Below are 57671 nucleotides of genomic sequence, written 5' to 3'. Positions count from 1 at the left end.
AAGGAAATGAATCACAACAAGGGGGACACGAAGCTGTCCACCCGTGAGCGTCTGGCCACGAAGGTCTTCCAGCGTACAGCTGCCTACGACGCAGCGATTGCGCGCTATCTGAACAAGGAGCAGGAGACGGCCAAGAGCTTCAACCTCAGCCTGCCGCTCTACAGTGAGCTGCGCTACGGTGACAACCCGCACCAGGAAGCCGCACTGTACGGCAACTTCGGAGATTATTTCGTGAAGCTACACGGCAAAGAGCTCAGCTACACCAACGTGCTCGACATCGAGAGCGCGGCTGGGATTGCCCTCGAGTTCCGCCGCCCGACCGTGGCCATCCTCAAGCACACCAATCCGTGCGGCGTGGGCTGTGCGGACGGGGACCTGCGCGAAGCGTGGGAAAAGGCTTTCGAAACCGACAAGCAGGCTCCTTTTGGCGGCGTGATCGTCACAAACCGTCCCATGACCCTTGGCCTCGCCAAGATTATCGGTGAGATCTTTACCGACGTGATCATCGCCCCGGACTACGAGGCGGATGCCCGCGCTCTGCTGCAGAAGAAGAAGAATCTGCGCCTCATCCAGATGCTGCCAAATGTGGCAGAAGCCCTGGCTCAGCCGGTGCTTCGGTCCGCTCCTGGTGGCCTGATGGTGATGGACAGCGATCCCAAGGCCCTTGGACTCGACAACATCGAGAGCAAGGTCAAGACCAAACGTCCTCCAACGACAGAGGAGATCGAAGCCATGCGCTTTGCCTGGCGCGTGGTGAAGCATGTGAAGTCCAACGCCATCGTCTTTGCCTCCCATGACCGTACCCTCGGCATCGGTGCGGGGCAGATGAGCCGTGTGGACTCCTGCCGCATCGCCATCTGGAAGGCCAAAGAAGCAGGTCTCTCTCTGCAGGGGAGCGCCGTGGGCAGCGATGCCATGTTCCCCTTCGCCGACGGCCTTGTTGCCTGTGCGGATGCCGGTGCCACCTGCGCGATCCAGCCGGGCGGTTCCATGCGCGACGAGGAAGTCATCGCCGCCGCCAACGAGCGGGAAATGGCGATGGTCTTCACCGGTTCACGGCACTTTAAACACTAGGGGCAGAATAGTTGTGAGTTGAACGTTGGATGTTAGGAGGGGTGCCTTTCCTCCTGACTCCATCATGAAAGACGGTGCGACGGCTTGGCTCATAATTTCTGCGTCATAACACCTACCTCCTGTATTCATGCTCTCCCTCGGTGTTAACATCGATCACGTGGCCACGCTGCGTCAGGCGCGGTATGCCACCATGCTGGATTCACCCAATGCCGAGCCCGTGCTGCTGGATGCTGCGCGGGAGTCGGAGGCTGCAGGGGCTCATTCCATCACGGTGCACCTGCGGGCGGACCGTCGGCACATCCAGGATGCGGATGTCTGGCTGCTGAAGCGTGAGCTGAAGGTGAAGCTGAATCTCGAGATGGGCAATACTCCGGAGATTCTGGACATCGCCCTGCACGTGAAGCCGGACTTCGCCTGCCTCGTGCCGGAGAATCGCCAGGAGATCACGACTGAAGGCGGACTGGACGTGCCGGGGCACGCCAAGTCGCTCAAGGAAACAACCACGAGGCTCAAGGAGAACGGCACCCAGGTGAGCTTCTTCGTGGATCCCGTGCTGGATCACATCTACGCCGCCGCTGACTGCGGTGCGAACATGGTGGAACTGCACACGGGAACTTTTGCCAACGCCACTGGGGAAGCCCGTGCGGTGGAAGTCTCCCGCCTGGTGGCGGCTGCTGCGCTGGCCAAGGATCTCGGGCTGCAGGTCAACGCCGGCCATGGGTTGACCACGCGCAATTTGCCTGACCTCTTCACCGTCCCTCATCTGGCGGAGCTCAACATTGGCCACAGCCTTGTGGCCCGTGCGGTCACCGTGGGTCTGCGCCGGGCCGTGGAAGAGATGCTGGAGGTCATGGCGACGTACGAGAAACACTGATCACGTTCGTGTTCGGGTTGGCAGGAGTTCGTCTCTGCTGCCGCCCGCAACTTCGTCTTTTGCCAGATGACACCTTTCTCCACCGGTCTGGACCTCGTTGAGGTGCCCCGCATCCGGGCGCTGCTGGAGAAACACGGCAACCGGTTTAAGGAAAGAACATTCACCGCCGGCGAGATCGCCTATTGCGATGCCTGCGCGGATCCCGCCATCCATTATGCCGCCCGGTTCGCGGCCAAGGAGGCTGTGGCCAAGGCGCTGGGGACGGGCTTTGCCGATGGGGTGAGCTGGCAGGATATCGAGGTGTTGAGGGATGGGCGGGGGTGTCCATCGATTGAGCTTCATGGGGGCGCCGTCCACGTGGCGGAGTTGTCCGGGATCAAGAAGGTGTTGCTGAGCCTCACCCATACCAAGGAGATGGCTGCGGCCAGTGTGGTGGCCTGTTCCGGCTGAGTGAGTGGTCTTGGGGGTTCAAAGCTGGGCGAAGTCTGCTTGCCTGCTTCACTTATGGGGTCGAGAAACAAGGGGTGAGGGCCGATTGATGTCAGGGTTTTCAGACCCAAGAATCGATAGGGCTGTGTGTGATTTCTCATTTGCCCTCCCGGGGAGAACGGCAAGAATGGGCAATGCTCCCTCGCGAAGACATTGATCAACTGGCTGCGGATACAGTGCAGCGGGCTCCCCATGAGGCTGCCGAACTCCTGACCGGCCACGAGGACGAGGACGTGATCGCGGTGTTGGAGCTGGTGAACCCCTTGGTCTGTCAGCAGATCCTGCGTGAACTGGACGACCGCCGCAGGTCAGAGCTGCTGGCCTCCGCGCCCGTGGAAAAAGCCCGGCAGTGGATGCGGAACCAGGAGTACCCTGAGGACAGCGTGGGCTGGCTCATGGAGCCGCCGGTGGCTGTGTTCCGCGCTCACATGACCGTGCGTGAGACCATCGAGGCCATGCGGAAGCTGACCAAGAAGGCCTTTATCACCTACGGCTACGTGACCGACGGTCACAACAAGCTCATCGGGGTACTGGTCTTCCGTGACCTCATGCTGGCTGAGGCGGACAAGAAGCTGAGCGAGGTGATGTACACCAACCTCTTCTGGCTCAACCCCCAGATGGCGCTGACCGACGCCATGAAGAGCACGCTGAACCGGCATTTCCCGGTCTATCCGGTCTGCGACGAAGACGGGCACCTGATGGGCCTCGTCCGCGGTCAGGCCATCTTCGAGGCCCGGGCCATGGAGCTCTCCGCCCAGCCCGGTACCATGGTGGGGGTGAATGAGGAGGAACGTCTCTCCACCCCCATGCCGCGCAGCCTCTGGATGCGGCACCCCTGGCTCCAGTTCAATCTCCTCACCGCCTTCATCGCCGCCGCGGTTGTTGGCGTGTTCCAGAAGACCTTGGACGAGATTGTCATTCTCGCTGCGTTTCTCCCTGTCCTCGCCGGGCAGAGCGGCAACACGGGCTGTCAGGCTCTGGCCGTGTGCTTGCGTGGGCTGACGCTGGGAGACCTCAAACCAGGCGACGAAAAGATCCTATTTGCCAAAGAAGGCGTCTTGGGACTTCTGAACGGTGCGCTGGTCGGCGTGGTCGCTGGCGTGGGGATGTACATCTTTGCCCGCATGCAGGGCAACGAACACGCCTTCATGCTGGGCGTGGTCGTGTGGATCTCCATGATCGCCAGCTGCGTCATCAGCGGATTGTCCGGGGCTTTGATTCCGCTCACGCTCCGTCGCTTCGGGGCTGATCCCGCAACCGCGTCCAGCATCTTCCTGACTACTGCGACAGATGTTGTGAGCATGGGGACTTTCTTGGGGTTGGCCACGTGGTTGATTCGGTAGGGGGGAGAAGACACCAGACGCCAGACCTGAGATCAACGGTGAAGGGAATGGGAAGTTAGGATCTGCATGAGTGCGGCGACTGAGCCGGATGGCACATCCGGACTACGCCCGAGGCGCTATGCAGGAGTAGTCCGACGGTCCCCGTCGGTCAGGTAGCGGAGGGGTTGCGCGTGAAATACCTAGCGGCGCGGCCACCGAACAAAGAGGGCGGCCGGAGCCGCCCTCTGGGAATTTGATGGGGTGTTTTTTATTGGGGAGGAGTGGCCATTGGGGTTCAGTATCCACTCACAGGGGTAGGGCCTCAGGCACTGGCGGGAGCCGGGGTGCGCGGAAGCGTGCGGTGCTGAGTCAAAGCGCGCGGCACGGAAAAACCGAGGGCATTCGCCAGGCCGATGCCATAGGAGGGATCGGCCCGGAAGATGTCGCAAATCTGGCGCAGCTGAACTTCGCGGGGCAGGCCTGCCATAAGCCGGGCGATGTTGCCGAAAAGGCGCTTCTGAAGATCCGCGGTCATGAGGCGGAACAGGTGACCGGGCTGGCTGAACACGTCATTCTCCCCGACCGGGGCCGCAGCAGCAGTCGTCGGCTGGAAAGCGAATTTAAGGGCGATGGAAGGTGACATGATGGGAAGATCTTGTCGATGACCTGCCCATTTTTGTTCAGAACTTGCTATAGTTAAAATACTATGTTCCTATTGCGACTATAGATACAGCCTATGGAATTGCATCAGCTTCGCTACATGGTGGCCGTGGCACGGACCGGGAACTTCAGCCGGGCTGCGCAGACCTGCCATGTATCCCAACCGTCTCTGAGCCAGCAGATTCAGAAGCTGGAGGATGAACTGGGGGAGCGGCTTTTTGACCGGTTGCGCCGGCATGCCAAGCTGACCCAGGCGGGCGAGCGGTTTCTGCCGAGGGCGGTTCGAATCTTGGAGGAGATGGATGCCGCCACCCGGGAAGCCCGGGCTGCCAACGATCTGGACCAGGGCCGGATCACGGTGGGCGTGCTGCCCACCATTGCTCCCTATTTGCTGCCGAAGCTCATCGCTGCCTTCAGTGCGAAGTATCCCGGTGTGCAGGTCGTCGTGCATGAAGACACCACCGCCCGTCTTCGGGAGCTGACCGCTGCTTGTGAGGTGGACATCGCGATTGCCAGCCTGCCCCTGCAGGATGAGCGGTTTGAGGTGCGGGAGTTGTTTGATGAGGAACTCTTGCTGGCGCTCCCGACCAGTCACCGGCTGGTGAACCAGAAGAAGATCATCCCAGAAGACTTGCTGGAGGAGAAATTCATTCTCATGAAGGAAGGGCATTGCCTGGGCGATCAAGTCTTGCACTTCTGTCACCGTCAGGACTTTCACCCTCAGGTGAGCTGTCGCAGCGCGCAGATGGAGACCGTGCAATCACTGGTCCAGTCAGGCATGGGCATCACCCTTGTGCCCAGGATGGCGCTGCAGGAGGACAGATCCGTGAAGCCGGTCTATCGCTCCCTCAGTGATCCGTCTCCCAAGCGGACCATTGTGGCCTTCTGGCCCAAACAGCGCCCTCTGGGCAAGGCGGCTGCCGCCTGGCTGAAGTTGATGGAGGCGTGATCAACGAGTCGGTTGGAGACCGTCGCGTTACTCCTCGCCCCGATAGTAATCGTCGTCTTCGCCTCGCACCATGCGGCGTTCAGGGGAGCGGACCAGCCACTTGTTGCTGTCTGGATAGTGGCAGGATTCGCCGATCGGATTGTCCGCCACCACGTAGATCAGCAGCTCCGTGTCGCCATTGTTGATGAGCTGGTGGGGTTCCCCTGGCTTGAAGACGAATGCGTCTCCCGTTTCAATGGGTTCAATCCCTGCCTCATGGCGCACCGTGCCCGCGCCTGAAATGACGTGGTAAAACTCCCACTGCGCGCTGTGCGAGTGATAGGGGTAGGGAGTGGCTCCGGGAGGAATGCGCAAGATCTCCACGTCGAAGGGGTGCCGCTTGATCAGGTCCGTGGATTGAGCATCCCGGCCCAGGGCGATGGAGAGCGACTTGCTCGAACCGTTGAACCGTCCCTTGGGCGAGGACCAGTCGTCATCGGGAATGTCGCGTGTGTTGGTTTTTTGCATGGCGGATGGTGTTGGGTGAGATACGTCGCCATGAGTGGGTGGGATGAAACAGATCAGGGTGGAGGAAGTGTCCTTGATCCGCAGCATTCGGCACTGAGAGGAACGGGTATAGAGAAGATGTTCAGAACCTTGAACGCGCGTCCCCGTAGCGACTGAGCCGACGGAGACCGTCGGACTACTCCACGGGATCGCCTCCAGCGTAGTCCGATGGTCCCCATCGGTTTGGGAGCGGAGGAATGGGACGTGAAATACGACGCCCGTTGTGAACGGTCATCGCTCCGAGGATCCTTGTGAGCCGCAGGTGCGCCAGACCGCCACAACTCCTTCGGAGTAGTCTCTCATCGTCCCCATACCCAACGTAGACTCGCTCGATGCTCGTCAACGTTGGGCTTGTAGCAGTATCCTCTTCGAGGAAATGGCTTCGGCCGGGCAAATGGGGACCTGACGCTGAAGGGCAATCTGACGATCAAGCTTCTGTGGCCTGACAACACCTGATCCCGACTTGTCGGGATTTTGGGATTGCGGCGAGAATCGCCGCTTTGGGGAGTCCTGTGTCGGCGGAAATGCCGGGTGAAGGGAGCGGAGGATGTGGGCTTCGGTGGGGGGACGACGGGTTCAAGTAATTCACAAGGCCCAGCGAAAGCGGTGATTCTCACCGCAATCCCAAAAGCGCTGCGCGCTCAGGTGGAGGAGGTGGTGTTGGGCTTGGGACTTTGATTGGCTTGCTGCGTTGGGGGCAGCCTCCCCTCAATACCTGCCGAGGGTCGGTTGGGCCTTTCCGCGTGCTTGATAGATCACGGTGCGCAGGTCTTTGAGCAGCTTTCGGGCGACCAGCGAATCCCGGCAGATGGCTTTCACCGTCCAGGCATTCACGTTGCCGGCGAGCGGTGCGGCTCCCAGATAGACGGAGCTCGCATCTCCTCCGAGGGCCTCGACCTCCGCTAGGGGAAAGGGCACGCCCTCTGGCAGGATGACGAAACACCCGAGGTAGTGGGCGAGATCAAACGGGAGGCGAAGGGACTTGAGGCTGGAGTCGTCCGGACGAAGCCGGTAGCGCTCCCGGGCAATCAAGACGTCACCTGACCACACGTCGGTATCCCAGCAGAGTTCCTCGAACTCAAAGGCCTCGCCGCGGGCGACGCGTCCTGGGGAGAGCCACTCGAAGAAGAGCAGTTCTCCGCCGGGGGCGACCTTGATCACGTTGTGCTGGCGATAGCGGGCACCCGCGTGCGGGATGAAGGGTTCCGGGTAAAACTCAAGGAAGCCCCCGGCACCCACGGTCATGGTCTGGCGGACCAGGGCGGTGTCTCCCGTGCGGGAGCGGTACACGCGGCTCGAGCTGGGCGTGGTGAGGACCAGGGAGGCTCCCGGATCGACGGTGAAATTCAAGTTGATCTCGTCGTTGTCAAAGATGCCCGCGGTGGGGTTGACGAGATTGGCCACGAGCGCGCCCGCATCGACGTGCGGTTTGCTCAGATGCATCGGTGCACAGAAGGACTGCTCCCGAAGATACGGGATGGTGCCGTCCCGCAGGGCGCAGGCGAGTTGAAGGTGGCCTTTCAAGGGAGGGAGGGCGGACGCTAGACGAAAAGATACTCCCGCTTCAACCAGCCAATGAGATCGTCCTTGCCCTTCTCTGACTTGAGGTCGGCAAAGAGGAATGGCCGGTTGCCGCGCATCAGCTTGGCATCGCGATCCATCACCGCTAAATCTGCCCCGACATAGGGGGCAAGGTCGGTCTTGTTGATGAGCAACAGGTCGCTGGTGCGAATGGCCGGGCCACCTTTGCGCGGGATCTTGTCGCCCTCGGCCACGTCAATGACGTAGATGTAAGCATCTACCAGTTCCGGAGAGAAGGTGGCGGAAAGGTTGTCCCCGCCGCTCTCAATCAGGATCAACTGGAGATCGGGATGTCGTTTTTCCAGCTCGATCACCGCCGCCATGTTCATGCTGGTGTCATCGCGAATGGCCGTGTGAGGGCAGCCGCCTGTCTCCACACCCATGACGCGATCCGCAGGCAGGACGTTTTGACGAATCATGAACTCGGCGTCCTCGCGGGTGTAGATGTCATTGGTGATGACCGCCAGGGAGTATTCATCCTTGAGCCATTGGCAGAGACGCAGCACGCACATGGTTTTGCCTGAGCCCACGGGGCCACCCACGCCAATGCGGATGGGGCGCTTGGACTCAAATTCGGCCCCGTCGCTGGCAGCGGTGGGGGATGGGGAGGCAGGAAGAGACATGTGAGAAAGGAATGGGGTTTAGGAAATAAAGAGACGCTCCTGCGCCCGGGCATGGCGCATGGATGAGATCTCCAGGAGCGGATTGAACCAGCCAATGCGGGAATCGTCCTCCACACGCATCGCGGACTCGATATGCGGGGCCAAGGTGGCCATGGCATGTCGTACGATGAGCTGGCAGCGCTCCTGACCCATGCGGATGAGTTTCATGGAGGCAGTGGCATAGCCGCTGAGGGTCTGCAGGCCAAAGGCGCAGCCCGCAGCAGCGGTAGGCAGGGTACGCAGTTCCAACGCACAGATGATGAGGTGATGGCAGGGGGCGTCGCTCTGGGCATACTGCTCCAGCAGTGCGCTGTTTTCCAGTTTGCGGGCCATGACGAGGCGTCGCGATCCGAGTTGCCGACTCGCCTGCCGCAATTCTGCCGCGAGCTTCCAGGCCTCCAGTTCGTCGTCTAGTGCTCGGACTGTCTTGAGGTCCTCGGTTGCTGCGGCGGCATGGGCTCGGGCCAGAAAGGGCAGCTCAAAGGCTTTGAGGCTGGGAATGATTTGCTCGTGCAGGAACTTTTCCAGATCCTCCGGCTTGCGGATGTAGTCGCGCTGGGTGAGCTCCTCCAGCCCCATGGAGTGCGCATAGGCCCCGCTGGGGAACTGGGAGTCATTGACCTGGAGCAGCCAGGGAAGCCATTCAGGAAGCATGGGGCACCACACGCATGGGGTTGAAGATGGCCGTCGCTTCCACGACCTTCCATTTCTCCCGCTCAAAAAGCTGGGTGATGGCGGAGTCGTGAAGAATGCGAATGCGGTCCGACAAGACCTGGATGGGGAAATGCAAGTTGCCCACCTTCCAGCCTACCAGAGCGGCAAACTCCGGTGTTGGCGTTTCGATTTCGTAGATGAGTTCGGGCTGCTGCAGGACGACATAGTCGTGAGTGTCGATCTGATGGATGACGCACCCGTGGTTGAGACGTGTTTCCAGATCGAAGCCGAATTCGGTGCCGTCGGGGGCCTCGATGCGCCAGCGTCGTTTCAAGAACATGGCGCGCTCCACCACGAGCTGGACCTGTTCGGCAACGGGTCTCATGGATTGGGGGGCGACTTTGTTCTTGATCAGGATCATGGAAAAGACACAAGACTTGGAGACATAAGCCGCAAGACCTGAGTCAGGAGGCGGTGAGGCCTGGACTGGTCAGGAAAGCTTGGAATGCGCCAGGCGTGGATACCGGAGAGATGCCTCTAGAACAGGAAATAACGCTGGGCCATGGGGAGAACGGAGGCGGGTTCGCAGCGGAGTTCGCGACCATCCGCCTTGACGGTGTAGGTCTCGGGATCCACTTCGATCTTGGGCAGGGCGTCGTTCCACAGCATGTTCGTTTTGCCGATGTTGCGGCAATTCTTCACGGCGCTGAGCATCTTGTTCAGGCCGAGTTTCTGCACGTTGCCGTGGACGAGGGAGGCCTCGCTGACGAAGGTGATGTTCGTCTTGTACTTGGCCCGTCCGTGAGCGGCGAACTGGGGCCGGTAGAACATGGGCTGCGGCGTGGGGATGGAGGCATTGGGATCGCCCATGTTTGCCATCGCGATCATGCCGCCCTTCAGCACCACCTCAGGCTTCACGCCGAAGAACATCGGCTTCCACACCACGAGATCGGCGAGCTTGCCCACCTCAATGGAACCTACCTCATGGGAAAGGCCATGAGCGATGGCGGGGTTGATCGTGTACTTGGCGACGTAGCGCATGGCCCGGAAGTTGTCAGCCGCGCCATGGGCGGGGCCGTCCAGCTTGCCAAACTGCGTCTTCATTTTGTGCGCGGTCTGCCAGGTGCGGGTAATGACCTCACCCAGGCGACCCATGGCCTGGCTGTCGCTGGACATCATGGAGATGGCACCGAGATCATGCAGCAGATCTTCTGCGGCGATGGTCTCAGGCCGGATGCGGGACTCGGCAAAAGCGACGTCCTCCGGGATGCGGGAATCCAGGTGGTGGCAGACCATGAGCATGTCCAAGTGCTCATCAATCGTATTCACCGTGAAAGGTCGGGTGGGATTGGTGGAAGAGGGGAGGACATTGGCCTCGCCGCACACACGAATGATGTCCGGAGCGTGGCCACCGCCAGCGCCTTCCGAGTGGAAGGTGTGAATGGTGCGGCCCTTGAAGGCATTGAGCGTGCTCTCCACGAACCCGGCTTCATTCAGGGTGTCCGTATGGATGGCCACCTGCACGTCCAGTTCGTCCGCGACTCCCAGACAGGTGTCGATCGCGGCAGGGGTGGTGCCCCAGTCCTCGTGCAGTTTCAGACCCACGGCGCCAGCCAGAACTTGCTCCCGCAGGGGAGGGGCGGTGGAGCAGTTGCCCTTGCCCAAGAACCCGAGGTTCATGGGGTACTCGTCGGCTGCTTCCAGCATGCGCTCCATGTACCAGATGCCTGGGGTGCACGTGGTGGCGTAGGTGCCGTGAGCTGGGCCGGTGCCACCGCCGATCATGGTGGTGATGCCGCTGGCCAGGGCATGGTCAATCTGCTGTGGGCAGATGAAGTGAATGTGGGTGTCGATGCCGCCAGCCGTGATGATGCAGCCTTCCCCGGCGATGACTTCCGTGCCCGCACCGATGATCATGTCGATGCCGTCCTGAAGCAGGGGATTGCCCGCGTGGCCGATGCCGACGATGCGGCCGTGCTTCACGCCGATGTCCGCTTTGATCACACCCTGCACGGCGTCGATGATCAAGGCATTGGTGATGACGAGGTCGAGACTGTCGGCATCCAGCGCCAGGGAGGACTGGGCCATGCCGTCGCGGATGACCTTGCCGCCGCCAAACTTTACTTCGTTCCCGTAGCCGCCTTTTTCAGCAATGAGGTCGCGCTCGACCTGCACGAAAAGCTCCGTATCGGCAAGGCGCACCTGGTCACCCGTGGTGGCGCCGAACATGCTGGCGTGTTGTTTGCGCGTGATCTTCATGCGTTGGCAGGGGCGGGCAGGGGACCGTTGACGAGGTTGTTGAGGCCATAGACCTCGCGTTTGCCGGCGAAGGCGACCAGCTCCACTTCACGGGTGTCACCGGGCTCGAACCGCACGGCGGTACCCGCCGCGATGTTGAGGCGGAAGCCGAGGGATGCTGGGCGATCGAAGTGGAGGGAGGTGTTCACCTCAAAGAAGTGAAAGTGACTGCCCACTTGAATGGGGCGGTCACCGGTATTGGAAACAACCACGGTCACCGTGGCCAGGCCGACATTGGCCTCCAGGTCACCAGCACCTTCGGGATGGATGATTTCTCCGGGAATCATTGGGATGTAGAGCAGGGCCGGCTAGCGGATGGGGTGGTGGACGGTGACGAGCTTGGTGCCGTCTGGGAAGGTGGCTTCCACCTGGATGTCGTGGATCATTTCCGCGACCCCTTCCATGACTTCGTCCCGTTTCACGATGGTGGTGCCATAGCTCATGAGCTCGGCCACGGATCTGCCGTCGCGGGCGCCTTCAAAGATCTCCGCTGTGATGAGGGCGATAGTCTCCGGGTGATTGAGCTTCACGCCACGGTCGCGGCGACGGCGGGCCACATCGGCCGCCACCACCACCAAGAGCTTCTCCTGTTCGCGAGGGGAAAGGTGCATGTGTCTATGAGGAGGCGGTGGAAATCAGACGAAGTGAGTGGCGCAGAAGACGCAGCCAGCAGTGCCCACGGCGAGACCTGCATAACGCCAGGGGCTGGCGGTGATCTGGGCGAAAGGCAGGGTGATGAGAGCCCCAAGGCTGACCACCAGCACCGTGCCCAACCACAGGCCCATGGCGAAGAGTCCGCCGGCATTTTCCAAGCCGTGCGCGTTTCCGTGCCAGAATCCGATGGCGGCCACGATGCCGAGACGGAGAGCCTGGCTGGAGTTCTTGTACAACATCAACATCACGCCAAGGCCCAGCACGGAAAGCGCAAGACCCTGCTCAAGAAAAGGGACGCCAAGTCCGGCACGGCCCACGGCAGAGCCGATCGCCAGCATGCCGAGGAAGCTGGCCGCAAGAGCCAGGCCCATGCGCCGACCCATGGCATAAGCCAGGAAGCCGACGGCGAGAGCGGCCACCATGTGATCCAGCCCAGTGAAGGGGTGGGCGACGGCGCTGAAGAAGGACTCGGCGTCAAACTCATCCACTTGATCGCCTTCCGGATGATAGTGACCGGGGTGGGCGGAGAGGCTTTGGACGAGGGTGAGAGCGGCGAGAGGGACGGTTGTCTTGGTGAGATCGCGAAAGGTCATGCGAGGCAGGGATGGGAGTCTGCGGGAGTTTGAGAGATGGACTGACGGGAGCTTGATCTGGAACGGCGCAAAAGGCAAGACCGACTGGGACCGGGTCAGACGGTGAGAAACTCCTTGATCATCTCCTCGCTGAGATCCGACATCTTCCCGGCAGCAGCCACCGTGCCACGCTCCAGGATGGTGAAGACGTCGCCCAGTTCCTTGCAGAAATCGAGGTACTGCTCCACGAGCAGAATGCTCATCTGGCCCTCAGCCCGCAGCATCTTGATGGCATCGCCAATCTGGTCGATGATGTTGGGCTGGATGCCTTCCGTGGGCTCATCGAGAATGAGCAGCTTGGGATTGGTGAGCAGGGCGCGGCCAATGGCGAGTTGCTGCTGTTGACCGCCGGAGAGCATGCCGCCCTTGCGCGGGAGGAACTCCTTGAGGATGGGAAAGAGCGTGTAAATGCGATCCAGTTCACCATTGAGCTTCTTGCCACGGGCGATAGGGCCGATGTGGAGGTTCTCCTCCACGGTCATGTGGGGGAAGATGTCTCGACCCTGTGGCACATAGGCCAGCCCCAGATGGGCACGAGCTTCCGGACGCATGCCCTTGAGCTCCGTGCCGGTGAGGCTGATCTGGCCCTTTTCCGCGGCCAGCAGGCCCACGATGGATTTCAACGTGGAGGTCTTGCCCACGCCATTGCGGCCCATGAGGCAGAAGACGGACTTCTCCGGGATGGTAAGATCGATGCCGCGGAGGATGCGGCTGCCACCGATGGAGGCTTGAAGACCGCTGACTTCGAGAACGTTCATGAAGGTGAGGAGGAGGTCGTTCGGGTTGGAAGGAGGATCAGGCGGCTTTCGATTTGCGGCCGAGATACACCTCGATCACGCGCTCGTTGCTCTGGACGAAGTCCACCGAGCCTTCACACAGCACGGAGCCCTGGTGAAGCACGGTCACGCGGCGGTCTTTGGAGATCTGGCGGACGAAGGTCATGTCGTGCTCGATCACCACGATGGTGTGCTTGCCCGCCAGGGAGAGCAGCAGTTCACCGGTGCGGTGAGTTTCCTCGTCCGTCATGCCTGCGGCGGGCTCATCCACCAGGAGCAGCTTCGCGTTCTGGGCCAGGAGCATGCCAATCTCCAGCCACTGCTTTTGACCGTGGGCCAGCGCTCCGGCCTTCCAGTGGGCGCGGTCGGTGAGGTTGATCGTCTTGAGAATGCTCTCAATGCGGTCCTTGTCCTCGGACTTCAGCCGGTAGAAGAGGCTCTTCCACACGCTACGGGATCCGCCGAGGCTCAGCAGCAGGTTTTCAAAGACCGTGTGGTCCGTGTACACCGTGGGAGTCTGGAACTTACGCCCGATGCCGAGTCTGTAGATCTCGTACTCGTTCTTGTGCAGCAGGTCGTGTGATCCCTCGAACTGCAGGGTGCCAGTGTCCGGCTTGGTGCGGCCGGTGATTAGGTCCAAGAAGGTGGTCTTGCCGGCGCCGTTGGGGCCGATGACGGTGCGCAGCTCCCCTTCATCCAGGTAGAAAGAGAGGTCGGTGATGGCCTTGAATCCAGAGAAGCTCTTGTTCAGGCCTTCGGCGGCGAGGAGGAAAGGTTTCTGGCTCATTCAGCGCTGGGTGAGGAGGAGGGGCTGGGAGTGGGCTTGATCGTGACGGCGGCGGCTGGAATCGGCGTTGCGTCTTGTTCGGCAGTCGAGCGGGACTTGTACTTCACGAAGGCATTGCGCAGCTGGAGAGGCAGACCGACCAGCCCTTTGGGCATGAAAAGCACCGCCAAGGTGAAGCCCGCACCCAGGAAGAGCAGCCAGTAGTCTGGCATCGCACGGGTGGCCCAGCTCTGCAGGGAGTTCACCCCGATGGCACCGAGGACGGGACCGATCAAGGTGCCTCGTCCGCCGACCGCTACCCAGACCACGGCCTCAAGAGACTTTTGCGTGGTCATCTCACTGGGGTTGATGATCCCCACTTGCGTCACGAAGAGGGAACCACCAATCGAGGCGATGATGGCGCACAGCACGAACACGAAGAGCTTGTAGTTCGCCGCAGCGTAACCGGAGAAAAGCACGCGGTTCTCGCTGTCACGCACGGCCCGTTGAATGAGTCCGAACTTGGTAGTGGTGAGCCAGCGACAACCGGCATACACGCCCAACAGGACGATGGCAGTGACGATGAACAAGGTTCGCTTGGTGCCGTCGCTCCGGATGTCGGCCCCCAAGATGAAGCGGAAGTCGGTGAAGCCGTTGTTGCCGCCCATGTTCAGGTCATTGCGGAAGAACATCAGCGCTGCGCCGTAGGTCAGTGCCTGGGTGAGGATCGAGAAGTAAACTCCTTTGATCCGCGAGCGGAATGCAAGGTATCCGAAAATAAAGGCAAGGATGCCCGGAATCAGCACCACCATGAGCAGCGCGAACGGGAAGGAGTAGAAGGGCTTCCAGATGGCGGGCAATTCAGAGTGCCCGAGGAACACCAGGAAGTCTGGTAGATTGCTTTTGTACTGGCCCAGCTTGCCGATCATGAGCATGAGGTACATGCCCATCATGTAGCCCCCCAGAGAGAAGAAGAGGGCCTGTCCCAGACTTAGCAATCCGGTGTATCCCCACAGCAGATCCACAGCGATGGCCAGGATGGCGTAGGAGAGGTACTTGCCCCACGTGTTGAGCTTGAAGGGGCTGATCCAACCGATGGAACTGGCCAGCGGCAGGATGACGACAAGGAGGAGGGCGAAAGCAAAGAAGATGATGCTTTCGCGGCGTTGGAAGGGGCGGTTCATCAGGATTCGAGGCTGCGGCTGCGGGTGACGAAAATGCCCTGCGGTCTCCACTGCAGGAAGAGGATGATGGTGCCCAGCACGAGGATCTTCCCGAGCACCGGGTTGCCGAGGATCTGCTGGAGAGACTGGTCAACAACCCCGATACCAAGGGCGCTGATGACGGTGCCGATCATGTTGCCGACGCCGCCCACAACCACGGTCATAAAGGAGTCCACGATGTAGTTCTGACCGGTGTACGGACCCACGTTGTCGATCTGGGAGATGAACGCGCCTGCCAAGCCGGCGAGGCCGCTGCCGAAGCCGAAGGTGAGCATGTTCACACGCTCGGTGCGCACACCCATGCAGGCTGCCATATCGCGGTTTTGCATCACGGAGCGGATAAGGAGGCCCAGCGGTGTCTTGTTCAACACGGCCCACGTGAGCACGATGATGATGACCGCGAAGCCAATCACAAAGAGACGGTTCCAGTTGAAGGCGATATCATTCACCACCCAGCTGCCAGAGAGCCACGCAGGGCTTTCCAGGGCCACGTTCTGCGGTCCGAAGACGAGGCGCAGCAATTGCTGCATGACGATGGAGACGCCCCAAGTGGCGAGCAGGGACTCCAGCGGGCGCTTGTAGAGGAAGCGGATGATGCCGCGCTCAAGGGCGATGCCAACAAGGGCGGCCATGAGGAAGCTGCAAGGAAGCGCGACGAGGAAATACACGCTGAACGTGGCCCCTGTGGCATGCATGCCGGGAATGGTGAACGTCAGCGAACTCTGGCTGAATGGCGCGAGCGTGAGCCCGGCACCGAAGATGCACTGCACCACATAAGTCGTGTAGGCACCGACAACGAGCAGTTCACCGTGGGCCATGTTGATCACCCCCATGAGGCCGAAGGTGATGGCCAGCCCAATGGCAACTACGAGCAGAATGGAACCCGTCGAAAGTCCGCGGAACATGGTGCCTGCGGTGTTCACGACCTTTACGTGTGAGGCGATCTTCTCCAAGGCGGCAGTGGCTGCTGCGGCCACCTCTTTCTTTCCTTCCTTCGTGGCTTCGGCTGCGAGAGTCTTCAGCGCGTCCTGGCTGGGGATGGAGCCGATGTTGCCCAAGGTGGTGCAGGCCTTGATGCGTTCGGCATCATCGGGTGATTTCAATTGTGTGAGGGCGATGGATTGCTCAAGCGCCTTCTTCACTTCTGGGTGAGTCTCCACTTTTTGACGTTCGAGAAGAGCAGGCAGTTTTTCCTGATTCAACTCAAGACCCACATCGCTGACGGCACGAAGGCGGATCTTGAGATCGGGGTTGGAGAGGGCCGCCATGTCCGTGAGATCCTTCATCGCACGACGGATGTTGGAGTCCGTCTCTGCACCGCTGACCTCGGCCGGATCAATCAAGATGGGTTTGCCCTCACCGTCTTTGAATGGGGACTTGTCGAGCAACAGCAAGGCAGCTTGTTTGCCATCGGCATCTTTCTCACCGGTCAGGGTCACCGGGGTGATCTTACCCTCGTCGTCCTCGTGAAGATAGATGCCGCCTTCTTTCCAGAGCGTGAGGAGCTCTGCCGCGATCGGACCCGCATCGACTGGGATCTTGCGGAGCGCCGCCACTTGCTCGGCGCTTTCTTGTTTCGTGAGTGCCTCCACCACCGCGGCTCGCACCGTGGCCTCAGAGGGGGCGGGACCGTCTGCCGCGAGTGCGCTGGACCTCAGCAAAGAGGCCAGGCCCAGTACGATCAGGGCACAAGTAAAAGTGTTTCGCAAAAGCATGATTAGACGCCCCTCGAAAGCAGCGTCCGTGCCAGATTTAGGAGATGGCTGGGATAAAATTCAGCGCAGCCTCATTGGACGATTAGGATTGGATAGAATGAACAAAATTAACAGAATTGGGGTTTTGGAGCAGCGGTGTTCAAGATGGGGTTGAGCCCTTCACGCGAGATGCGAGTCCCGGAGGGACTCTGGAGTGTGGCCGGTGGTGAAGGCCTGTAATCAGGCCGGGAACCACCGGACGACAGGGCATTAGATTATTCCGTCCCGGATGGGACGGCGGACAGCGAGGCGTCGAGTCGTTGATCGGGCCCAACAGATGCGGCGCATGATCCGGCGTCCCATCCGGGACGCATTGGTAGCGAATGCAATGTCCGGTGGTTGTCACCACCGGCTACATTCCGCCGTCCCTCCGGGACGAGTTGCCTGGGCTCTTTGTCCCTTTGGCAACTGCATTGCTTACGTCGGCATCAAATCAGGATCCCAAGTGAAAATCACACAGTCCCTCAGTCAAAACGCAATTCTGTAAATTCCGTTAAGTTGGTCTAAAAAATCAGTCTCTGTGCCCTCTGTGACTCTGTGGTTTATTCCACATTCACTCACTCCCTTCCTTGGCTCACTCAGCTTTCGCCAGCGCTTGCTTCATCCGGTCAATGATCACCTCAGCAGGCTCAAGACCCACGGAGACGCGGATGAGGGAGCGGTCCACGCCGCAGGCTTCTGCCCAGTCCAGCTCATCATAGTGAGCCAGCAGGGTGTAGGGGCATACCAGGGTGTAGTTGGTGCCGAGGCTGGGGCCTTTGCAGAACTCCATGGCGTCATACACGGCGGGTGCCTTCGAGGGATCCTTGAGGACAAAGGAAAGGAGGCAGCCATGGCCGCCATCTTCACGCTGCAGGTGATCGTAAATGCCGCTTTCATCCACCAGGCTGTGATACACCTTGGCGACTGCAGGATGCTCAGAAAGGTATTCGAAGAGAGCGACGCCGTTGCGGCTCACGGTCTTCACGCGGTCCACGTAGTCGCGGGAGTTCTCCTCCAGCACTACGGCATCGCCGCGCCAGAGCTCGTGATCGGCGTGCTTTTGCAGAAACTCGGCAAACTCGTCGTGGAAAGGGGAGTCGCTGTTGAGGATGACGGATCCCGCCAGCACGTCGCCCACGCCGGAGAAGGCCTTGGTGAGACTGGTGGTGACCACGTCAGCGATGAGGAAGACGTCCACATTGACGTTGGTGGCGACGGTGTCATCCACCACGATGGGCACGTCCTTCTCCTCGAGGAACAGCATCTCACTCACGCGGCGCAGGTCCACGGTCTTGAGCTGCGGGTTGCTGGGGACCTCGGCAAAGATGCCCGCCAGAGGTTCGGCCTTGATGATGTCGCGAAGCTTTTCGTAGTCCGCCTCCTCAGTGAATGGCAGAAAGTGCGCCCCGGTACCGAACTTCTCCTGAAGCTTTAGCACATCCACATAGGGAAAGTCGAGCTGCACGGTGCGACGTTCCGGCAGCAGGGTGGTGAGCATGCGATGCACGGCATAGTTCGCGGCCATGCCGGAGGGGAAGAGGAACACGTCCTCCGGACGCTGCCCCGTGATGTCAGCCAGGCGCTCTTTGATGGCCTGGTTAGCCCGGGCCCCCTGCTCAACGGTGTATTGCTGGCAACCTGCCCCGGTGGCGAACTCCGCCTGACGGATGCTCACGACCTCCCCGGCGAAACGCCAGAAATGGCGGGCCACATCGTAGGCGGCTCCTGGGAAAAAGGTCACCCCAAGGGCTTCTGGCCCATACTCCAGGGTCCGTGCGGCATCCACGCGGTGGCGGCGCAGGTAGCTGGCGCAGCGCTCCGCATGCACCATACGTGGGAAGACCAGGACCCGCTCGCCCGGCCGGGCGTGTTGCTTCTCGACCTGCTCAAACAGCGCTGCGATGGCGGGCGGCACAAAGAAGCGGGGATACCCGCTGCGGAACTGGCCCACCACGGCCGGATCCTTCTCCTCATACCCGATCACATGCGACCAGAGCGGCAGGCAAACCGAGATGCCGTACGGCGTGGGCGGAATGGGCGAGCCGAGGTCTTCGGGTTTGCAGAGGGGATCGGTCAGAAGGTTGCGCACGTTGAAAAATGCTGAATTAGGAATGCTGAATGAGGAATGTCGGGGCGGTGGGGAGAGCTTACCCCAGCGCCTGCTCGACATCGGCCCAGAGGTCCTCGATATGCTCGATGCCCACAGAGAAACGCACGACGCCGTCGGTAATGCCCACGGACTCGCGGACCTCACGGGGGATGCTGGCGTGCGTCATGCTGGCGGGGTGGCAGATGAGGCTCTCGATGCCGCCCAGGCTTTCCGCTTTGGTGAAATAACGCGAGCGCTGCATGAAGGTCATGGTCTCCTCCAGGTTCAGCCCCAGATCGGCGGTGATGATGCCGCTGCCCCCGCGCATTTGCTTCTTGGCCAGCTCGTACTGGGGGTGAGAGGGGAGGAAGGGATAGCGCACCCAGCGGATGCCGGGGCGCTGTTCCAGCCGTTCTGCAAAGGTGAGCGCGTTGGAGTTGTGCCGCTCCATGCGGATGGCTTCTGTCTTGAGGCCGCGGGAGGTGAGCCAGGCGTCGAACGGGGATGGCTGCAGGCCCAGAGCCTTTTGGGCAAAGATCATCTTGTCCTGCCACTCATCGCTGTCGGTGCAGACGGCGCCGCCGAGGGCGTCCGAGTGGCCGTTGGAGTACTTGGTGGTGCTCAGCAGGGAGAGCGTGGCCCCCAGGGCGATGGGCTGCTGCACGTAGCTGGAGGCAAAGGTGTTGTCCACCAGCACCGGGGTGTTCACGCCTTTGGCCACCTCGCTGATGGCGGCGATGTCCAGCACCTTGAGCATGGGATTGGTGGGGGACTCGATCCACACCAGCGCCGGCTTGAGCTCGGTGATCTTGCTGTAGTTGGCCGGATCGCTCAGGTCGAAGTAGCAGGGCTTCACGCCAAACTTCTCAAACACCCGGGCGAAGAGCCGGTAGGTGCAGCCATAGACGTTCTCCTCCAGCACGACGACGTCGCCGGACTTCAGCGTGGAGACGACGGCGGTGATGGCGGACACGCCGCTGGCGAAAACGCAGGCGTGGCGGCAGCCTTCCAGCGCGGCGAGGGTCTGCTGCAGGTTCCGGAAGTTCGGATTGCCGGAGCGGGTGTAGTCGAAGCCGCCCTCGTTGCCGTACTCGAACGTGCTGGTGAGGTACACCGGTGGGATGACCGCGCCCGTTTGATCCCGCCAGTCGTGGCCAACATGGATGGCGGCGGTTTCAAACTGTTGGGGGGGTGAACCGGAGGAGGAGGAGGGCGAGGACTGGGACACGGGAGGCGGACACTGCCACAGGGGGATACGAAGTGCAACCGGTGGACAGATGTCCGCCACGGGGGGCTGGCGGGCTATTTCCCCTTCAGATGCTTGTCAAAAAAGGCGAGCACGATGGGGCGGAGGTCCTTCTGCTTGGGCTGGAGGTGGAAGGTGTGCGGTGCGCCTTCGATGATCTCGATCTGGTGCTCCACGCCGACCTTCTCCAGCGCCCGGGCGAAGAGGCGGGACTGTTCTACATCCACCGTGGTATCGGCCGTGCCATGCATGATGAGGAAGGGCGGATCGTTCTTGTCCAGATAGGTGGTCACGGAGAACTGCTTATACAGCTCCGGGGCCTGGGTGCGGGACTTGCGCAGGGCGGCGACGTCTTTCCAGGACATGAATTCAATGGGCCCGTACAGATCTACTGCGCATTTGATGTCGCAGGGGAACTCGCCATATGGCCCTTTGGGATCGAGCCCGTCCTTGGCCTGGGTCACCGCCAGCATGGAGGTGAGGTGACCGCCCGCAGATCCGCCGATGGCCCCGATGCGCTTGGGATCAATGTGGAGGCGTTCGGCGTTCTTGCGCAGCCAGCGGACGGCAGTCTTGCAGTCGTGCAGGTTCTGCGGCCAGCAGATCTGATCCGGCGGGCTCTTGGGATCGTGGAGCTTGTAGTCGATGCTCAGCGCCACGTAGCCATGGGTGGCCAGGGTGTTGCCAATGTTTTCCTCCCGGGCTGCGTTCTTCACGCCGCCCGTCCAGCCGCCGCCGTGGATGAGGACCACCGCGGGATAAAGCGTGCCGGATGGGGGTGGGGTGGCGGGCTGGTAGAGATCGGCCTTCTCCTTCCGGTCGGGTTCAAGGTAGGTGATGTTCTTCTCCAGCGTCACGCCCGGGGCGGCCTTCTGGGCGTGAAGGGGGGCTGCGATGGCGCTGGCAAGGAGGATCGACGCAAGAATGGGGACTGGGGAGAGTTTCATGTATCTGATGATGAAAGAGAACGGGAACTTGGAGTCAACCAGCACGATGGTGTTGGGTTCAGAGAAAACTGCCCTGTCACGGCGGTCCTTTCACCAGGTGATGATGGGGGCAGGGCTGGCGATGGGATTGGGGGCGAGTTCCGTTCGGGCGGCTGCCGGGGCGGGCCGCATCAAGATGGGCCAGATCGGCACCAAGCATGCCCATGCCGGAGGGCAGTTGGCAGCGGTGCGCTCCTGTGCTGACTTCGAAGTGGTGGGGGTGGTGGAGCCGGATGAAGCCCAACGGCTCAAGGTCAAAGACCACCCGGACTATGCCGGGCTCCCCTGGCTTACGGAGGAGCAACTCTTTAACACCCCCGGCCTGCAGGTGGTGGCGGTGGAGACGGATGTGGCCGGGTTGCTGGATGCCGCCGTGAAGGTGGTGAAGGCGGGGCTGCACCTGCATCTGGACAAGCCTGCTGGCGAATCCCTCCCGCAGTTTCAGCGCATCCTGGAAACAGCCACCCAGCACAAGAAGCTCGTGAAGATGGGCTACATGTTCCGGTACAATCCGGCGTTTCAACTGATGATCCAGGCCGTGCGGGAAGGATGGCTCGGGCGGGTCTTCGCCATCCATGCCGAGATGAGCAAGCTCCTCAGCGATGGGGAGCGTCAGGGGCTGGTGCAGTACAAGGGCGGCTCCATGTTTGAGCTGGGCTGTCATCTCATTGATTCCGTGGTGCGCGTGCTGGGCAAGCCTGAGGCCGTGATGCCACATGTGCGCAGAACCCGCGCGGACAACTGGCCCGACAACATGCTGGCAGTGCTGGAGTACAAGGAAGCTACCGTGAGCCTGCGCAGCAGCATGGTGGAGGTGGACGGCGGTTCCCGGCGGCAGTTTGTGGTCTGCGGGGAGTACGGCACAGTCGAGATCCGCCCCTTGGAACCAGCCGGCATGATCCTCACCCTCGACCGGCCACGCGGCCCCTATAAGAAAGGCCGCCAGGAAGTGAAGTTTGAGAAAGCCCCCCGCTATCTGGCGGACTGGGTGGAGTTCGCCAAAGCCATCCGCGGTGAGGTGAAATGGGAGTTCACGGCGGAGCACGATTTGATCGTGCAGGAGACGGTGTTGAGGGCGGCGGGATTGATGGCGTAGTTTCAATTAACCAAAGAGGCGCGGAGAACACAGAGGGAAACAAACTTCAAATTACAAAATTCAAACTTCAAGGGTGAGTTATCTTTGATCATGAATCCATCTTGTTAATCTCCCTGAAATCTTGTCAATCCTGTCTAAAAAGTCATTCCTCTGTGTTCTCTGTGCCTCTGTGGTTAAACTCATTCTCATTTTGCCTTTGGCGCCTGCAGTAACAACTTCTCCAGCGCTGCCTCCACGGCGCGATCGCTCAGCACGCCGTCTTTGTTTTTCTTCTTGAGGAGATAGGCCTGGCGGCTGTCGGGTTGGGCTTCCCAGGTGAAGGTCATGTCGGGCTTCAGGGCCATGTGGCCCTGGTCTTGGAGGTCCCAGAACTCTCCCCGGCCGCGCACGGCGTAGAGCACGCTCGCGAGATCTGCCACGTGGCGGTTCTTCAGCTTGCCGCTGAAGTAGAGCTCGTAGGCAACCCGCACGGGGTGATCTGCCGGCACGTTGCGAAGGCATTCACCCACGGCCACGCCGCTCGGTACGGAGCAGACTTCCCGGCCGGCAAAGACCAGATCCCCGGGCCAGTTCTGGATCGCGTACAAGGTGGCGGGGGCGTCATAGGTAAAGTTCACATTGCCGAGCTTCAGGTCATCTCGGGCGGGTGTGCCGATGAAATTACCTCCCATGCACACCCAAGTGCGGACTTTTTGCTTCACGAGGTCGAGGCCGCTGGGCTTTCCGTCTTGGGCGGGGGCTTTGAGCAGGTTGGCGACATTGGTCAGATAGCCTACGGTCACCAGCACCACGGACTGGTCGGGCTGCGCCTCAAGTGTCTGGCGGTACAGTTGCAGGGCGTCAGGCGCTGAGGCGGTTGACTTCAAGTCATGCGGAAAGCGCTCCGCCACCCCACGGGTGTACACAGATTTTCGCAGCACGCCCTGGCCCTTCACGGTGCCGATGGGCACGTCGGGACGACCATAGTAAGTGTTGATGGCGTCGATGGTGGGGACCGCCCAAGGGTCCAGCGTGCTGCACATCATGGCGAGAATCTCGCACTCCCCGTTGTCCGCCAGCGCGTGTAGCACGCCCAATGCTCCGGCGTCATCGCAATCCGTGTGCATGTCCGTGTCGAAGATGATATTCACTGGCCCCGCCGATTTCACTGCACCCGTAGCGGCGGGGGGGCGGGTTTTGCCGGAGCTTTCTTCAGCATCTGCTGTACACGCTCGTTTTCCTTCTGCAGCGCCCCCGCCGGGATGGCCATGGGCTGGAAGTCGATCCGTGTGAGCTTTTCATCTTTGGACACGGTCCGCAGCCTGAGATTGCGGAACCACACGTCGGCCCCATGGTCCTGAAGCCTGATCCTTCCACCCCGCGCGCCCAGGTTGGCTCCGCGAATCCGGAGCAGCTCAACCTGCGGGGCCCACTTGGGGTCGGTGTAGTCGAAGTCCAGCACGAGTTCACCGTTCAACCAATGCTGAATGACGGTGCCCTGGCAAAGGATCCGCCCCTCATTCCATTCACCAAGGGGACGGGTGGCGTCCTTGTTCGGAGCCATGCAGAAGAACAGCGATGCGGCACTCTGCCGGGGATTCTCGCCATAGGGGCTGTTCGCGTTGTCCAGCACCTGGTACTCATACTGGCCTGGGCGGTAGTACACGCCGCTGTTGCAGCCTTTGGAGACCTTCCACTCAAACCGGAGTTCAAAGTCATCTGGCACCGTGCTGGCGGTATGGGTCAGGTCGCCGCCTTTGGCTTTCCGGTAGAAAGTGCCATCCTCCTCGATCGCCCAGTTTCCTTTTTGATCCCAGCCGTGGAAGGTCTTGCCATCAGACAGGGGCTCGAACCCCAGTTTCTGTTCCTGATCGGAGAGCGCGGGACCTGCGTGGAGCAGGGAGGTACAGAGGAGCACCAGCAGGGGAGCGAGGCAGCGGGTGAGGGGCGTGGGATTCATGGTGCGATGCAGATAAAACGCAAAAATGTTGGACGATTACGGACGGGGAGCGTATTCTCCATCATCAGACGGAGCCCATGATGTGCTCCAGATACCCTCCGGCCAATGATCCGGAATTGTGCGATAGTTAGTTATGGAAAGTGATATTCTCGAATTGCTCGGAAGGTCCGAGTATGTGCCCGCTAATGTACCCGGCCTGTTGGCCGCCCTCGATTGGGCTCCCAATCGTCAACAGGAGCTGCAGGCCTTCTTGCAGGAACTGGAAACCCAGGGACGCGTAGTCCGTACCAAGGGCAACCGCTACATCCTCGCGGATGAAGCGGATCTGGTGGCGGGAGTCATCCAGATCACCCGCAGTGGCAAGGGCTTCCTGCTGCCCTCGGCAGCTGGGGTGCATGAAATCGTGATCCCAGAGAGTGCCACCGGTACCGCCATGCATGGCGACCGGGTGTTGGTGCGTCGGGAGGTGAAGCCGCAAGGCTACAGTAAGGTCCGACCTGAGGAAACGACCGGCACGGTGATCCGAATTTTGGAACGCAAGCGGTCCACCCTCGTGGGCACGCTGCAGAAGGGGAAGCAATTCCTCTACGTGGTGCCAGATGACCCGCGCCTGCCGCGAGATATCTTTGTGCCGCCGCCCAAGGATGTGGGACGTCGTCCCAACGTGGGCGACAAGGTGGTAGTGGAGATGGTGCAGTGGGAGTCCCGCCACACCAATCCTGAAGGCGAGATCGTGGAAGTTCTGGGTCCGCCGGATGACGAGGGCGTGGACATGCTCTCCGTGCTGCGCCACTACGACCTGCCTCTGCGCTTCCCCAAAGAGGTGCTGGACGAGGCCAATACCATAGCCAAGTCCCGACCGGACAACCAACCCTCGCCTGATGAAGTGGCAGGTCGGGTGGACTGCCGGGAACACTTGGTGGTGACGATTGACCCGGATGACGCCAAGGATTTCGATGATGCCATCTGTCTGAAGCGCGAGGGCAAGGACCGCTGGCGGTTGTGGGTGCACATCGCCGATGTGTCCCACTATGTGAAGCCAGGCGGCGACTTGGATAAAGAGGCCCGGAAACGGGGCAACTCCACCTATCTGGTGGACCGTGTCATCCCCATGCTGCCTGAGGCGCTCAGCAATGAGCTGTGCTCACTGAAGCCCGGTCTGGACCGCCTGACGAAGTGTGTTGAATTCCTGCTCAATCCCGATGGCCGGGTGCTGGAGACAAAGTTCTATCCCGCCGTCATTCACTCCAAGCGACGCTTCACCTACCGGGAAGCTCTGGCGGTGATCGAGAACGGGGCCCGGAAGGATGACGCCATCGAGCGCATGATCCTGGATGCCCATGGAATGGCCCAGGCCATCCGTCGGGCCCGGTTCAAGGCAGGCTCGCTGGACATGGATTTTCCCGAGTCAAAGATCCGGCTGGATGAGCATGGCAAGGTGATCCGCATTGAGAAGATCGACAACGACGTCTCCCACCAGCTCATCGAGGAGTATATGCTCCTCGCGAATGAAGCGGTAGCCTCCCGTCTCATGCACTTGAACCGCCCTGCGGTGTACCGTGTGCACGAGTCACCCAAGGAGAAAAAGCTCAAGGACTACCGTGAGGATGTGCTGGCTCACAAGGTGGAGTGCGGCAATCTGACCAAGCGCTCCGAGGTGCAAAAGCTCCTGGAACTGCTGGGCACCCTGCCGATTGGCGCGGCGCTCAAGATCGGGTTCCTGCGCTCCATGATGAGGGCGCGTTATGCCATGGAACCGCTGGGGCACTATGGCCTCAACAAGGCCAAGTACACCCACTTCACCTCGCCCATCCGCCGCTATGCGGATCTGGTGGTGCACCGGGTGCTGTTTGAGAATCAGGCCATCCCGGCCTCTCGTATCCAGGAGATCGCGGACCACATCACCGCCACGGAACGCAATTCTTCGGATGCGGAGCGCGACAGCAAGGATGTGAAACTCTACGCCTACCTGAAGGCGCAGATCAAGTCTGGCAAACTCGTGACTTACCCAGGTCTGGTGACGGATGTGAGGAACTTTGGGTTCTTTGTGGACGTGAGTGACCTGGGCCTGAGTGGCATGGTGCACCTGTCCTCTGTTCCGGATGACTTCTTCACGTTTGATCCCGTCCGGGCACGCCTCGTGGGGCGTCACAGTGGCAGGATCATCCGTCTGGGGGACAAGCTGCCTGTGCAGGTCTACCGGGTGGATGACTTCAAGAAACAGGTGGACTTCCGCATGGTGTCCGAGCGGCCCGAAGGCGCAAGAGAACAAGAACCTGTGCGTGACTGGCAGCCGGACCGCGGCGGCCGGTTCCGTCCTGGTCCCAAGTTTGGCGACAGGCAGGACTTTGGTGACCGCGGCAAAGGCAAGCCCGCATGGGACAAAAATAAACGCCAAGGTGGGCCAAGGGAAATTGCTCCTGAAGCAGGCCAAGAGAAAAGCAAAGAAGAGTCTGCCAAGCCATTCTGGCAGCAACGGCAGGATGCCAAACCCGGCTTCAATACCAAGTCCAATTCGGGGTCACAGCCGAACAAGGGACGTCGTCGGGAAAAAGACCGTGACTGGGAGATCATCAAGCCTGAAGGGAAGGTGAGCGAGAAAAGGCCGGTGAAAAGGAAAGAAGGCCCGACTCCACAGCGCTCTGAGCCGCAACAGCAGGCCCCTCAAGGGAAGCCCAAGTTCGGCAAGAAGGCGAAAGGCAAGGGAACGAACCAGGAAGTGCCAAAGCCGACGTTCCGTCCTGAGGTGGTTCCCGTGGCCAAACCTCAGCCGCCACCACAGTTCGTCAGGAAGGATAAGACCAAACCAGAGCCTTCGGCAAAGCCCAACGAGAAATCCAAGGGCAAACCAGGACGTTCGTCTTCCAAGCCTTCAAGCCCCGCAGATTCCACCAAACCCACCGAGAAATCGAAGCCGGGCAAAGTGGCGAGCCGTAAGCCGAGGCACCAGGGGTGAGCTCGGATCCTTCTGACAACTGGTAGCGCAGCTTGGCAATCTGCTGTGCCGCCGATTGGCAATCGGCATCAGTTGGTGTCGGGTGTCGGATTTGGTCTCACATAACGCACGAAGCACTGTAGAAGAGCCGTCCCGGCTCTTGGATGGCGGTTGTGCTGGGGGATGCGGAAACAAGAACCGAGACGGTTCCTTGTGCCACGCCAAAACGGAGACTTCTTTTCTCCAATCCACGCCAAGGGCCAAGCACTAAGCACCAATCACCTGCTTCACCACGTGCCCGTGCACATCCGTGAGCCGGAATTGCCGACCTTGGAACCGGAAGGTGAAGCGCTCGTGATCAATCCCCATGAGATGCATGAGGGTGGCCTGGAAGTCGTGCACATGCACCTTGTCCTCCACCGCGTTGAATCCGAACTCATCGCTAGCTCCGTGGCTGATGCCCGGTTTGATCCCACCGCCCGCCATCCAGAGGGTGAAGGCATAAGGATGATGATCCCGGCCCCATTGCTTGGTGTCGGCGATCTTGCCTTGTAGAAAGGGTGTTCTACCAAACTCGCCACCCCAGATCACGAGCGTGTCATCGAGGAGGCCGCGCTGCTTGAGATCTTTGACCAGTGCGGCGGACGGCGCATCGGTATCCTGGCATTGGATCTTGAGCTGGCTGTTTAGATTGCGGTGCTGGTCCCAGCCGGCATGCATGATCTGGGTGAAGCGTACGCCGCGCTCCGCAAGCCGACGGGCCATCAGGCAGTTGTAGGCATAGCTGCCCTGGCGGTGCACATCGGGACCGTACATCTCCAGGATGTGCTGTGGCTCCTTGCTGAAATCAGTGAGCTCCGGCACGCTGGCTTGCATGCGGTATGCCATCTCATACTGGGAAATGCGGGTGGCGATCTCCGGATCGCCTTGTTCCCGGAGTTTGATTTCATTGAGTCGCGCCAAGTCATCCAGGACACCGCGCCGCACGCTGCGGCTCATGCCGTCGGGGTTGCTGAGATAGAGCACCGGATCACCGCTGCCACGGAACTTGACCCCCTGATACTTGGAAGGGAGGAAGCCACTGCCCCAATAGAAGTCATAGAAGATCTGCCCGCAGGATGCTTCCTTATCGCGGGAGGTCATGACCACGAAGGAAGGGAGGTCATTGGAATCACTGCCCAGGCCGTAGCTTAACCACGCGCCCATGCTGGGGCGTCCGGCCTGCTCGCCGCCGGTGAGAAAGTAAGTGATGGCCGGGGCGTGATTCACCGGCTCCGTGTGCATGGACTTGATGAAGCACAGGTCATCTGCAATGCCGGCGGTGTGGGGGAGGAAATCACTCACCCAGGCCCCGCTCTGGCCATGCTGGCTGAACTGGGTGATCTCTCCTAACACGGGACGGTCCGTCTGACCGCCCGTCATGGTGCTGAACCGTTTTCCGCCCGCCACCTCATCGGGAATCTGTCTGCCGTGCCACTCCCTCAGCTTGGGCTTGTAGTCAAAGAGGTCCACATGAGACGGAGCCCCATTCTGCAGCAGATAGATAATCCGTTTTGCCTTCGGCGCAAAGTGCGGCAACGCCGGAGCCAGCTTGTCCGGCGGCAGGGCCAATCCATCCCGTGTGAACAGAGATCCCAGAGCCATCGCGCCCAAGCCCATGGCCGATTTCCCAAAGAGGGCGCGGCGGGTGAGGTGGAGGGGGTGATCGGTGAAGGGGGGCATTCAGAGCGGTGCTTTGTAAAATCGAAGCAGGTCTGCCCCATGCAGGCAACGCCGGATTGACTGAGTATCCGCCGACTCGGATGGAGTATCTTCGCGTCCCAGTCTGGCTTGTCGGGGGCGACATCACTTCACGGATTCGAATGACAGCAGGACGACTTCGCTCAACTGGGGCCGAGCTTCGACTTCCGCGTCTGGCATGAGACGGCCCATCACGACGGTCTGTTTGTCCCAAATCGTTACACTGGTGGTGACTGCTTTGGAGCCGCTCCTGTTCTCAGACTTGATGTTGATGTCGAGGGCGAAATCCTCAGGGCCGACAACTGGACTCACAACCAAGGTCGAGGCCGTGGCACCCTTGAAACTGAATGGCAGATCTGGACGATCCTTTTTGGAGGTTTCGTTCTGCTCCGTTATCTGCTCGGACGTCGTATGAAGTTTGATCGCCTTTACCAGGCTATCCTTCTGCTCCGGTGTCATGACCCCCAATAGAACAAACTCATCGGTCGTGGTTTGCAATGACACTAGGGAGGGAATGGCACTTCCCACGGGAGCTGTAGTCTCGCTTCCCGAGGGAACCGGCGGCAAGAATGCGGTGAACAAATCCTGCAGCTTCCTGTTGCCATCAGGAGGGTTCAACTTAAGTGCGAGGCCTGAGACGGCTACGGGTTGAGATCGAGAAGTGGCAGAGCGCTCCATTTCGGGAGTAGGCTGACGAGTCAACTCACGCTCCAAGGCTTCCGGCCCCAGGGATGTGGCAACCGGCTTCACGACTTTTGATGTGACAAAAAGGAGGAGTCGGCGGTGGTCTTCGGCAGCACCGATATCCATGCAGACGGTTTCTCCGTCAGTGAGCGAGACATCAGCTGAGTTTGTGAAAGCAAGTATCCGTTCTCCGGCAGGGAGGATGCCATCTTTAATGAGGGCGTTGCTCTCAGCGATGCTTCTGCCTGCAAGACGTCGCAATTTTGCAGTCATACTGACTTGGACTTTCTTTCCGTCAGCAGTGCGCACAGGCTCGAACGAATTCTGAATGCCGACAAAATTGTCGTCGTTGAGACCCTTGCCTGCCTCACCAGGACGGCGCACTTCTTGGATGATCTCGACCACTGCCTTCTGGCCCATTCGTGTGGTGACAGAAGGGCTACTGACCAGATTGACGCCTTTCTGCTGGCTGAAGAGTCGTATGATGTTCTGGTAGTCGGGATCGCTGAGAATCGCTTCATTGGCTCGACCATTCGCTGTGCGTTTTTCTTGAAGCGTCGCCAGGGCGGTGCTGGCTGGGCCTCCTTCTTCGGGTAGGGCGAGCAATTCAATCCAACGGGCTTCCAGCAACACTTGGAGGGGGGCGTGGGCGGAGAGTTGATCGAGCAGCCGGTCCACGTGATCCAACTCTGCGGTCGTGGACTTAACGATAAGCATTGAGGACTTCGGAATGAAGACGGCGCTGCCTCCTTCTGGGAAGGAAATGCCAAGAAACTCGAGGATCTCTTTAGCCGTCTTGCCTTTGAAGTCCTCTCTGGCGGTCATGAAATCAGGCCGTACCCGGTAGGTGCGAATCTGAAGTTTGGCGTCTCCAGATTTTGCATCTTTTGGGGTTGTTGACTTCGGTGTCGCCTCGGCTGTTTTTCCTTGCGAAAGAGGTTCCGCAAAACCTATCTGGGCCAGCAGTACCATCAGCCCAGCCGCCACCAGGGAATAGCCACCCATGAACCAGCGGCTGGTGCGTACTGAGACCGGGTGCCCCTTGAGCAAGGCGTGGATCCTGGCGCGCAGGTGCCGTGCTGGGCGGGAAGTTGCCATGGCGGATGATGCCATGGGAAGAGGCGCCGCAATGGATTGTGCCGCCACCGTCAGAAGCAGGTCTGCATAGTCGCTCGCTTCGCCAGGGGATTGAAGGGCTGCATGATCACAGATTTCTTCCCTTGCCTGCGCCCATTGCAAAGCGAGAGCATGAAGGAAAGGGTTCCACCAGAAGATGGCCCGTAGCAGTCCAAGGATGGATGCCACCATCGTGTCGCCTCCCATGCGGTGTTGCTCCTCGTGCCGCAGCACCCAGTTCCACTGAGCGGCGCTCCAGTCGCGCATGGACTCTTCCGGAATGGCGATGACGGGATGCCACCATCCCGCGACGCAGGGGCTGCCTTTGCCCTGGAAAAGTCGAATCGGGAACCTGTTCGCTTCTCGGGGGAAGGTTTCCCACTCGGCGGCATCAGGCCGCCGAAGCCGTCTTTGCCACAAGAGGGCTCGCAGGGTACTCATCAGGTGACGGGCCAAGCCCAATACCGCTCCGGTCAGCCAGAGCATGCTTAAGAGATTCATCCCTTCCGCCAGAGTCCAGCTACTTGGGGTCGAAGCGGTCGGTAGCAGGGGAGGGGTGGAGAATGGACCTGCAGCCGAGGTAGTTGTTACCTGAATCTTCCACGTTCCCTGCGGAGATTCGGCAGATGAATGAGCAGCCGTCGATTCAGGATTGGGCACGACAATGGGAAGCAGTGGCCCAATCCAGGGCGAAACCATCCCCAGACTGATGGACGCCAAGACAGCCCATGCGCGAAACCGGGCGTCGCGAAGAAACCACCGCACGAGTACCCAGCCCATGGCCGTGAAGGCGAGCAGATGGAGGGCCAGATTCCACCAAAGTATCGTCTTCATGGGCGGGTGTCCTTTCCAGTTGGCTTTTTGGCTTGGGCCACCATCTCTTTGAGCTCAGTCAGTTCCTTTTCCGAGATTTCCCCGTTTTCCACCAGGCACCGCACCAAGGCCAGGCTGCTGCCACCAAAGAAGCGCTCCTTAAGTGCGGCCAAAACGCTGCGGCGACCGTGGGATTCGGCCACGGCGGGCACATAAATGTGCGCCCTGGTGGAATCGTCGCGCTTCACCCAGCCCTTGGTCTCCAGGCGGGTGAGTTGCGTCTGCAAGGTGGCCCGGGAGATGGGCTCCTGCCGGTCCGCATTCACGGCTTCAAGCAGATCATTGAGCGAGGTTGGAGCCAGCCGCCAGAGCTGGTCCATGATGGCCTGCTCTGAGGAGGAGAGCGCTGCAGGTGCCGATTTTTTGGACATGCGGCGATTCTTGCCGACAAATGTAAGAGTTGGCAAGATTTAAGTGAGACATTTGTCGGAGTTTGGAGTAAAAGGGGCCGAATGGAGGTGTCGGACGGGGCTAAACTCAACCAGTCCAATCTCGGTGAGGGTGCCGGAAATGGGCAAGTCCGCTGCGAGGCAAATAGAGCCAAGGCCTGAAAGCTGCTGTGCATCAATGTGCATGGCGACAGTGCAATGAGGAATCCAATGCAGAGGGGAATAGTGGGACCAACGGCCATGCCCCAATGAATCAAAGGCAGTGAAAAACTCTGAATGAATCTGCAAGAGTTCGACGGTCACCTTTGGAGCCAAAAACATGACTGGTGATGCAGAGGGGAAGACTCCAAGTGATGCGAGAGTTACTGGGATGGGAGCAATCTTTCTGGCGAATCCATCAATCAAATCCCGGGCACCCAATACATCAAGAGTATCGCATACTGCGAGTGACACATGAGGTCTGGCCCCGCCATCCCGCATGAAGCTGGCTCCCGCCAAGGCGAGGTTTTCTCAAAGACGGCGAATTCGAACGTCGGTGGCCGAATCAAAGAACATCTCAATCGCGTAGGGCATAGTCAGTAGTATCTGGGCTGAGCGACCATTTGAAAATCATCCTCCTACAAAACCGTTCGTGGTTCTTCACTTGTCAGCATACCCCCGCCTCCTTTGAGGTACATCGGGATTGGGGAGTCGCACGGATCACGAACCTTCTGCAGCTTCGGGAGGTAGTTCACGGATCACGCGAGCGGGGTTGCCTGCCGCGATCACATCCGAGGGGATGTCACGGGTAACGACGCTCCCGGCGCCAATCACCGTCCGGTCTCCGATGGTGACGCCGGGGCAGATGATAGCTCCGCCTCCCACCCACACGTCCGAGCCAATCGTGATGGGCTTGGCGGACTCCCGCCATGTTCGGCGCTCGGCTGCGCTGATCGGGTGGGTGGCCGTGTAGATCTGCACCGATGGAGCAAAGAGGACATTGTCGCCAATAGTGACCATGGCGCAGTCGAGAACCACACAGTTGAAGTTGAAGAAGACCTTGGTGCCCAGAACGATGTTCGTGCCGTAGTCGCAGAAAAAGGGTGGCTGAATCCAGGCGTCTGTCTCAGCGCCAAAGAGCTCTGAGAGCAGGCGTTGTCGCTCCTCCTTCTGGTCTTCGCGGGTGGCGTTGAGAAGAAGGCACAGATCGCGGCAGCGATCTCGCTCCCGGCAGAGCTGTGGGTCCAGAGGATCGTAGAGCTTGCCCGTTAGCATCTTTTCCTTTTCTGTTTTCATGGTGTGTGAAGTCAGGAGCGTAGAGTCAGGCAGATTGTTCCTCTGCAAATCCACGAAACTCTGTCGCGGTCTCAGGTGGAGGGGTTTCAATCGTGACGTAGCCGATATCCGAGCCGGTATGCTCAAGCAACTCGGCAAAATACCTCTTGGCAGTGCCCTCCTCGGTAGAAAGACCGAGGATGAGGAAACTATCTGACGTGAAAAAGACCATGGCGTAGGCTGGGTCCCCGTCGCCGCGGCATCGCCAATACACTGAGTAGGGTTCCGACGTATGCACGCAACAGTAGGCGACCACTTCCACCGCGGTGAGAAAAGTAGTATGCGGTGAATCAACGTGCTGCGGAATGCCATAGTCGACAGCCGTCTCCTCTCGCAAAGGCGCGAATTTATCGAGGAATGCCGACACTGAGTCCTCATTCCTTATTTTTGTGAGCACGTAGATGTCAGCGTAAGGGGGCATGCCCTGATGCAATTCAACGATTCAAGCCTGTCACCGTCGTCCGCCGCCAATCAGATTTCCGTTCCGGGAGACCTCAACAAATGATCCGTCATCGAAGCTGACCGTCCACCGAGACTCCGACCAAGTTGCCTGGGGTGTGGACTGTGGCGCACGGCCGGTACGGGTGAGTTGACTGGTGGCGATCTGGACCGCTTGTTCACTGCCAATCCAGCCAAACACTCCGTAGAGAAGCAGGATCGAAGCGATCGCTGAGGTGCCGTAAACCCCGGCCCTGCTAAGGCGCTGAAAACTGCGCATGGCCGGAAGACGCGGCACAAAGTGAATGACCAACGCCTGAATCATCCATAGACCTGCTGTCACAGGCAAAAGCCAAATCCAGCCGAAAAAAATGCCGACTGTGTATGCCAGGCCGTTGTCGGGAGGACCGAGCCAAAAGGAAAAATTCATGATCAGCCAACTGGCAGCGAGTGTCAAAATCCAGACATGCTTCCACTTGAATCCTGGAAAAGCGAATCGTGCGAACACCAAGCCAAAGGGCACCACGGGTGCGATGAGGAGAATGCCTTCTTCGGGTGTCATAGATTTAGTTTTCTGGCTGGGAACATCGAATTGTCCTGCGGATGGGCGGAGTCGAAACAGGGAGCAGTAGCGCGGTTCGGACTATGGAAGGAAAGTCTGCCTCAGAGGGAGAGCAGATGATTTGTTCTCCCTGCTTCATGGGGGCCCAATGAGGCGGACATAGTCATGGTCACCGTATCTGATCAGCCACATCATGGCCCCGAATGCCAGTCCTGCTCCGAGAAAAATCAATCCAAAGAGCAGCGGCAAAAAACCAGTGCTGATAAAACCTGTGGCCAGATAGGACTGCGACGGGGAGGTCGGGCGATAGTAAACTTTCACGACAGATCTTGGCGCAAGTCGTCGGTGAAGCTGTTCGTGAGAGTCTTGATGCCAGTCGCTCACGTAGGTGGGGTGGATTCGGGTCCCTGTGAAATCCTCTCCTCCCACCGAATACTGATAGGTGACCTTCACTTCATAGCGCATGGCCCCCTTGCGTCCACGTTTGCTCTCGATTGACGAATCGAGGATGTGCCCAGAGGTCGTTGACCAGGATGAACTGAACAGTGCATCGAGCTGACCTCGAAGAGCGCGAAAAGACACCCATCCGCCAATAATCACAAAAACCAGAGGCAGGGCGAAAAAGACAATGGGCACTTTCTGTGTCATGGCTGGATCGTCAAAAAGGGTGAGTTCGCAGATTCTCTGCAATGCCAAGAGAAAAATCAACTCCGCGAGGACCGCAGAACTTAGAACCTGTTTGGATAAAAATGGTGGGTGTGTTGCGAGGCATTTTGAGTCTGGACAAGGCGCGAAGAGGGCGTGAATCGAGATTCACAACCGATGAGCAACGCCGTCCAGGCTCAAAAGGACCGCAACCCGGTGGGGGCAGTTCTCAGGCCCGGCGAAGCCGCTCTTATCTCATTTCCTTAATTGAACCTGCCTCCATCCAAACAGGTTCTTAGGGTAGGACGATCAATGAGTATGAAAACGAGCAGGCGGGAACTCTAAGTTGATGTTGTAGAGATGACACATGAGGCCGGAAAGAGGTCGTTGGGGGCAGAGGGGCGGCATTTCCCGGAGTTCATTGTCTAGCGCAAGGCATTGAAGATTCTCAGCAGGTGAGAGACCTGCTCGATGACGGTTGGCGGAGGAGGTGGCGGGGGTAATTCCTGGAGGGTCACCACCATAGGGTATTTGCATTCGAGCGGGCTACGGCTTGCGTAGTACTTCTTGTCTCCTTTGCTTGCTGATATTCTCATGGTCTCCCATCCTCGTCCGTAGGCACGCTTCCGGGGAATGTGGACCGTACCGTTCTTGCCATGAATGATCGTTGGGTGGTACTCGTAAATCGGGTCGTAGTCGAGCGTGACAGAAGGGGTCTGCGCGGGAGCACCGTCCGGGAGGATTACTATGACGCGGTGGCGGTGCCAATCGTATGTCAGCCACGCACCAATGGCGACCGCGGCAGAGATCAGTACTGCTGACCACTTCTTGAGAGGATGTGACAAGTGCATGGCGGGTGGATGTTTTTACCTCACTAAGTCTCTTCTTCATCCTCCTGCGTCGGGTCAACGACTGCGGTTGTCTTGCTCAGCCTTGAGCGCCTCCAACACATCGACCTGCAAAGTCAGTTTCGTGGCTTCCTCCGGTCGGCCAAGCTTTGCGTATTCATCGGCAGCCTCCCGGCGCTCACGAATTTCGTGATCAATGATCGCTGTTACGGCAGTCTGGCTGAGTTCCAAACGTGGGGCTTCGCTTGCGCGAAGACCGTCCGCGCTTCCGGCAATGACCCCATCAGTGTACACCGCAGAACTGGTTGCTGGTGGTGCCTCGGCATTTTCGAGGGCGGCCAGAGTCTCGCGCAGGACCGCAATGACGTGATGCTGCCGGGCTCCGAGGGCCTCCCGAAGTTTGATGCGGAGCAACGCTTTCCACTCTTCGACCGTCTTCATGGTGGCAATGTAGCTTCTGCGAGAGCGGCGGGTCAAATTGAAGATTTTAGAGTGGGAATTGCGGTGCGTTCTACGATAGCGAGATTGGTCCCCAATTCTAAGGGCACACCCTCGGGTGCCACAGCGTCATGACTCTTCGTGATCTAGTGATGACGCTGGAGACCGTTTGTTGTCCCGCGGGATTTCGCAGAATGGGCCTGTCTAATTCTCGATCGAGTAGTACTGAATGGTCCGCAGAGCATCGTTTTCATGAAAAGAAGCGCCCCGTTTCCATTGTCCATTTTTGCCCTTTTCAGAATACTCGTTGTCCGAAATTTTGAAGTCAGAAAGACCGGTGCGGCGCACAAAGTCTAGAAAGTCGCCTCTGCTGCCTGCAAAGCTCAGGCTATAGCTGTGGTCACCCAAAAATGTGTAGAGCGACATCTTCTCCTCGTAGAAGCCAACCCAGCCCATCGCTTGCGAGGGAGACGGATGAAATACGGCCTTCGCTACGTTCAGGCATGGGAGAGTACTGAGACCGATCAAGAACCACAAAAACCGACTCTGGAGTATTCGCTTTAGAAACCTCTTCATAGGCAATAGGTAACTTGTAGTAGATGATGCCGCAATTCATTGGCGGTGCTCAAAATGGGGCCGATTCATCAGGTTCTTCGTTAGTTTCCGTGGGATTTTGACAAGGCTGGAAGCATGTCGAGCCCGCCGAGGAAGAACAGAATGCGTATGCGATAATTGTCGAAGTTGCGAAAGCCCCGTGCCGATGCCTTGAGCAGTTGAATGCGGCTGTTGAGCCAAAGCCGCAGAGAGTTGAGTCGCCATAGTTCTCCACATCGAGCAGTAGCTGCATCAGGGGGCGATGCTGGACCTCTTTGAGCTCAGCAACTTTTGCTCCAGTATGGAGTTTTGGCTCCACTTGCCCTTTTTTCTCCAAATTCCAGTAACTAAGGGTATCAATCCCTTCATCAGTCGGACAACGAACCAAACGGACACGCTTGGCAGCCGCCAGTAGTTTTGCGATGTCTGTTCGGTCAAAGATGTCATCCGCGCTTTCCTCATCGTCCCGAGGAGTGATGCCTATCGTTCGCCACTCTCGGATGGAATGGAAGCCGCCATCGTCTTCGGCTTGCGAGTTGCATGTGAAGATGATGAAGAGCAGCGCGACTAGAGATGCAGAGAATTTCACGAGAAAATGGGTTTGCCTGGGGTGGTTGTGGACGATGGATGGTTCGACTTGACCGCGAGGATGGCGATTAAACCCGCAAGATCTTCTCCATCGGTTTGCCCTTCGCCAGTTCGTCCACCAGCTTGTCCAGATAGCGGATCTCCCGCATCGTGGGCTCTTCGACGTCTTCCACCCGGACACCGCAAACCACGCCCTTGATCAGAGCGCGTGAGGGATTCATCCCGGGCGCCTCATTGAAGAACGTTTCAAAGTCCTTCCGGGCTTCCAGCAGTGCGTCTAGCTCTTGCTGGCTATAACCAGTCAGCCAAAGAATGATGGCATCAACTTCGTGCTTGGTCCGTCCCTTCTTTTCCGCTTTGGCGACGTAGAGGGGATAGACGCTCGCGAAACTGGTCGTGTAGATGCGATGCTTGGTGGTCATGTGAGTGTCTGACGCTTGCGGTTGGTCATTCTGTGAATGTCGAGTCGGAGGGGCCTGAAAGTACCAGTTCGGAACCCCAATACCTGCGGGTATGGAGTTTGCGCTGGCCATTTGATCCCACTATGTCGATCATGTAGTACAGTCGATGAAACTTGAAGTGCCATTGACGATGGGAAATCCATCCGATACGAGGCGTGCCAATCTTCGTGTGCACATAGTCGTCCAGATTGAACTGTGGAACTGGTACCCAGATCACTTTACCAGGATACACGGGGTATTCTTGCCCGATATTGTTTCGGACCACCACTAGCGAACCCTCCTTGCGAACGCACTGGTACAGATTCTCCCCGTGCGTTGCACGCTTCGAATAGCGCTCTGCGTCACGCAGGGGCATCAAGATTGATGGGGCATTGCCAAAGCAGACCCAGCTGCCTACCGGATCTGCAGGGGTGCAGATCGAGGGGGCAAGGTGGTCAGGCTCCTGAGCTCCAAGTGACACGGAGGAACCGGATTGCTGGGAGTCTAGGATGTTGCGAAGCCAGTTCAACATGGGTGGGATGACTATAGAGCTCAATCAACCACGGGATTGGCAGACTATCCCGATGGTCTGAAGTTTGACGCGATATATGCGTGGTGTCCAGGCTGCGCTGGGTGTTCAACATTGGCTCCTGTTGTCGGCATTGACTTGCTAGCCTTCGTTCTTGGCGTGAGCGGGGGATCTATCTTTGGTCTTGTCCAGATTATCTTCATCCGCTTGTTGGGGCTCCTGATATTCGTAGCCAGGAGGTGCGAATGCCTGTTTGATTCGGGCAACGATCTCACTCTGCCGGCCTCGTGTCCACTCTGGGAGCGTCTCCCATTGTGTGCGAGATGGAAAGTAGATGACATGACGGGCCTTGCCGCAGAGCATCTCTCCATCTATTGGGATTCGTTCCCAGCGGCCTCGGATCATCTCTTCGTAGTACATTTGATCTCTGCCTTTGTGGCCTACTCGCCATCCCCGTTCTAGATCACGGCGTCTCGAAAAATAGCCGAAAGACAACGCGATGATAAATAACCCGCAGATCGTCGATAGAACCAGGACCGGGGAGAGGTCCCATGTAATCTTTACGCATATCGCAATCATCCAAAGAACAAGGAAGGGCACTGCTACGTATATGATGATGGCTTTCATTCTCTGGGTTGCTAATTTCTTGGTAAGGACGTTCAAGCTGCGCCGCCCCCTCGGGCGGAGAGGGCGTGGTGACAGTGTGGCTAGTTGACGTTGCGGGATGTATGCACAGATGGGCAGGGCCTGCGATTGGCACCAGCTTAGACCAACGGCCCATCATGCTTGGCAATTTGATCTGCGGATGCAAACCAGGGAGCATGCTCCGCCCAGTAGATGTTCGCCTGAGGCTTCATGCCCGGATCCGAGTCTAATGTTCCGCTTGGCACGACCCAGAACTGGCGGTTGCGGCTCAACTTGGGCACGGGCGAGCCACAGTTCTTGCAAAAGCACCTCGGGAACCCCGGGTTCTCTTTGGTATCCACAAACATCTCGATGAGGTCTTCGCCCTGGGTCCATTTCACTGAACCTTCGGGGAATGCCAGGTTCGCGGCATGTATTGAGCCACTCGACTTTTGGCATGAACGACAGTGGCAATAGAGAAACTTGAGAGGGGTTCCTGTTACCTCGAAGGCTACCTTGCCGCATAAACAAGATCCTGTGATTGGCAGCAGCGCTTTGTGGGTCCTCAATGGTTCCTGGTGTGTGCTCATCGGATGTCGGTGAGTTCTACGGTGTCTAGCAAATCCAAAAGCCTCCAACAAGGATGTATCCGATCGTGGCGGGAAGATCGAGCAAGAATGACCAAGCTGTGCCAGCTGCCGCCACACGAAGCGCCCGCGGTCGGTTGGTCAGCTTTCGGTCGTAAAAGATGATCACCAACAGCAGCCACTCAATCATCCGTATCGGTATGAGGCCGAGCATGAACGTCAGACTCTGGAAAGAAGAAGTGGCCCAGTTGAAGTAGGGGTATCCGAACGCAATCCCTATCAGCGTTCGTGAGAGGCCAATCGGAAACCATAGTGTTTTGGTTTTCCCGTACTGCTTGGACGTCACGTAGGCCGCAATGCAATACCCAGCAAGTTTGATGGCTGCAAAGGCAATACCGCCTAGTTCTGGGTTGTCGACTCCTGCGGGCATTGAAATGACTCCTTGTCGTGAGTTGGTGATAGATGGTGGTTGCCTCTGGCGCCTTGTTCGTCCCCCTAAGGTCTTGTGCGTTGTATCGGGGGGACGATCTTAGCGTAGATCAGAGTCTTGCGGGTCGGCGGCGAATAGATGTCCGAGGCGACTAAGGCCACTGCAGCCCCGTCCGCAGTGATTTTGGGAGCCGAGGTGCGCAGTCCTGACTCATCGAGGGAGAAGTAGACCATCTGAGCTTCCCTGTCTTCTGGTGAAACGACAATCGTCCAATGGCCATCGGCGACGTCACGAAGGTATGCGATTCCAGAATCATCCGTCTGAACCTTAAAACGGTTGGGCCGTGCGATGGAGCCAAAAACAACCGTTTGGAAGGTGGCCCTGACGGGGGTGTGAGTGAGTGGCAATCTGGAGTGGGCATCTACAGCGCGTATCGTTACGAGGGTGCTTCCGGAATGCTGGCACGATGACAAACACGATGTCCCTATCAGGGAGAGCAGGAAGTAAAACTTTTTGCTCATGGTCCAAGGGCGAGAGATTTCTTTTCTTGGGGGCATCTTGTCCATTTTTATCCAAACCGGTGCTGAGGTTTTGCTGCGATAGGTCAACAACTACGATGCTCTACGCTTGGGGGTGTTGCCAGCTCTTGTAGGCCGCCTCAAGACTGTAACCATCGGGATCAAACACGTTCGCAGCGTAGTAGCGGGGATCGTAGTACAAGCGAGCGCCAGGTTTGCCGTTGTCGGTGGCGCCCGCGGCCATTGCCGCATTGTAGAAGGCGTCTACCTCGGCCTGACTCTTGGCGACAAAACCGACGTGCGCAGCCTTGGCGTCTGCTTCGCCCTGCCTGAGCCAGAAGAAGACGCGACCATCCCGTCCGAAGCCCTTAAGATCGGGGTGGCCGGGTGGGCCATCCTTGCCGTCGTAGTCGATCACATGCTCGATGCCGAGCGGATTGAGCGCCGCTTCGTAAAAGGCAATGGATCGATCGATATCCCTGACCGTTATGAAGACGTGGTCGAGCATAGGTCCTTGTTTTTGTTGATGGATTGTAAGACGTTGTGGTGACGTCTGTCGATAGGGGCGTTGCAGATACTCAGGTGCGCATGCCAATGGACGTCGCTGGCATCCCATCCGGGATGCAATTACCCTTTTTGATCATCCGGAGGTGTCAGTCGCTCTGCTCCTTCAACCTCCGGCATCGGATGGCATGACGGGAGAGCGATCTGATCATCCGAAACAATATTTCTACTTCCCAGTGGAGAGATGCCCCCCCTCGCACATGCGGTTTGTAGATAGCTTGCCGAACAGACCAGAAACTACACCTTCGCCACGACCAAGCTCGAATCCACGCCGCCAAAGCCGAATGAGTTCAACAGCGCGGCTTTCACCTCCGCCTCGCGCCCATGATTGGGCACGTAGTCCAGGGAGGCGCAGTTGGTCTTTTCGAAATGGAGGGTAGGGGGGAGCCAGCCGTTTTCCATCCCCAGGAGGGTGATGGCACACTCCATGGCCCCGGCAGCGCCGAGGGCGTGGCCAGTGTAGGGCTTGGTGCCAGAGGTGGGGGGCGCATCCGGACCGAAGAGGGCAGCGATCTGGGCAGCCTCATTCACGTCATTCTGCGGCGTGCTGCTGGCGTGGGCGCTAACGTAGGCGATGTCGGACGCATTGATTCGTGCGTCATCCAGCGCCATCTGCATGGTGCGGTAAAGCGGCTCACCATCCGGACGGGGGATGGTCATGTGGTGCGCCTCACTGGTGAGGCTGAAGCCCACCAGCTCGGCGTAGATCCTGGCACCACGGCGGGTGGCGTGCTCATAGCTCTCGACCACGAAGCAGGCGGCGCCTTCGCCCATGACAAAGCCGTCGCGGTCCACATCGAAGGGGCGGCAGGCGTGGGCGATAGGATCGCCCTGCCAGCGGCTCATGGTGTGGATGAGATCAAATGCCGTAAACGTCAGCGGGCTAAGCGGGGCCTCGGAAGCGCCTGCGATGATGACATCCGCATGGCCTTCGCGAATCAGCCGCAAAGCATCGCCCAGAGCCACATTGCCGCTGGCGCAGCTGTTGGAGTGGGTGGTAGCCGGGCCTTGCAGGCCAAAGTGGATGGAAATGTTGCTGTGCGTGGAGCCGCCGTAGATCTGGAGGGCCAGAGCCCGGGGCACGCTCTTGATGCCCTCGGTGAGAAACTTGGCGTGATGGCGTTCGGCATCGGCGATGCCGCCCAAGGCGCTGCCAAAGCTCACGCCGATGCGAGGATGCTTGGAGCCGGGGGCGAGATCCAAACCGGCATCTTCAATGGCGAGCTTCGTGCCCACCATGGCGAACTGGGTGCAGCGGTCCCAGCGTTTGGCCTCGTGGGAGGGAAACCACTGGCTGACGTCGAAGTCCGGCATTTCCGCTGCGCACTGCGCCTTGTTGGCGCTGACATCGAAGCATCGGACACGAGCGATGGGGCTCTTCTCTGCCAGCAGGCCCTGCCAGAAGGCGACCTTGCCCGTGCCGATGGGCGTGACGGGGCCGATGCCGGTGATGACCGCGCGGCGGTGGTCGGGATAGCGGGGGATGTCTCGGCTCACGGCCACGGATCAGCCTTTGAAGATCACAAACTTGCGCATGGCGTAGTTCACCATGAAGGAGGTGAAGACAAACGCGAGCTGCGCCACGGAACTGGGCACCTGATAGCGCCCGACGAGGAAGTCAATTACCCACAAGCCGGGGAAGAAGCCGCAGGCGGCTACGCCGAAAAAGAGCGCCATCTCCTTGAGCTTGCTGTGTCGCCCAGGGGTGAAGACAAACAGGATGTTTGTGAAATAGGCCGCCACCGCGCCAAAGGGGAAGGCGAGGCTGTTGTTCAGCAGCAGGTTGTGCTTGCGCACCTCTTCTGTGAGCGCCACGCCGTCCACCACCATGCCCTTTAGGGCTGGGAAGGCGGTGAAGGAAAGGACTGCGACCAGGCCCTGATGGATGACGGTGGCGATGACTCCGCAGGTGGCGTACACCATGAACTGGACGAAGGGGGGGACGTCACGATTCCGTACCCGGGTCAGAATGGTTTTCAGATCATTCTTGAGCAAGAACGTAAACGTCTCAGAGAGGGCGGAAGTCATGTGGCGGCAGGGGATGTAGCCCAATCCAGCGTGGCAGCAAGGGAATGCGGAGGCCCGAGTCTGAACTTTCACTCACCGAAGCGGGATTTCCACTCCACCAGGCGCTCCTGTACGTGGGCGCGGCGTTGGCCGGGGCTGAGCTCCCAGACCAGGGGGGTGCCCTTGGGCACGAGGGGAAGGAGCGTGTCGAAATCCACTCCGCCCCCTGTGAAGGGAATGCGGTGATCCCGGGCGGGCCACTCCACATCGTGCACATGGCAGCCCAGCAAACGGGGGGCAATTTCCCCGAGAAGCTCGGCGTGGTTCAAAAGGCCCAGGTTGGCCTTGCGCTGGACGTGGCCGAAGTCATGCCAGAAGCCGATCCACGAGCAGTCCCTGTAGTGGTTCAGCAGATCCAGCATCTCAGGCTCGTTTGGCACCTGCTCGAAATGACTGCGCGTCTCGACTCCCAGGACGATTTGATATTGCTCGCACTTGGGTAGCAGTTCATCCAACGCGGCGCGGGCCAGGTCGAGATAGGGTTGGGAGAGCTTGGTCCGCTTCTCCACGAACTCCAGTTTCAGTGCCGTGTACTCACGGGAGTAAATTTTTCCTGCCAGGGTCAGAGCTTCCAGTTTGGTGGTGTAGCTCTTCATGGGCACGCTGCCCAGATGGAGCACCACCCGGCGGGCTCCGAGTCGGGCCGCCATCTCCAGGGTCGCCTCCGTAAGGTTCAATGCCCGGAAACGCTCCGACTCCCGGTGGGAGGTGAACTCAAACGCATCGGGGGCGTCCATCATCACCTCCACCGGTGGCGGGCAGAAGTTGTGCACGCTGGAGACCTGGATGACCTTCTGCTCCACTGCCTGGAGCAGGCCAGGCAGGTGGGATACCTTCAGCCCATGGCTGACTTCGATGTGATCGAAGCCCAGCATCCGGGCCTCCATGGCAAGCTGCATGCCCTCCTCATGGCGGTGGCTGTTCCAGCAAGTGGAGAGGGAAAGCATGGGGGAGGGTTAAAAGTTAAGAGTGAGAAGTGAAAAGTCTAGAAAAGGGGGCTGATTCAGAGGCCTGATGAACAGCGCAGGCCTCGTACGCGGAGGTCATGTCATCACTCATGAAACATCTAACGCTTAACCACTTGCGCTACTCCTTCACGCGCTCAGTGACTGCACCGAGCATGCTGAGCTTCTCATCCAGGTGCTCGTAGCCGCGGTCAATGTGATAGAGGCGGTGGATCTCTGTGGTGCCTTTGGCGGCGAGACCGGCGAGCACGAGGGCGGCGGAGGCGCGCAGGTCGCTGGCCATGACCGGGGCGCCGCTGAGGGTTTCCACGCCCGTGATGCGGGCGGTGTCGCCGTCGAGCTCGATGTTGGCACCCATGCGCTTCAGCTCAGACACATGCATGAAGCGCTGGGGGAAGATGGTTTCCTTGATGCTGCTCAGGCCGGGGATCAGGCAGGCCAGGGCGCAGAACTGGGCCTGCATGTCCGTGGGGAAGCCGGGGTACACTCTCGTGGTGAGGTGGAAGCCCTTGGGTGCGCCGCTACCGGGCATGATGGTCACACTGTCCTTTGTGGAGGTCACCTCGTACCCTGAGGCCAGGAGGGTGTCGGTCACATTCTTCAGGTGGGCGGGGACGACCCGCTTCACCATCACGCCGTCACCAAAGATGGCGCCGGCAACGAGGAAAGTACCCGCCTCGATACGGTCTGGAATGACGGTGTGCTCCGCACCATGCAGCTCTTTGACGCCTTCGACGACGATCCGCGTGCTGCCCGCGCCTTCGATCTTGGCCCCCATCTTGATCAGAAAGTTGGCAAGGTCTTCCACCTCGGGTTCTGCGGCTGCCCCTTCGATGATGGTCGTGCCCTTGGTGAGCACGGCGGCCATGAGCACGTTGTCCGTGCCCAGCACGGTGGAGCCAAATTTGCCCAGGAGGTTCATGGTACAACCCTTGAGCGGCTTCTTGGCCTCAATGTGGATGTTGCCCCCGTCCATCTGCACCTTGGCCCCCAGATACTCCAAGCCCTTCAGGTGGAGGTCCACTGGGCGGTCGCCGATGACGCAGCCCCCTGGCATGGAGACGACGGCCTTGCGCAGGCGACCCGTGAGCGGGCCCATCACGCAGATGGAGGCGCGCATCTTCCGCACCAGGTCATAGGGCGTGTCGGGGATGATCTTCTCCGCCTTGACGTTCACCGTGCCGCTGGCGCGCTCCACTTCCGCCCCCAGGGCGCGGAGAATCTGTAGCATGTAGTTCGTATCGCTCAAGTCAGGCACCTGGCGGATCACGCAATCGTCCTTGGTCAGCAGCGTGGCCGCCAGGATGGGGAGGGAGGAGTTCTTGGAGCCGCTGATGAGGACCTTGCCGCGCAGACGGTTGCCGCCGTGAACGATGAGCTTTTCCATGAGAGAGGAGTTAGGGGAGAGGGGTCAGGGTGAAATAGAGGGAGAGTCATCCACGCTCCTTGCGTCATCCGGTGAGGCCGGTGGAGCGGGAGGCAGGGGAGGGCGGCGGGCAAAGACGAACCGGGGAATGCCTGCGAGATCCTCGGCCGACTGGATGGCCTGAAATCCGAGTTTCTGCAAGCGTTCGCTGACGGCAGATGCTTGATCGTAGTGGAGCTCCAAGGCCAGCAGGCCGTTCTCCGTGAGGTGCTCTGGAGCCGTTTCCAGCAGTCGGTCCACGATGATCAGCCCGTTCGCGCCACCATCGAGCGCCAGGTTGGGATCATGCGCCACCTCACGACTGATCTCCTTGAGTTCGGCCGTGGGGATGTACGGGAGATTGGCCACGATCAGGTCAAACTGACCGTCGGCATGCTCCAACAGGTCGCTGCGCACCAGACGCACCTTTTGTCCATTGAGACCGAGTCGTCCGGCGTTCATGCGGGCCAACTCCAGAGCATCTTCAGAGATGTCCACCAGCAGCACCTCTGCGGCTGGCCAGGCCTTGGCCAGGGAAAGGCCGATGCATCCAGAACCGGTGCCCACGTCCAGAAGGCGGGCAGGCGGTGCCCCTTTTGGGAACCATTTATCCACCAGCAGATGCACGAGGTGTTCCGTCTCGGGCCGGGGGACGAGCGCACGGTGATCGCAGACAAATTCACTGTCGTGAAATTCCACTGTGCCCAGCAGGTGTTGCAGAGGTTCGCCCTCGCCGCGTCGCTTCAGCAGCACGCGCAGTGGCTGAAGTTCCGGTTCGTTGAGCGTTTGATCAAACCTGAGATAAAGATCCAGCCGACGACAGCCCAGTACATGGGCCAGGAGGTGCTCCATGTTCAGTCGCGCATCTTCCACCCCGCGTTTGGCGAGGTAGTCCGCGCCAGATTGCAGGGTCTCCAGAAGCAGCTTCATGAACTGCGTTCCGTAGCAGGGAATGGAAGGCTGTAAAAGTTTTCAGTTTCAAGTTTTCAGTTTTCAGTTGGAGATCAAAGCCTCGCTGGTGGAGGGTGCAGCGGAAAACTTGAAACTTGAAGCTGAAAACTTCCTAGCCCCCCTCATCCACGCTGCGGAGGCGGCGGCTCAGGCCGCGCATGACGTGGATGGCGAAGTTCGGCACCTCATGCACCATGAACTCAAACCGCTTCTCGTTGATGGGGATGAGCTCGCAGTCCACGCTGGCGGTGGCTGTGGCGGTGCGGGGGCCGTTCTCGATAATAGCCATCTCGCCAAAGAAACCATCCGCCTTCACCACCTCCACCAGGCGGCCCTTCACCTTCAGCTCCACCTCTCCCTCTTTGACGACGTACAGGGAGTCCCCATCCTCACCCTCAGAAAAAATGACCGTGCCAGCGGGAAACGAAACAGGTGGGGTGTCGGCTTCAAAAATGTTGGGTAGTCTCATGGAGGTGTCAGGAGGAAGGGCTGGGAGTCGGCTCGTGCCAATGCCATAACCAGTAAAACAGCGATTTCAAAAGCTGCCAGAACGGGTTGATGGCAAAAATGCTCCCGGCTTCCACCGCAAGAATCGGGCCTTTGTGAAAGGGTCAGTGGAGATGGGCGCTGGTTTTTTCGCCCAACTGCTTGCCCAGCATGTGCTCGATGTGCCGCTCGACGATGTCTCCCATACTGAGGCAGTCGTCGAAGATCCCGGTGCCGTGATACTCCCCGAGTTCCGTCTTGAGCTGCACCACTTTGGGCGGCGGCTCTGCGGGATGGTGCTTCATGGCACGGAAGAGGGATCGGAGGCGTGACTTCTCTGAGAGGTACCGTCGGGCAATGAGGCTGCGCTCCTCCTGCTGGTACTGCTGCATGGTGGCGTAGTTCAGATACTTTGTGCAGAGCTTCACCACGGGGAGGTTCTCCTTGTAGAACTGGGGCAGGTACACGCTTTTGGCCCCCTCGTAGCTCTGCTGGTCGAAATCGATGGCCCGAACGCGGTACTGGGTCTCCTCAAAGTCGGGCGTCATGTCCACCACGTAGTTGTAGCTGCGCATGTCCCCCAGCAGGCGGATGAAGCAGCGCTCGCTGAATTTCACGAACTCCTTGGCGATACGGACGCGGTTCACGTCGGAGCGCTCGAAGTACTCGCTGATGAAGACATCCCCTGGCACCCCGGCGATGTGCTCTTCGATCAGGGTGTCCTCATGCACGAGGTAGTTGATTCGGTTGGGGGAGAGGAGGTGCTCCAGTTCCAGCCCGTACACGCGGGAGGCGTCCGCCACCTTGATGTAGAAGTGATCGTAGTTGTCGTTATACTCGTTGACCACGCGGATGCGGAAGGGCTTGCTGTTGCCGAAACCGCAAAAATCCACCCGCTCCACGTAGAGGTGGGGCACCGCTTTCAGGTCGCCCGTCTTGAGAAGGGAGTAGATGCTGGTGAGGCGTGGCCAAAGGTCTTTCAGCTGGGATCGCTCATACACCACGGTGTCCCAGAGGGTGCTGCGCCCCTCCTTGTCCATCAGCGGGTAGGCGCTCATGAAGCTCTGGAGGTCTCGGTAGAGCGCGGGAAGCGCCGCGAGGCGCCCATAATGCCGGAGGTAAGTGCGGAGTTCATCACTGATGGTGATGAACTCTTTGCGCCGCGTAATGGTGGGTGCTTCGTCCGGCATGGTAAAATTTAGGAGAATCTAGCCTCAAAGAGTCTTGTCAGCACGCGACAAACCTGCCATTAAATGCCGCCGTGAATTTTTGGCAGCTAATTCCGTGCCTCCTCGCCGCCTCCAGTCTCGCACTGGCGGAGGACGAATTGCCGTTGCCGGTGTTCGGTCCGCTGCCCGAGCGGGCGCCTGAGGTCCAGAGCCAGGGGCTGCTCAGCCCTACGGCCGTCATCAAGCCGCCCACTAGTGGCCCTATTCTGGTGACTCCGGACATGTCCCGGCCGACGGTGGTGATCAAACCACCGACCGGGGATGCTCCCGTGGCCGTGGCTCCGGTGAAGGAGGGAAAAGAAATTCTCCCTCATGTCACGATTGGTGGCGTGTACACCCCAGGCAAAACTCCTCGTGAGCTGGCCCAGGCAGAAGTTGAACGTCGCAATCAGGAGAAGGCCATCCGCCAGCAGATCGCGGAGGCCCATGTGAATGGCAGTACCACCCAGCTTCGTCAGGTGATCGTCATGAGCGGTCCCGTGGATACGGCAGTGGGCCGTTCGCCCACGCCACCTAGCGGCGGCATACAGGGGACGAAGGTGACCTTGATTGGCATCGCGGGCAACGACGCGGTCATCAAGAACCTTGAGCCATTCTTTGGCACGCCGGTCACTCCTGACAGTGAGAAGCGTCTGATCGAGGCCGTGAAGACCGAGATCGCTGGGAAGGGCATGGAGGTCCGGATTGCCGGATGGTGGCCCCAGGAAGGCGTGATGGCCGTGAGCGTGGTGCCTAAAGGCTAAGCAAGCCAGTAGTCTGGGGATTCGGCGATCCCGTAAACCAGTCGAGGAATGTAATCCGAAGGAGGCTCGATGGATGACATCGAGACTATTGGTTGCTCAGTGGCGGGCTTGTTGAATGTTCGGCGCATGATTCGCCCGCTCAACATCGCCGCTATTGGAAACGAGATCGCCATCGCCTGGGAGGACGGCAAGGAGAGCTTCCTCCCCATGGAGAAGCTGCGCGCGGCCTCGCCCAGTGCGGAGAATATTGGCGAGCGGGATTTGCTGGGGAAGCTCTACGGCGGCACCGACCAGAAGGAGTACCCCGGCGTGACTGTCACCGGGTGGAAGTCCGTCGGCGGTTATGCGTTGTTATTTGAGTTCAGCGACGGGCATTGCACCGGGATCTACCCGTTTGACTACCTTCGTCGTTTGGCCGACGAATGATGGAACAGGAAAAAAGGAGATGCCCATGCCGCAAGTTGTTGATGTGCCCCCCGTGCTCAGTCACCGCCTCGTCGGCAAGGCGCAGGGGGCGGGGCTGGGATGCTCGCTCATCGCCGCCATTGTCTTGCTGGGGTTGGGGAGCTCGATTCTCTTTTACGGCTCCACCGGGGCGGACAAAAGGTGGCTGGCCTGGCTGGTCGGCGGCGGCATGTGTTTCTTGGGCACGCTTTTCATCTGGTCATGGATCACCCAGCTCTTCGCGGCCGGGACGACGGCCACATTGGTAGAGGTCTCTGAGCTGCCGGTGCGACCAGGCACCTCATTCAAGGTGGCGCTGATTCAGCCCGGTCCTGCCACTCTCCGCTCCGTGAAGGTGAGGGTGATCTGCCGGGAGATCACCAGCCGGGTCGTGACCAAGCACATGGGCAAGGGACGGACTGCCCGCCGCGAACGCTTGGAGAATGAGAAAATTCGCCATGAGCAGGTGCTGGCAGAAGCCAGAGAACTTCGGGTCATGGCCGGCGATACCTGGCAGCAGACCTATGATGTCGCCCTTCCGGCAGGCCTGCCCGGTTCGGGGCTGATGAAAACACCCCAAGTCCGCTGGACGGTGGAACTCACCGGCAAGCTCCAAGGGCTGGGCCGGTTTTATCGTGTGCATGAGTTGGATGTGGCAGAAGGTTGACGCATTTGGCGACCTTTTCCGGGCGCAGCGGCATGTCTTGTGCTTGGTTGGGAGACAAGACCTTGGAAACGAAGCCTGCCTCAACACTGATCGAACATGGATTTAAACTCCTTGATGAGGAGTTGTCCTTTCTCATGGAAGCCTTTGCCGCGGCCCTGCGCCGGATTGGCGAGCCCGAACTGGCCGACCGCATGCCCTGGACAGGGCAGCCGCTGCCAGAGCAATCCGGGCCCAACCGACCGCTCTGCCAGGCATACTCCACCGCCTTCCAGCTGCTGAACCTTGTCGAGGAGCGCGTCGCCCTGCAGGTGCGACGGTTGCGCGAGAAGGAGCTCGGACCGCTGGCTGAGCGTGGACTGTGGCCAGACAAGCTGGCCGCCATGCGGGATCTGAATCTGGATGCCCGGGCCATGGTGGAGATCATGAAGTCCGTGCGCGTGGAACCCGTGCTCACCGCGCACCCTACGGAGGCCAAGCGCGACAGCGTGCGTGAACGGCATCGCGAGATTTACGACCTGCTGGAGCGGCGGGAGAATCCCGCTTTTACCCCCCGAGAGCAGGAGCGGGTTCGAGGTTTCTTGGAGGCCCAGTTGGAATCCCTCTGGCGCACCGGGGAAATTCACGTCACCCGGCCCAGCATTGCTGAAGAGCTGGAGAACGCCCTCTTCTTCTTGCGTGAGGTCTTTCCTGACGCGGTCACCCGTACCCGTACCCATTTGCGGGAGGCATGGGTTGCGGCGGGGCTTGACCCCGTGGCGTTGAAGGATCTGCCGCCCTTGATCCGCTTTGGCACCTGGATCGGTGGCGACCGCGACGGGCATCCGTTTGTGACCGCAGAGGTCACCAAGTCCTCCCTCCAGTCGCTGCGCAACAATGCGCTCCGGCTCTTCGCTCGCAAGTTGGACCGGCTTGCCTACAACCTGCCGCTCAGCAAGCATTTCCAGGAAGTGCCTGCTGTTTTGGAAGAGCTAGTGGCTCGTTTGGTGAAGGAGCTGGAAGGGCATGAGGTCGTGGATGTTGCCGCCCTGCTGGATCATCATGACGAAGAACCCTGGCGTCTGGCCGCTTCCTTGATGCGTGGCAAGCTGCTGCTCACGCGTGATCATCCTGATGCCGCCACGATCTATACTGCCCCCGGAGCATTGGATGCCGACCTCCTTCTCCTGGCTGAATGCCTGAGCGCCGTCGGTGCGGAGCATCTGGTACAGGACTATGTGGACCCCTTGCGCCACCAGCTTGCGGCCTTTGGTTTCCATTCTGCGATCTTGGACGTGCGGCAGAATTCTGCCTTCCACGACAAGGCACTCACGCAGCTCCTGGTGAAGGCAGGTGTGCCCAATGCTAACAGTTTCCCCACTTGGTCGGAAGAGGAAAAACGGACGCTGTTGGACCATGAACTCGCGTCACCCCGGCCGTTTCTTTCCCCTGGGCTCTCGGCGGGACCGGAGGCCGATGCGGTGCTGGAGTGTTATCGCGTGCTGGCCGAGTACCGCGCCCGCTACGGTGGGGCAGGTCTCGGTTCGTTGATTGTTTCCATGACCCGAGGGGTGAATGACCTGCTCACGGTCTATGTGCTGGCGCGGGAGGCGGGCCTGATCGAGCTCACCGCTCAGGGCCTGCGCAGCCCGCTGCCAGTGGTGCCCCTGTTTGAGACCATGGACGACCTCGCCCATGCGCCCTCTGTGGTGGATGATTTTCTCGCCCACCCGGTCACTCGCATCAGCCTGATGGGGGAGGGCGGCAGCAACACGCCCGACTTCCAGATGATGCTGGGCTATTCAGACTCCAACAAGGACTGCGGCATCTTTGCCAGCCAGTGGGGCCTTCATCGTGCTCAGGAGGCCTTGTTTGAAGTGACGCGCCGTCACGGCGTGCGTCCGGTGTTCTTCCACGGTCGTGGTGGTACGGTGGGCCGCGGGGCTGGTCCTACGCATTGGTTCATGGAGGCGCTGCCTCATGGATCACTCGGTGGTTCGTTCCGCATGACGGAGCAGGGGGAGACCATTGCTCAAAAATACTCCCATCTCGGCTCTGCCACCTATCAGGTGGAGACCCTCACCGCATCTGTATCTGCGGCGACGGCCAAGCATCGCCATGCGCCCAAGCCGGCGGATCCCTGCCGCGAGATTCTGGACCGGATCGCAGGCTGGAGCATGGAGGCCTACCGCGGCCTTCTGCATGCGCCGGACTTTATCACCTTCTACCGTGAGGCGACCCCCATTGATGCGCTGGAGAACTCCCGCATTGGTTCGCGCCCCTCGCGTCGCACTGGGCGTGCCAGTCTGGAGGATCTTCGTGCCATTCCCTGGGTTTTCTCCTGGACGCAGTCCCGCTTCTATCTGCCGGGCTGGTTCGGGGTCGGCTCCGCCTTTGAGCGGCTCAAGGTGGAGGCTCCAGAGGATTACTCGGCCCTGGCAGACAGCATCTCGGAATCCAGTTTCCTGCGTTACGTCCTGACTAACATGGACGGTTCCATCGTCAGCGCGAATGAAGAGATCATGCTGGCCTATGGCTCACTGGTTGCGGATGAGGCCATCCGGACGCGGTTCATGGACCAGATCATCGCCGAGTTTCATCGCACCCGCGATCATCTGGCGAACATTTTGCATGGTGGCGGATTTGGCTCCCGACGGCCCCGCATGGCCCGCACGCTCCAGGTACGCGAGGAGCCGCTCAAGGTGCTGCACCACCAGCAGGTCGCCTTGCTGAAGGAATGGCGTGGGCTCACAGCGGCCGGGGACACCGCCGCCGCGGAGGCCATGATTCCGGACTTGCTGATTTCGATCAATGCGATTGCGTCCGGGTTGCGGACGACGGGGTAGGGGCTTGGTGCGTCAGTGCGTCAGTGCGTCAGTGCGTCAGTGCGTCAGTGCGTCAGTGCGTCAGTGCGTCAGTGCGTCAGTGCGTCAGTTGAGGGTTCGAGGTATTTCTTGGGCCTCCAGCGTGATGCTGGCGTGCAGTGGGTCCTTTTTCGGTGGAGGAACAACACCTGGATGCGAAGCATCTTTGGGACTGCGGCGAGAATTGCCGCTTTTGGGAGTCCTGTGTGGAGCAAGGCGTGGAAGAGGTCGCCGGAGGAGCAGGGATTCGGTAGTTCTGGACAGGTTGAAGTTTGTCACAAGGCCTCGCCAAAGCGGTGATGCTCACCGCAGTCTCAAAATCCTACTTAGCAGGATCAGGTGGAGGTCTTGGTAGGGAGGGGGGATGTGTGCCTGGCTTTCAGTGCTGTGGACGGTAGCCTGAACCGGCGGGGCACCGGTATCACTTTTCATTTCACTTGCACTCCGCCTCTTCGGCCGTATCCAATGGCCAGTTCACCTCCTGAATGTCTCTCCTCGTCACACGCCCTAAATGGCAACACCGCTGGCTTTGGCTGCTCAAGCCAAAGGGCGTGGTGGTCGAGTGACGCGCTGGATGGATGAAACGAAAGCCCTTAAGAGGCGCGATTTTCAGAATCCGGCAGCAGGCAAAGTGCCTGTCAGGTTCTCTCTTCTTCACCCGCCCGATGCCCCGTGCTTCGGGCGTTTTTGTTTTCATGCCTCAGTTTTGCTGTGCCCCTTTTGCCCTTTGAACCATGTCCCGCAGTTTTAGGTCCTCCCTTCTCACCTTTCTCATTGTCGCTGGCAGTTCGCTGTTCTTCTGTTCCAAAGCCGTGTTCGTGAAGCTGGCCTATCGGTACGGGCTGGATGCCGTCACGACTCTGGCGCTGCGCATGGCCATGGCGTTTCCCTTCTTCCTGATCGGCGGCATCTGGGCTTCATCGGGCAAGCATGTGCAACCCCTGACAGGCCGCGATTGGGCACGCCTGGCCTTGCTGGGATTTTGCGGTTGGTATTTCTCCTCCGTCATCAATTTCATGGGCCTGGAGCACGTGAGTGTCGGGCTGGAGCGGATGATCCTGTACACCTACCCTTCCATCGTGTTGCTCGGGTCGGTCCTGGTCCTGCGCAAGCCGCTGAAGTGGGGCGTGGCGGGGGCCATGTTACTCTCTTATCTCGGGATCCTGATCGGCTACTATGCGGAGGCGAGTGCCAAGTCTGGAGGGGAGACTTGGTTGGGGGCGTTGCTCATTTTTGGCAGTGCCATCTCGTACGCCATCTTTGTGTTGTTCAGTGGCGAGATGATCTCACGCATCGGGCCCATTCGCTTCACTTCCTGCGTGGTGGGTTTTTCCTGTCTCTATGTCCTCATCCACTTCGTACTCACCCATCCACCGGGGGCAATCCTGAAGCTGCCTGCCGAAGCCTACGGCTGCGGGGTGGCACTGGCCGTAGCAGGCACGGTAATACCCTCTTACCTCTTCGGCATTGGACTCAAACGCGCCGGAGCCCAGGCCTTTGCGGTCATCGGAATGATCGGCCCTCTGGGCACTGTCGGACTCGCCTGGATGCTGCTGGGAGAAGCCATCAATCCCGTGCAGGTGCTGGGTCTGGCATTGACCCTGGCTGGTGGGGCGATGGTGGCGGTGGGGAAGTGAGGCAAGAGTTAGGAGTTATGAGTGAAGAGCATGAAACGCCGACGCGGTGAGGTCAGCGCCCATAACTTCTAACCTCTAACTCTTAGCGTCTATACCCCAATCTGCTCCTGGATGGCCGCGGCAATCTTGCCAGCCTGATCCTCGATGTACTCGGGATCGCGGCCTTCAATGAGCAGGCGGATGAGGGGCTCGGTGCCGGAGTAGCGCAAAAGCACGCGACCCAGGCGGCCGAGTTTCTTTTCAGTTTGAGTGATGAGGGCGTTGGCGGCCTCAAGTTCCTGGATGGCCGGCTTGGATTTCACCCGCAGGTTGCGCTTGGCTTGGGGGAAGGGGGAGAGCACCTTGCGAAGTTCGCTGAGCGGTTCGCCCGTCTCGGCCATGATTTTCAGGATCTGCAGGGCAGCGATGAGGCCGTCGCCGGTGGAGGCGTGATCACGGAAGACGATGTGACCGCTTTCCTCAGCCCCAAAGTTGAGGTCCTGCTTGCGCATGGCGGCGATCACATAGCGGTCGCCCACATCGGTGCGCACCACTTTGCCGCCCATGCCCGTGACCAGGTCGTCCAGGCCATAGTTGCTCATGGTCGTGACCACAGCAGTGCTCTCGCGAAGGGTGCCCTTGCGCAGCATGGAGACCACCGCGATGGCGATCAGTTCGTCACCGCTCAGGCGCTGGCCCAGTTCGTCGCACAGGGCCACCCGGTCTGCATCGCCATCGTGGGAAACGCCGACTTGAGCACCGGTTTGAGTGACGAGAGCCTCAATGATCTCCGGGTGGGTACACCCGCAGTGGAGATTGATGTTGGCTCCGTCTGGGGTGGAGTGGAAGGGGATTACCTCGGCACCGAGGCGTTTCAGCGTCTCCGTGCTCGTGAAGGAGGCTGCCCCGTTCGCGTTGTCGAGGGCGATCTTCATGCCGTTGAGCCGGCGGCTTTGCATGGAGGCCATGGCATGGGCGATGTAACGCTCGGCGGACCCTTGCAGCACATGGGTGCGGCCGATGTTGGTCTCGTGAGGGCGGTTGGCCAGCAGGGCCTCGTTCGTCATGGCGGCCTCGATGAGCAGCTCCTCGTCATCCGTCAGCTTGTAGCCGTCGCCGCCTACGAATTTGATGCCGTTGTCGTAGAAGGGGTTGTGGGAGGCGGAAACGACCGCGCCAAAGCTGGCTCCCTCCTGCTGGGTGATCAGCGCTACCGCGGGAGTGGGGACCAGACCACAGAGGTGCACATCCACCCCCATGGAGTTGAGGCCTGCCACGAGAGCGGCTTCCAACATGTCTCCAGAGAGGCGCGAGTCGCGGCCCACAATGCAGCAGGGGCGGGCTCCCTTGCGAGAGGCCCCCTGGCCAAGCACCTTGGCAGCCGCCTGACCCAGGCGCATGACGAATTCAGGCGTCATGGGGTGTTTGTTGGCCACTCCTCGCACACCGTCGGTACCAAAGTATTGTCGCTTCGCTGACATGGGAGGGCGGTTGTACCTCAAATGCCCTGCGAAGTCAAAAGCGAGCTGGGGTGGTATTTGGCGCTCTTTTGGCAGGAAACACCCGCTGCCCCGATGGAAGGGCAGGGGCGGGGAGGGGAACTGCACCCGACCGTACCGGGAACCCCTCCCGAACCCCTGACATGAGCGCTATCTTGGAAAACAAGCGGGTGGCCATCCTGGCCGCAGACGGATTTGAACAGGTGGAGCTGGAAGAACCGTTACATGCTCTGAAGCGGGCGGGGGCCACAGTCAGCATCGTGTCGCCCAAAGCCGGGACGGTGCAGGGGATGAACCACCTTGAGAAAGGGGACAACTTCAATGTGGATCAGACTCTGGATCGGGTGCATGCCAGCGATTTCGATGCCCTGGTACTGCCGGGCGGGCTGGCCAACCCCGATACATTGCGCTCCACTCGGGATGCGGTGAACTTTGTGCGGGAATTTGCCGACGCTGGCAAACCAATCGCGGCCATCTGTCACGGCCCGTGGATTCTGATCGAGGCAGGCCTGGTCGCCGGGCGCACACTGACCTCCTGGCCCGCCATCCAGTCCGACGTGCGCAACGCTGGCGGGAACTGGGTGGATCAGCCCGTCGTGGTGGACAATGGCTTGGTCACCAGTCGCAAACCCGACGATCTCACCCAATTCATCGCCAAGACGATCGAAGAAATAAGCGAAGGCCCGCACCCAGGCATGGCTGAATCCGCTCCGCCCGAGGGCTAGGAAATCATCGGTCGCTGGTTGCTCTTTCTCGGATCTCCTCAGTCGTGAGCAACCGGTCATAGATCGCAACCTCGGCCATTTTGCCGGCGAAGGTGCGCTGCAGTTGAGCCAGTGCTCGACCCTCGTTATACCGGAGGCAACCGAATTGGATGGTGCACGGAATCTGCGGCGCAAAGGGATCCGCGTCGGCTTTGCCCACCAGGTGGCCGTTCAGGTACAGCTCCATCTTGCCGTTTGCCTGTTGGGCGACGAGATGGTGCCACTGATAGGGGAGGAATTTGGGTTCGGTGTAGATGTTGATGCCGCCCCCACTGCCAGCGGGCCAGCGGGTGAGATACCGGACAATCCCTGGGCGAGGACTCCGCCCGGGCTGGCGCACGGCGAGTTCCACGAGCTCAAGGTGATCGTTCGGAGCTTTGCCGGTAGTAAAGGCGAAGAGGCTCATTTGTTCTGTAGTCGTACTGGCAAACCACATCTCCACCGCATGGGCAGCTCCCGGAGCCAGCCAGGGCTCGACCGCATACAATGCCCCCGGATTGGCCTTGCCTCCAAAGTGGGCCACGGTGCGTGTGGTCGGTGATTCAGGGGCGGCGGTTTCGAGACGCATGCCCCCCACGGGACGCAGGGCAGGGGCTCCGGCTACCTCATTGGGGATCAAGCCCTGCTCCAATCGGTCCATGCGCCAGTAGTGAACGGGGTGCGAAGCAGAGATTTTTTCCTCGTACCCGGCGGCGAGTTGCAGGGGCGGAACGTGGAGCTCGGTAGCGGGAAGAAATCCTGCCAGATCCGGCGCCGTGGTGACAATCTCGCCTGTGGAGGGAATCAACTTGGCGGACTGGTGAGCAGTGAGGAGTTCCGTGCGTACACCCTCTTGACCCGGAATGCGGAGGGAGGCTTCTGCCTCACCTTCAAACACAGCCACCTGA

55 protein-coding genes and 1 pseudogene (2 of these 56 cut by a window edge) are annotated in these 57671 nt (G+C 59.7%); 13 read left to right on the top strand and 43 right to left on the bottom strand.

Annotation, left to right across the window (positions count from 1 at the left end; genetic code table 11):
- From purH to BV034_RS22665, 4 genes are all read left to right on the top strand, one after another.
- Positions 1-1074, top strand: the 3' portion of a protein-coding gene (purH, locus tag BV034_RS22680; RefSeq protein WP_050029251.1) for a bifunctional phosphoribosylaminoimidazolecarboxamide formyltransferase/IMP cyclohydrolase. 465 nt of this gene lie to the left of the window's left edge; 1074 of the gene's 1539 nt are visible here — the last part of the coding sequence; the start codon falls outside the window, past its left edge; the stop codon is at positions 1072-1074.
- Positions 1075-1201: 127 nt separating this feature from the next.
- The gene (locus BV034_RS22675; RefSeq protein ID WP_038166952.1) at positions 1202-1948 is read left to right on the top strand and encodes a pyridoxine 5'-phosphate synthase; all 747 of its coding nucleotides are present in this window, start codon (positions 1202-1204) and stop codon (positions 1946-1948) included.
- Between the two features lie 66 nt (positions 1949-2014).
- A complete protein-coding gene (acpS, locus tag BV034_RS22670) occupies positions 2015-2398 on the top strand; it encodes a holo-ACP synthase (protein WP_050029250.1) in 384 nt (127 codons plus the stop codon).
- A gap of 173 nt (positions 2399-2571) precedes the next feature.
- Entirely contained in the window at positions 2572-3780 is a 1209-nt protein-coding gene (locus BV034_RS22665) for a magnesium transporter (protein ID WP_265593348.1), read from the top strand.
- Positions 3781-4081: 301 nt separating this feature from the next.
- On the opposite strand, the gene BV034_RS22660 is transcribed toward BV034_RS22665, so the two are convergent.
- Entirely contained in the window at positions 4082-4402 is a 321-nt protein-coding gene (locus BV034_RS22660) for a catalase-related domain-containing protein (protein WP_050029248.1), read from the bottom strand.
- 93 nt (positions 4403-4495) lie between these two features.
- Here BV034_RS22660 and BV034_RS22655 point away from each other — a divergent pair, with 93 nt between their 5' ends.
- Positions 4496-5368: a LysR family transcriptional regulator gene (locus BV034_RS22655; protein WP_050029247.1), complete on the top strand. Its 873-nt coding sequence runs from the start codon at positions 4496-4498 to the stop codon at positions 5366-5368.
- Positions 5369-5395: 27 nt separating this feature from the next.
- Here BV034_RS22655 and BV034_RS22650 read toward each other — a convergent pair whose 3' ends face one another.
- From BV034_RS22650 to BV034_RS22575, 16 genes are all read right to left on the bottom strand, one after another.
- Positions 5396-5875 carry a cupin domain-containing protein gene (locus BV034_RS22650; protein WP_050029268.1) on the bottom strand — a complete coding sequence of 160 codons (480 nt, stop codon included), beginning with the start codon at positions 5873-5875 and terminating at the stop codon, positions 5396-5398.
- 747 nt (positions 5876-6622) lie between these two features.
- Positions 6623-7438, bottom strand: a complete 816-nt coding sequence (locus BV034_RS22645) for an urease accessory protein UreD (protein ID WP_050029246.1) — start codon at positions 7436-7438, stop codon at positions 6623-6625.
- A 17-nt stretch (positions 7439-7455) separates the two neighbouring features.
- Positions 7456-8118 carry an urease accessory protein UreG gene (ureG, locus tag BV034_RS22640; RefSeq protein WP_050029245.1) on the bottom strand — a complete coding sequence of 221 codons (663 nt, stop codon included), beginning with the start codon at positions 8116-8118 and terminating at the stop codon, positions 7456-7458.
- A gap of 18 nt (positions 8119-8136) precedes the next feature.
- The gene (locus tag BV034_RS22635; protein WP_050029244.1) at positions 8137-8811 is read right to left on the bottom strand and encodes an urease accessory UreF family protein; all 675 of its coding nucleotides are present in this window, start codon (positions 8809-8811) and stop codon (positions 8137-8139) included.
- A complete protein-coding gene (locus BV034_RS22630) occupies positions 8801-9196 on the bottom strand; it encodes a hypothetical protein (RefSeq protein ID WP_265593347.1) in 396 nt (131 codons plus the stop codon). Before BV034_RS22630 ends, BV034_RS22635 begins: the two co-directional genes overlap by 11 nt.
- 152 nt (positions 9197-9348) lie before the next feature.
- Positions 9349-11070, bottom strand: coding sequence for an urease subunit alpha (gene ureC / locus BV034_RS22625; RefSeq protein WP_050029242.1), 1722 nt, complete (start codon positions 11068-11070; stop codon positions 9349-9351).
- Positions 11067-11396 (bottom strand): urease subunit beta, encoded by a 330-nt coding sequence (locus tag BV034_RS22620; protein ID WP_050029241.1) that lies wholly within the window; start codon positions 11394-11396, stop codon positions 11067-11069. Before BV034_RS22620 ends, ureC begins: the two co-directional genes overlap by 4 nt.
- A 21-nt stretch (positions 11397-11417) precedes the next feature.
- A complete protein-coding gene (locus BV034_RS22615) occupies positions 11418-11720 on the bottom strand; it encodes an urease subunit gamma (protein WP_050029240.1) in 303 nt (100 codons plus the stop codon).
- A gap of 24 nt (positions 11721-11744) precedes the next feature.
- On the bottom strand, positions 11745-12356 hold the full coding sequence (locus BV034_RS22610) for a HupE/UreJ family protein (RefSeq protein WP_050029239.1): 612 nt from the start codon (positions 12354-12356) through the stop codon (positions 11745-11747).
- Between the two features lie 95 nt (positions 12357-12451).
- Positions 12452-13153 carry an urea ABC transporter ATP-binding subunit UrtE gene (gene urtE, locus BV034_RS22605; RefSeq protein ID WP_050029238.1) on the bottom strand — a complete coding sequence of 234 codons (702 nt, stop codon included), beginning with the start codon at positions 13151-13153 and terminating at the stop codon, positions 12452-12454.
- A gap of 37 nt (positions 13154-13190) precedes the next feature.
- Complete coding sequence (gene urtD, locus BV034_RS22600; RefSeq protein ID WP_038166967.1) at positions 13191-13958, bottom strand: urea ABC transporter ATP-binding protein UrtD; 768 nt, start codon at positions 13956-13958, stop codon at positions 13191-13193.
- Complete coding sequence (gene urtC / locus BV034_RS22595) at positions 13955-15121, bottom strand: urea ABC transporter permease subunit UrtC (protein ID WP_050029237.1); 1167 nt, start codon at positions 15119-15121, stop codon at positions 13955-13957. Before urtC ends, urtD begins: the two co-directional genes overlap by 4 nt.
- The gene (urtB, locus tag BV034_RS22590; protein ID WP_050029236.1) at positions 15121-16875 is read right to left on the bottom strand and encodes an urea ABC transporter permease subunit UrtB; all 1755 of its coding nucleotides are present in this window, start codon (positions 16873-16875) and stop codon (positions 15121-15123) included. Before urtB ends, urtC begins: the two co-directional genes overlap by 1 nt.
- Positions 16876-17488: 613 nt before the next feature.
- On the bottom strand, positions 17489-18985 hold the full coding sequence (locus BV034_RS22585) for a PLP-dependent transferase (RefSeq protein WP_050029235.1): 1497 nt from the start codon (positions 18983-18985) through the stop codon (positions 17489-17491).
- Positions 18986-19043: 58 nt separating this feature from the next.
- A complete protein-coding gene (locus BV034_RS22580) occupies positions 19044-20213 on the bottom strand; it encodes a PLP-dependent aspartate aminotransferase family protein (protein ID WP_265593346.1) in 1170 nt (389 codons plus the stop codon).
- A gap of 74 nt (positions 20214-20287) precedes the next feature.
- A complete protein-coding gene (locus tag BV034_RS22575; RefSeq protein ID WP_265593345.1) occupies positions 20288-21178 on the bottom strand; it encodes an alpha/beta hydrolase in 891 nt (296 codons plus the stop codon).
- 7 nt (positions 21179-21185) lie between these two features.
- Here BV034_RS22575 and BV034_RS22570 point away from each other — a divergent pair, with 7 nt between their 5' ends.
- Positions 21186-22313, top strand: coding sequence for a Gfo/Idh/MocA family oxidoreductase (locus BV034_RS22570; protein ID WP_265593344.1), 1128 nt, complete (start codon positions 21186-21188; stop codon positions 22311-22313).
- Positions 22314-22498: 185 nt separating this feature from the next.
- On the opposite strand, the gene BV034_RS22565 is transcribed toward BV034_RS22570, so the two are convergent.
- Both BV034_RS22565 and BV034_RS22560 read right to left on the bottom strand, forming a co-directional pair.
- Positions 22499-23443: a nucleoside hydrolase gene (locus BV034_RS22565; RefSeq protein ID WP_265593343.1), complete on the bottom strand. Its 945-nt coding sequence runs from the start codon at positions 23441-23443 to the stop codon at positions 22499-22501.
- 14 nt (positions 23444-23457) lie between these two features.
- Entirely contained in the window at positions 23458-24252 is a 795-nt protein-coding gene (locus tag BV034_RS22560; RefSeq protein ID WP_050029232.1) for a DUF1080 domain-containing protein, read from the bottom strand.
- Positions 24253-24385: 133 nt separating this feature from the next.
- Here BV034_RS22560 and rnr point away from each other — a divergent pair, with 133 nt between their 5' ends.
- Entirely contained in the window at positions 24386-27208 is a 2823-nt protein-coding gene (rnr, locus tag BV034_RS22555; protein ID WP_050029231.1) for a ribonuclease R, read from the top strand.
- A gap of 246 nt (positions 27209-27454) precedes the next feature.
- Here rnr and BV034_RS22550 read toward each other — a convergent pair whose 3' ends face one another.
- The 22 genes and pseudogenes from BV034_RS22550 to BV034_RS22430 all read right to left on the bottom strand — a co-directional run bounded on the left by BV034_RS22550 (position 27455) and on the right by BV034_RS22430 (position 48172).
- Entirely contained in the window at positions 27455-28909 is a 1455-nt protein-coding gene (locus tag BV034_RS22550; protein ID WP_050029230.1) for a DUF1501 domain-containing protein, read from the bottom strand.
- 123 nt (positions 28910-29032) lie between these two features.
- Positions 29033-31507: a M56 family metallopeptidase gene (locus BV034_RS22545; RefSeq protein ID WP_265593342.1), complete on the bottom strand. Its 2475-nt coding sequence runs from the start codon at positions 31505-31507 to the stop codon at positions 29033-29035.
- A gap of 50 nt (positions 31508-31557) precedes the next feature.
- The gene (locus tag BV034_RS22540; protein ID WP_050029228.1) at positions 31558-31971 is read right to left on the bottom strand and encodes a BlaI/MecI/CopY family transcriptional regulator; all 414 of its coding nucleotides are present in this window, start codon (positions 31969-31971) and stop codon (positions 31558-31560) included.
- A gap of 717 nt (positions 31972-32688) precedes the next feature.
- Positions 32689-33264, bottom strand: a complete 576-nt coding sequence (locus BV034_RS22530; protein ID WP_050029226.1) for a sugar O-acetyltransferase — start codon at positions 33262-33264, stop codon at positions 32689-32691.
- A gap of 25 nt (positions 33265-33289) precedes the next feature.
- Positions 33290-33724, bottom strand: coding sequence for a hypothetical protein (locus BV034_RS22525; RefSeq protein WP_050029225.1), 435 nt, complete (start codon positions 33722-33724; stop codon positions 33290-33292).
- A 30-nt stretch (positions 33725-33754) separates the two neighbouring features.
- Positions 33755-34252 carry a hypothetical protein gene (locus BV034_RS22520; protein ID WP_265593341.1) on the bottom strand — a complete coding sequence of 166 codons (498 nt, stop codon included), beginning with the start codon at positions 34250-34252 and terminating at the stop codon, positions 33755-33757.
- 186 nt (positions 34253-34438) lie between these two features.
- Positions 34439-35011 (bottom strand): DUF3592 domain-containing protein, encoded by a 573-nt coding sequence (locus BV034_RS22515; RefSeq protein ID WP_265593340.1) that lies wholly within the window; start codon positions 35009-35011, stop codon positions 34439-34441.
- A gap of 362 nt (positions 35012-35373) precedes the next feature.
- Positions 35374-35799, bottom strand: a complete 426-nt coding sequence (locus BV034_RS22510; RefSeq protein ID WP_050029222.1) for a hypothetical protein — start codon at positions 35797-35799, stop codon at positions 35374-35376.
- A 54-nt stretch (positions 35800-35853) separates the two neighbouring features.
- A complete protein-coding gene (locus BV034_RS22505) occupies positions 35854-36237 on the bottom strand; it encodes a GatB/YqeY domain-containing protein (protein ID WP_050029221.1) in 384 nt (127 codons plus the stop codon).
- A gap of 201 nt (positions 36238-36438) precedes the next feature.
- Positions 36439-36762, bottom strand: a complete 324-nt coding sequence (locus BV034_RS22500; protein ID WP_265593339.1) for a hypothetical protein — start codon at positions 36760-36762, stop codon at positions 36439-36441.
- A gap of 128 nt (positions 36763-36890) precedes the next feature.
- Positions 36891-37043, bottom strand: a pseudogene (locus BV034_RS36335) (transposase); the annotation flags it as partial.
- Positions 37044-37484: 441 nt separating this feature from the next.
- A complete protein-coding gene (locus BV034_RS22495; RefSeq protein ID WP_050029219.1) occupies positions 37485-37838 on the bottom strand; it encodes a DUF2200 domain-containing protein in 354 nt (117 codons plus the stop codon).
- A gap of 688 nt (positions 37839-38526) precedes the next feature.
- Positions 38527-39012 carry a hypothetical protein gene (locus BV034_RS22485; RefSeq protein WP_050029217.1) on the bottom strand — a complete coding sequence of 162 codons (486 nt, stop codon included), beginning with the start codon at positions 39010-39012 and terminating at the stop codon, positions 38527-38529.
- Between the two features lie 612 nt (positions 39013-39624).
- Entirely contained in the window at positions 39625-40026 is a 402-nt protein-coding gene (locus tag BV034_RS22475) for a hypothetical protein (protein WP_050029215.1), read from the bottom strand.
- 621 nt (positions 40027-40647) lie between these two features.
- The gene (locus BV034_RS22465; protein ID WP_050029213.1) at positions 40648-41052 is read right to left on the bottom strand and encodes a VOC family protein; all 405 of its coding nucleotides are present in this window, start codon (positions 41050-41052) and stop codon (positions 40648-40650) included.
- Positions 41053-41345: 293 nt separating this feature from the next.
- Complete coding sequence (locus BV034_RS22460; protein ID WP_265593338.1) at positions 41346-42605, bottom strand: beta-ketoacyl-[acyl-carrier-protein] synthase family protein; 1260 nt, start codon at positions 42603-42605, stop codon at positions 41346-41348.
- Positions 42606-42614: 9 nt separating this feature from the next.
- Positions 42615-43136 carry a GtrA family protein gene (locus BV034_RS22455; protein WP_265593337.1) on the bottom strand — a complete coding sequence of 174 codons (522 nt, stop codon included), beginning with the start codon at positions 43134-43136 and terminating at the stop codon, positions 42615-42617.
- 68 nt (positions 43137-43204) lie between these two features.
- Entirely contained in the window at positions 43205-44122 is a 918-nt protein-coding gene (locus BV034_RS22450) for a TIM barrel protein (RefSeq protein WP_050029210.1), read from the bottom strand.
- 139 nt (positions 44123-44261) lie between these two features.
- Positions 44262-45527, bottom strand: coding sequence for a UDP-N-acetylglucosamine 1-carboxyvinyltransferase (murA, locus tag BV034_RS22445; RefSeq protein WP_050029209.1), 1266 nt, complete (start codon positions 45525-45527; stop codon positions 44262-44264).
- Positions 45528-45551: 24 nt separating this feature from the next.
- Entirely contained in the window at positions 45552-46475 is a 924-nt protein-coding gene (gene prmC / locus BV034_RS22440; RefSeq protein WP_050029208.1) for a peptide chain release factor N(5)-glutamine methyltransferase, read from the bottom strand.
- Positions 46476-46608: 133 nt separating this feature from the next.
- Complete coding sequence (locus BV034_RS22435; protein WP_050029207.1) at positions 46609-46965, bottom strand: cyclic nucleotide-binding domain-containing protein; 357 nt, start codon at positions 46963-46965, stop codon at positions 46609-46611.
- Between the two features lie 142 nt (positions 46966-47107).
- The gene (locus BV034_RS22430) at positions 47108-48172 is read right to left on the bottom strand and encodes a hypothetical protein (RefSeq protein ID WP_050029206.1); all 1065 of its coding nucleotides are present in this window, start codon (positions 48170-48172) and stop codon (positions 47108-47110) included.
- A gap of 71 nt (positions 48173-48243) precedes the next feature.
- Between BV034_RS22430 and BV034_RS22425 the strand changes: the two genes are divergently transcribed.
- The 5 genes from BV034_RS22425 to BV034_RS22405 all read left to right on the top strand — a co-directional run bounded on the left by BV034_RS22425 (position 48244) and on the right by BV034_RS22405 (position 54542).
- Entirely contained in the window at positions 48244-48954 is a 711-nt protein-coding gene (locus BV034_RS22425; RefSeq protein ID WP_050029205.1) for a hypothetical protein, read from the top strand.
- Positions 48955-49080: 126 nt separating this feature from the next.
- Positions 49081-49380 carry a DUF971 domain-containing protein gene (locus BV034_RS22420; protein ID WP_050029265.1) on the top strand — a complete coding sequence of 100 codons (300 nt, stop codon included), beginning with the start codon at positions 49081-49083 and terminating at the stop codon, positions 49378-49380.
- Between the two features lie 25 nt (positions 49381-49405).
- Complete coding sequence (locus BV034_RS22415; protein WP_265593336.1) at positions 49406-50065, top strand: hypothetical protein; 660 nt, start codon at positions 49406-49408, stop codon at positions 50063-50065.
- A gap of 134 nt (positions 50066-50199) precedes the next feature.
- Positions 50200-52887, top strand: coding sequence for a phosphoenolpyruvate carboxylase (locus BV034_RS22410; RefSeq protein ID WP_063768867.1), 2688 nt, complete (start codon positions 50200-50202; stop codon positions 52885-52887).
- A 752-nt stretch (positions 52888-53639) separates the two neighbouring features.
- Positions 53640-54542: an EamA family transporter gene (locus BV034_RS22405; protein ID WP_050029202.1), complete on the top strand. Its 903-nt coding sequence runs from the start codon at positions 53640-53642 to the stop codon at positions 54540-54542.
- A gap of 89 nt (positions 54543-54631) precedes the next feature.
- Here the strand turns inward: BV034_RS22405 and glmM are convergent, their stop codons facing one another.
- On the bottom strand, positions 54632-56002 hold the full coding sequence (gene glmM, locus BV034_RS22400; RefSeq protein WP_063768864.1) for a phosphoglucosamine mutase: 1371 nt from the start codon (positions 56000-56002) through the stop codon (positions 54632-54634).
- A 161-nt stretch (positions 56003-56163) separates the two neighbouring features.
- On the opposite strand from glmM, the gene BV034_RS22395 reads away from it, so the two are divergent.
- Positions 56164-56745 carry a type 1 glutamine amidotransferase domain-containing protein gene (locus BV034_RS22395; protein WP_050029201.1) on the top strand — a complete coding sequence of 194 codons (582 nt, stop codon included), beginning with the start codon at positions 56164-56166 and terminating at the stop codon, positions 56743-56745.
- A 4-nt stretch (positions 56746-56749) separates the two neighbouring features.
- On the opposite strand, the gene BV034_RS22390 is transcribed toward BV034_RS22395, so the two are convergent.
- A protein-coding gene (locus tag BV034_RS22390; protein ID WP_050029200.1) for a LamG-like jellyroll fold domain-containing protein crosses the window boundary here: on the bottom strand, positions 56750-57671 show its 3' portion. The gene runs 770 nt beyond the window's last position; only the last 922 of its 1692 coding nucleotides appear in the window; its start codon lies off the right edge, out of view — the gene reads right to left on this strand; it ends in the stop codon at positions 56750-56752.

The organism is Verrucomicrobium sp. BvORR034 (assembly GCF_000739635.1).
GTDB lineage: Bacteria > Verrucomicrobiota > Verrucomicrobiia > Verrucomicrobiales > Verrucomicrobiaceae > Verrucomicrobium.
The sequence above is the reverse complement of the archived record's forward strand: the minus strand, read 5'-3'. Positions and strand labels throughout refer to the sequence as shown.

Coding starts and splice junctions, on each gene's coding strand:
- BV034_RS22675 (WP_038166952.1), top strand. CDS start 1,202: ATGCTCTCCCTCGGTGTTAACATCGATCACGTGGCCACGCTGCGTCAG.
- acpS (WP_050029250.1), top strand. CDS start 2,015: ATGACACCTTTCTCCACCGGTCTGGACCTCGTTGAGGTGCCCCGCATC.
- BV034_RS22665 (WP_265593348.1), top strand. CDS start 2,572: ATGCTCCCTCGCGAAGACATTGATCAACTGGCTGCGGATACAGTGCAG.
- BV034_RS22660 (WP_050029248.1), bottom strand. CDS start 4,402: ATGTCACCTTCCATCGCCCTTAAATTCGCTTTCCAGCCGACGACTGCT.
- BV034_RS22655 (WP_050029247.1), top strand. CDS start 4,496: ATGGAATTGCATCAGCTTCGCTACATGGTGGCCGTGGCACGGACCGGG.
- BV034_RS22650 (WP_050029268.1), bottom strand. CDS start 5,875: ATGCAAAAAACCAACACACGCGACATTCCCGATGACGACTGGTCCTCG.
- ureG (WP_050029245.1), bottom strand. CDS start 8,118: ATGTCTCTTCCTGCCTCCCCATCCCCCACCGCTGCCAGCGACGGGGCC.
- BV034_RS22635 (WP_050029244.1), bottom strand. CDS start 8,811: ATGCTTCCTGAATGGCTTCCCTGGCTGCTCCAGGTCAATGACTCCCAG.
- BV034_RS22630 (WP_265593347.1), bottom strand. CDS start 9,196: ATGAGACCCGTTGCCGAACAGGTCCAGCTCGTGGTGGAGCGCGCCATG.
- ureC (WP_050029242.1), bottom strand. CDS start 11,070: ATGAAGATCACGCGCAAACAACACGCCAGCATGTTCGGCGCCACCACG.
- BV034_RS22620 (WP_050029241.1), bottom strand. CDS start 11,396: ATGATTCCCGGAGAAATCATCCATCCCGAAGGTGCTGGTGACCTGGAG.
- BV034_RS22615 (WP_050029240.1), bottom strand. CDS start 11,720: ATGCACCTTTCCCCTCGCGAACAGGAGAAGCTCTTGGTGGTGGTGGCG.
- BV034_RS22610 (WP_050029239.1), bottom strand. CDS start 12,356: ATGACCTTTCGCGATCTCACCAAGACAACCGTCCCTCTCGCCGCTCTC.
- urtE (WP_050029238.1), bottom strand. CDS start 13,153: ATGAACGTTCTCGAAGTCAGCGGTCTTCAAGCCTCCATCGGTGGCAGC.
- urtD (WP_038166967.1), bottom strand. CDS start 13,958: ATGAGCCAGAAACCTTTCCTCCTCGCCGCCGAAGGCCTGAACAAGAGC.
- urtC (WP_050029237.1), bottom strand. CDS start 15,121: ATGAACCGCCCCTTCCAACGCCGCGAAAGCATCATCTTCTTTGCTTTC.
- urtB (WP_050029236.1), bottom strand. CDS start 16,875: ATGCTTTTGCGAAACACTTTTACTTGTGCCCTGATCGTACTGGGCCTG.
- BV034_RS22575 (WP_265593345.1), bottom strand. CDS start 21,178: ATGAAACTCTCCCCAGTCCCCATTCTTGCGTCGATCCTCCTTGCCAGC.
- BV034_RS22570 (WP_265593344.1), top strand. CDS start 21,186: ATGATGAAAGAGAACGGGAACTTGGAGTCAACCAGCACGATGGTGTTG.
- BV034_RS22560 (WP_050029232.1), bottom strand. CDS start 24,252: ATGAATCCCACGCCCCTCACCCGCTGCCTCGCTCCCCTGCTGGTGCTC.
- rnr (WP_050029231.1), top strand. CDS start 24,386: ATGGAAAGTGATATTCTCGAATTGCTCGGAAGGTCCGAGTATGTGCCC.
- BV034_RS22550 (WP_050029230.1), bottom strand. CDS start 28,909: ATGCCCCCCTTCACCGATCACCCCCTCCACCTCACCCGCCGCGCCCTC.
- BV034_RS22545 (WP_265593342.1), bottom strand. CDS start 31,507: ATGGGCTGGGTACTCGTGCGGTGGTTTCTTCGCGACGCCCGGTTTCGC.
- BV034_RS22540 (WP_050029228.1), bottom strand. CDS start 31,971: ATGTCCAAAAAATCGGCACCTGCAGCGCTCTCCTCCTCAGAGCAGGCC.
- BV034_RS22530 (WP_050029226.1), bottom strand. CDS start 33,264: ATGAAAACAGAAAAGGAAAAGATGCTAACGGGCAAGCTCTACGATCCT.
- BV034_RS22525 (WP_050029225.1), bottom strand. CDS start 33,724: ATGCCCCCTTACGCTGACATCTACGTGCTCACAAAAATAAGGAATGAG.
- BV034_RS22510 (WP_050029222.1), bottom strand. CDS start 35,799: ATGCACTTGTCACATCCTCTCAAGAAGTGGTCAGCAGTACTGATCTCT.
- BV034_RS22505 (WP_050029221.1), bottom strand. CDS start 36,237: ATGAAGACGGTCGAAGAGTGGAAAGCGTTGCTCCGCATCAAACTTCGG.
- BV034_RS22495 (WP_050029219.1), bottom strand. CDS start 37,838: ATGACCACCAAGCATCGCATCTACACGACCAGTTTCGCGAGCGTCTAT.
- BV034_RS22485 (WP_050029217.1), bottom strand. CDS start 39,012: ATGAAAGCCATCATCATATACGTAGCAGTGCCCTTCCTTGTTCTTTGG.
- BV034_RS22475 (WP_050029215.1), bottom strand. CDS start 40,026: ATGCCCGCAGGAGTCGACAACCCAGAACTAGGCGGTATTGCCTTTGCA.
- BV034_RS22465 (WP_050029213.1), bottom strand. CDS start 41,052: ATGCTCGACCACGTCTTCATAACGGTCAGGGATATCGATCGATCCATT.
- BV034_RS22455 (WP_265593337.1), bottom strand. CDS start 43,136: ATGACTTCCGCCCTCTCTGAGACGTTTACGTTCTTGCTCAAGAATGAT.
- BV034_RS22450 (WP_050029210.1), bottom strand. CDS start 44,122: ATGCTTTCCCTCTCCACTTGCTGGAACAGCCACCGCCATGAGGAGGGC.
- murA (WP_050029209.1), bottom strand. CDS start 45,527: ATGGAAAAGCTCATCGTTCACGGCGGCAACCGTCTGCGCGGCAAGGTC.
- prmC (WP_050029208.1), bottom strand. CDS start 46,475: ATGAAGCTGCTTCTGGAGACCCTGCAATCTGGCGCGGACTACCTCGCC.
- BV034_RS22435 (WP_050029207.1), bottom strand. CDS start 46,965: ATGAGACTACCCAACATTTTTGAAGCCGACACCCCACCTGTTTCGTTT.
- BV034_RS22430 (WP_050029206.1), bottom strand. CDS start 48,172: ATGCCGGACGAAGCACCCACCATTACGCGGCGCAAAGAGTTCATCACC.
- BV034_RS22420 (WP_050029265.1), top strand. CDS start 49,081: ATGATTCGCCCGCTCAACATCGCCGCTATTGGAAACGAGATCGCCATC.
- BV034_RS22415 (WP_265593336.1), top strand. CDS start 49,406: ATGCCGCAAGTTGTTGATGTGCCCCCCGTGCTCAGTCACCGCCTCGTC.
- BV034_RS22410 (WP_063768867.1), top strand. CDS start 50,200: ATGGAAGCCTTTGCCGCGGCCCTGCGCCGGATTGGCGAGCCCGAACTG.
- BV034_RS22405 (WP_050029202.1), top strand. CDS start 53,640: ATGTCCCGCAGTTTTAGGTCCTCCCTTCTCACCTTTCTCATTGTCGCT.
- glmM (WP_063768864.1), bottom strand. CDS start 56,002: ATGTCAGCGAAGCGACAATACTTTGGTACCGACGGTGTGCGAGGAGTG.
- BV034_RS22395 (WP_050029201.1), top strand. CDS start 56,164: ATGAGCGCTATCTTGGAAAACAAGCGGGTGGCCATCCTGGCCGCAGAC.